At 74.0% G+C, this 57671-nt stretch carries 46 protein-coding genes (1 of these 46 running past the window's edge); 17 read left to right on the forward strand and 29 right to left on the reverse strand.

Features of this window, described 5'->3' with window-relative positions:
• The 4 genes from ACQKM2_RS16830 to ACQKM2_RS16845 form a co-directional block, all read right to left on the reverse strand.
• Positions 1-165, reverse strand: partial view of an AIM24 family protein gene (locus ACQKM2_RS16830; RefSeq protein ID WP_385767797.1) — the beginning only. It extends 591 nt beyond the left edge of the window; 165 of the gene's 756 nt are visible here — the first part of the coding sequence; it begins with the start codon at positions 163-165; its stop codon lies beyond the left edge, outside the window.
• A 17-nt stretch (positions 166-182) separates the two neighbouring features.
• Positions 183-863 (reverse strand): AIM24 family protein, encoded by a 681-nt coding sequence (locus ACQKM2_RS16835; RefSeq protein ID WP_007266415.1) that lies wholly within the window; start codon positions 861-863, stop codon positions 183-185.
• A gap of 29 nt (positions 864-892) precedes the next feature.
• A complete protein-coding gene (locus ACQKM2_RS16840; protein ID WP_427710409.1) occupies positions 893-2608 on the reverse strand; it encodes a TerD family protein in 1716 nt (571 codons plus the stop codon).
• A gap of 192 nt (positions 2609-2800) precedes the next feature.
• On the reverse strand, positions 2801-3343 hold the full coding sequence (locus ACQKM2_RS16845; protein ID WP_427710411.1) for a M48 family metallopeptidase: 543 nt from the start codon (positions 3341-3343) through the stop codon (positions 2801-2803).
• A gap of 223 nt (positions 3344-3566) precedes the next feature.
• Here ACQKM2_RS16845 and ACQKM2_RS16850 point away from each other — a divergent pair, with 223 nt between their 5' ends.
• Together ACQKM2_RS16850 and ACQKM2_RS16855 are read left to right on the forward strand one after the other, a co-directional pair.
• Positions 3567-4751 (forward strand): ThiF family adenylyltransferase, encoded by a 1185-nt coding sequence (locus ACQKM2_RS16850; protein ID WP_427710413.1) that lies wholly within the window; start codon positions 3567-3569, stop codon positions 4749-4751.
• A gap of 136 nt (positions 4752-4887) precedes the next feature.
• Entirely contained in the window at positions 4888-6216 is a 1329-nt protein-coding gene (locus ACQKM2_RS16855; protein ID WP_427710415.1) for an ABC1 kinase family protein, read from the forward strand.
• Positions 6217-6228: 12 nt separating this feature from the next.
• On the opposite strand, the gene ACQKM2_RS16860 is transcribed toward ACQKM2_RS16855, so the two are convergent.
• The 5 genes from ACQKM2_RS16860 to ACQKM2_RS16880 form a co-directional block, all read right to left on the reverse strand.
• Entirely contained in the window at positions 6229-6441 is a 213-nt protein-coding gene (locus tag ACQKM2_RS16860) for a hypothetical protein (RefSeq protein WP_427710417.1), read from the reverse strand.
• A gap of 183 nt (positions 6442-6624) precedes the next feature.
• Positions 6625-6957, reverse strand: a complete 333-nt coding sequence (locus ACQKM2_RS16865; protein WP_427710419.1) for a hypothetical protein — start codon at positions 6955-6957, stop codon at positions 6625-6627.
• Complete coding sequence (locus ACQKM2_RS16870) at positions 6954-7325, reverse strand: WhiB family transcriptional regulator (protein WP_007266407.1); 372 nt, start codon at positions 7323-7325, stop codon at positions 6954-6956. The genes ACQKM2_RS16865 and ACQKM2_RS16870 overlap by 4 nt, the downstream gene beginning before the upstream one ends.
• A 185-nt stretch (positions 7326-7510) precedes the next feature.
• Positions 7511-7825 carry a hypothetical protein gene (locus tag ACQKM2_RS16875; protein WP_427710494.1) on the reverse strand — a complete coding sequence of 105 codons (315 nt, stop codon included), beginning with the start codon at positions 7823-7825 and terminating at the stop codon, positions 7511-7513.
• Positions 7826-8002: 177 nt separating this feature from the next.
• Positions 8003-10240, reverse strand: a complete 2238-nt coding sequence (locus tag ACQKM2_RS16880) for an ATP-dependent DNA helicase UvrD2 (RefSeq protein ID WP_427710496.1) — start codon at positions 10238-10240, stop codon at positions 8003-8005.
• Positions 10241-10465: 225 nt separating this feature from the next.
• Here ACQKM2_RS16880 and ACQKM2_RS16885 point away from each other — a divergent pair, with 225 nt between their 5' ends.
• Positions 10466-10726 (forward strand): mycoredoxin, encoded by a 261-nt coding sequence (locus tag ACQKM2_RS16885; RefSeq protein ID WP_007266404.1) that lies wholly within the window; start codon positions 10466-10468, stop codon positions 10724-10726.
• A gap of 78 nt (positions 10727-10804) precedes the next feature.
• On the opposite strand, the gene nudC is transcribed toward ACQKM2_RS16885, so the two are convergent.
• The 5 genes from nudC to ACQKM2_RS16910 form a co-directional block, all read right to left on the reverse strand.
• Positions 10805-11752, reverse strand: a complete 948-nt coding sequence (gene nudC / locus ACQKM2_RS16890) for an NAD(+) diphosphatase (RefSeq protein WP_007266403.1) — start codon at positions 11750-11752, stop codon at positions 10805-10807.
• A 41-nt stretch (positions 11753-11793) separates the two neighbouring features.
• Entirely contained in the window at positions 11794-13224 is a 1431-nt protein-coding gene (locus tag ACQKM2_RS16895) for a dipeptidase (protein WP_427710422.1), read from the reverse strand.
• A gap of 10 nt (positions 13225-13234) precedes the next feature.
• Positions 13235-16981: a UvrD-helicase domain-containing protein gene (locus ACQKM2_RS16900; protein ID WP_427710424.1), complete on the reverse strand. Its 3747-nt coding sequence runs from the start codon at positions 16979-16981 to the stop codon at positions 13235-13237.
• A gap of 43 nt (positions 16982-17024) precedes the next feature.
• Positions 17025-20717, reverse strand: a complete 3693-nt coding sequence (locus tag ACQKM2_RS16905; protein WP_427710498.1) for an ATP-dependent helicase — start codon at positions 20715-20717, stop codon at positions 17025-17027.
• A 285-nt stretch (positions 20718-21002) separates the two neighbouring features.
• Positions 21003-21350 carry an MGMT family protein gene (locus ACQKM2_RS16910; protein ID WP_427710426.1) on the reverse strand — a complete coding sequence of 116 codons (348 nt, stop codon included), beginning with the start codon at positions 21348-21350 and terminating at the stop codon, positions 21003-21005.
• A gap of 119 nt (positions 21351-21469) precedes the next feature.
• On the opposite strand from ACQKM2_RS16910, the gene ACQKM2_RS16915 reads away from it, so the two are divergent.
• The gene (locus tag ACQKM2_RS16915; protein WP_427710428.1) at positions 21470-24181 is read left to right on the forward strand and encodes a lysylphosphatidylglycerol synthase transmembrane domain-containing protein; all 2712 of its coding nucleotides are present in this window, start codon (positions 21470-21472) and stop codon (positions 24179-24181) included.
• 15 nt (positions 24182-24196) lie between these two features.
• Here the strand turns inward: ACQKM2_RS16915 and ACQKM2_RS16920 are convergent, their stop codons facing one another.
• On the reverse strand, positions 24197-25579 hold the full coding sequence (locus ACQKM2_RS16920; RefSeq protein ID WP_427710430.1) for a zinc ribbon domain-containing protein: 1383 nt from the start codon (positions 25577-25579) through the stop codon (positions 24197-24199).
• 83 nt (positions 25580-25662) lie between these two features.
• Between ACQKM2_RS16920 and ACQKM2_RS16925 the strand changes: the two genes are divergently transcribed.
• Positions 25663-26229, forward strand: coding sequence for a hypothetical protein (locus ACQKM2_RS16925; protein WP_427710432.1), 567 nt, complete (start codon positions 25663-25665; stop codon positions 26227-26229).
• 317 nt (positions 26230-26546) lie between these two features.
• Here the strand turns inward: ACQKM2_RS16925 and ACQKM2_RS16930 are convergent, their stop codons facing one another.
• Entirely contained in the window at positions 26547-27281 is a 735-nt protein-coding gene (locus tag ACQKM2_RS16930; protein WP_427710434.1) for a YwiC-like family protein, read from the reverse strand.
• 217 nt (positions 27282-27498) lie between these two features.
• On the opposite strand from ACQKM2_RS16930, the gene ACQKM2_RS16935 reads away from it, so the two are divergent.
• From ACQKM2_RS16935 to ACQKM2_RS16965, 7 genes are all read left to right on the forward strand, one after another.
• The gene (locus ACQKM2_RS16935; RefSeq protein ID WP_427710436.1) at positions 27499-31176 is read left to right on the forward strand and encodes a nitrate reductase subunit alpha; all 3678 of its coding nucleotides are present in this window, start codon (positions 27499-27501) and stop codon (positions 31174-31176) included.
• Positions 31177-31178: 2 nt separating this feature from the next.
• Positions 31179-32702, forward strand: coding sequence for a nitrate reductase subunit beta (gene narH, locus ACQKM2_RS16940; protein WP_427710438.1), 1524 nt, complete (start codon positions 31179-31181; stop codon positions 32700-32702).
• Positions 32699-33358 carry a nitrate reductase molybdenum cofactor assembly chaperone gene (gene narJ / locus ACQKM2_RS16945; RefSeq protein WP_427710440.1) on the forward strand — a complete coding sequence of 220 codons (660 nt, stop codon included), beginning with the start codon at positions 32699-32701 and terminating at the stop codon, positions 33356-33358. The genes narH and narJ overlap by 4 nt, the downstream gene beginning before the upstream one ends.
• Complete coding sequence (gene narI, locus ACQKM2_RS16950; RefSeq protein WP_427710442.1) at positions 33358-34083, forward strand: respiratory nitrate reductase subunit gamma; 726 nt, start codon at positions 33358-33360, stop codon at positions 34081-34083. Before narJ ends, narI begins: the two co-directional genes overlap by 1 nt.
• On the forward strand, positions 34080-35300 hold the full coding sequence (locus tag ACQKM2_RS16955; RefSeq protein ID WP_427710444.1) for a TIGR04053 family radical SAM/SPASM domain-containing protein: 1221 nt from the start codon (positions 34080-34082) through the stop codon (positions 35298-35300). Before narI ends, ACQKM2_RS16955 begins: the two co-directional genes overlap by 4 nt.
• Positions 35288-36676 carry a protoporphyrinogen oxidase gene (gene hemG, locus ACQKM2_RS16960; protein ID WP_427710446.1) on the forward strand — a complete coding sequence of 463 codons (1389 nt, stop codon included), beginning with the start codon at positions 35288-35290 and terminating at the stop codon, positions 36674-36676. The genes ACQKM2_RS16955 and hemG overlap by 13 nt, the downstream gene beginning before the upstream one ends.
• Positions 36677-36744: 68 nt before the next feature.
• Positions 36745-38298 (forward strand): alpha/beta hydrolase, encoded by a 1554-nt coding sequence (locus ACQKM2_RS16965; RefSeq protein ID WP_427710448.1) that lies wholly within the window; start codon positions 36745-36747, stop codon positions 38296-38298.
• A gap of 57 nt (positions 38299-38355) precedes the next feature.
• On the opposite strand, the gene moeZ is transcribed toward ACQKM2_RS16965, so the two are convergent.
• From moeZ to ACQKM2_RS17025, 12 genes are all read right to left on the reverse strand, one after another.
• Entirely contained in the window at positions 38356-39534 is a 1179-nt protein-coding gene (gene moeZ / locus ACQKM2_RS16970; RefSeq protein ID WP_427710450.1) for an adenylyltransferase/sulfurtransferase MoeZ, read from the reverse strand.
• Between the two features lie 63 nt (positions 39535-39597).
• Positions 39598-40353 (reverse strand): spherulation-specific family 4 protein, encoded by a 756-nt coding sequence (locus ACQKM2_RS16975; RefSeq protein ID WP_427710452.1) that lies wholly within the window; start codon positions 40351-40353, stop codon positions 39598-39600.
• Complete coding sequence (locus tag ACQKM2_RS16980) at positions 40341-41348, reverse strand: NAD-dependent epimerase/dehydratase (protein WP_427710454.1); 1008 nt, start codon at positions 41346-41348, stop codon at positions 40341-40343. Before ACQKM2_RS16980 ends, ACQKM2_RS16975 begins: the two co-directional genes overlap by 13 nt.
• A 31-nt stretch (positions 41349-41379) precedes the next feature.
• Positions 41380-42180: a hypothetical protein gene (locus ACQKM2_RS16985; protein WP_427710456.1), complete on the reverse strand. Its 801-nt coding sequence runs from the start codon at positions 42178-42180 to the stop codon at positions 41380-41382.
• Positions 42181-42410: 230 nt separating this feature from the next.
• On the reverse strand, positions 42411-43988 hold the full coding sequence (locus ACQKM2_RS16990) for a DUF3492 domain-containing protein (protein ID WP_427710458.1): 1578 nt from the start codon (positions 43986-43988) through the stop codon (positions 42411-42413).
• Positions 43989-44165: 177 nt separating this feature from the next.
• Entirely contained in the window at positions 44166-45824 is a 1659-nt protein-coding gene (locus tag ACQKM2_RS16995) for a dipeptide ABC transporter ATP-binding protein (RefSeq protein ID WP_427710460.1), read from the reverse strand.
• Complete coding sequence (locus ACQKM2_RS17000) at positions 45821-46813, reverse strand: ABC transporter permease (protein ID WP_427710462.1); 993 nt, start codon at positions 46811-46813, stop codon at positions 45821-45823. Before ACQKM2_RS17000 ends, ACQKM2_RS16995 begins: the two co-directional genes overlap by 4 nt.
• Complete coding sequence (locus ACQKM2_RS17005; protein ID WP_427710464.1) at positions 46810-47796, reverse strand: ABC transporter permease; 987 nt, start codon at positions 47794-47796, stop codon at positions 46810-46812. Before ACQKM2_RS17005 ends, ACQKM2_RS17000 begins: the two co-directional genes overlap by 4 nt.
• Positions 47793-49550 carry an ABC transporter substrate-binding protein gene (locus ACQKM2_RS17010; protein ID WP_427710466.1) on the reverse strand — a complete coding sequence of 586 codons (1758 nt, stop codon included), beginning with the start codon at positions 49548-49550 and terminating at the stop codon, positions 47793-47795. Before ACQKM2_RS17010 ends, ACQKM2_RS17005 begins: the two co-directional genes overlap by 4 nt.
• Positions 49551-49746: 196 nt before the next feature.
• The gene (locus ACQKM2_RS17015; protein ID WP_312847459.1) at positions 49747-49842 is read right to left on the reverse strand and encodes an Ms4533A family Cys-rich leader peptide; all 96 of its coding nucleotides are present in this window, start codon (positions 49840-49842) and stop codon (positions 49747-49749) included.
• Positions 49843-49912: 70 nt separating this feature from the next.
• Positions 49913-51241: a DUF3152 domain-containing protein gene (locus tag ACQKM2_RS17020; protein ID WP_427710468.1), complete on the reverse strand. Its 1329-nt coding sequence runs from the start codon at positions 51239-51241 to the stop codon at positions 49913-49915.
• 4 nt (positions 51242-51245) lie between these two features.
• The gene (locus ACQKM2_RS17025; protein ID WP_427710470.1) at positions 51246-52241 is read right to left on the reverse strand and encodes an alpha/beta fold hydrolase; all 996 of its coding nucleotides are present in this window, start codon (positions 52239-52241) and stop codon (positions 51246-51248) included.
• Positions 52242-52373: 132 nt separating this feature from the next.
• Here ACQKM2_RS17025 and ACQKM2_RS17030 point away from each other — a divergent pair, with 132 nt between their 5' ends.
• From ACQKM2_RS17030 to ACQKM2_RS17045, 4 genes are all read left to right on the forward strand, one after another.
• The gene (locus ACQKM2_RS17030) at positions 52374-52589 is read left to right on the forward strand and encodes a hypothetical protein (RefSeq protein WP_427710472.1); all 216 of its coding nucleotides are present in this window, start codon (positions 52374-52376) and stop codon (positions 52587-52589) included.
• Between the two features lie 168 nt (positions 52590-52757).
• Complete coding sequence (locus ACQKM2_RS17035) at positions 52758-53396, forward strand: TetR/AcrR family transcriptional regulator (RefSeq protein ID WP_007266374.1); 639 nt, start codon at positions 52758-52760, stop codon at positions 53394-53396.
• Between the two features lie 119 nt (positions 53397-53515).
• Complete coding sequence (locus ACQKM2_RS17040) at positions 53516-53743, forward strand: DUF3107 domain-containing protein (RefSeq protein ID WP_362467386.1); 228 nt, start codon at positions 53516-53518, stop codon at positions 53741-53743.
• A 127-nt stretch (positions 53744-53870) separates the two neighbouring features.
• Positions 53871-54173, forward strand: a complete 303-nt coding sequence (locus ACQKM2_RS17045; protein ID WP_427710500.1) for a hypothetical protein — start codon at positions 53871-53873, stop codon at positions 54171-54173.
• 291 nt (positions 54174-54464) lie between these two features.
• On the opposite strand, the gene ACQKM2_RS17050 is transcribed toward ACQKM2_RS17045, so the two are convergent.
• A complete protein-coding gene (locus tag ACQKM2_RS17050; protein ID WP_427710474.1) occupies positions 54465-55223 on the reverse strand; it encodes a ferritin-like fold-containing protein in 759 nt (252 codons plus the stop codon).
• 450 nt (positions 55224-55673) lie between these two features.
• Here ACQKM2_RS17050 and ACQKM2_RS17055 point away from each other — a divergent pair, with 450 nt between their 5' ends.
• A complete protein-coding gene (locus ACQKM2_RS17055) occupies positions 55674-57650 on the forward strand; it encodes a DEAD/DEAH box helicase (protein WP_427710476.1) in 1977 nt (658 codons plus the stop codon).
• Positions 57651-57671 lie beyond the last annotated feature (21 nt).

The following is a 57671-nucleotide window of genomic DNA, read 5'->3' on the forward strand; positions in this document are numbered from 1 at the left end:
GTACTCGCCGTCGAAGTCGACGATGCCCTGGTAGGCGACCATCGAGCCCTTGCGGGCGAGGATGTCGTCGGAGCCGTTCAGGGTGACCCTCAGGAGCTGGGGGTTCTGGACGGTGTAGCGGTCCTGGGACTGCTGCTCGGCGTGGCCGAAAAGTGAGCTCTGCATGGTGTGTCCGCTCCCCCTCAGCCCCGGGTCCGGAGCCGGTCGGTGCTGTCCTCGCTGGGCTGTACGACGACGATGCCCTGGCCGGAGAAGGCCATCTGGTAGGCCTCCCCGCTGCCCCGGCCGATCATCGACGAGGCCTTGAAGCTGCGCTTCCCCTTGACCTTGAGGTTGGGGGACCAGGCGACGAGCGCGTCCGGGTCGACGTACGTCTCGTCGTCGCCGCGGCCGCAGTCGACCACGATCGGGGTGCCGCGGGAGGTGATGGCGACCCAGCCGGTGCCGGCGACCTGGACGTTGAACAGGCCCTGGCCGGCGAACTTCGCCATGCCCTTGACCCGCTCGACGCCCCACTGGAGGTGGGCGTCGAAGGCGAGGAGGTTGGTGCCGTTGACGGAGAGGGCGTCGTTGTCGAGGTTGATGCAGACGACGTCCGCGCCGTAGTCGGCGAGGTAGAGCAGGCCGTCGCCGGTGCACTTCATCAGGGGCGCGCCCTCGCCGGTCAGCCACTGGGAGGCCATCTGGCGGACGGCGGGCGGGTTGGGCTCGTACTGGACGAAGCCCTCGTAGGCGACCATCGAGCCGGTGCGGGCGAAGAGGTCCTGGCCGCTCTGCATGGCGACCTTGAGCATGGCGCGGCCGTGGTTCTCCATGCGGGCCGTGACGGGGGTCGGGGCGTAGCCCGCGAGCTGCTGGTTCATGGCGTTCATGGCGTTCATGTGGGGCTCCCTCAGACCTCGTACGGCTGGACGACGATGAAGTTGCCGGGGGCGCCGCGGAACTGGAGGTTCACGGTCTCCCCGCTGTGGCCCGGGTAGGCGTTGCGGCGCAGCCGGACCTGGCTGGAAATGATCACCTGTGAGGCGGCCGACCAGGCGACGATGGCGTTGCTGTCGGCGAAGGTGGTGGGGGTGACCGGCAGGACGACGGGCACGCCGTGCGTCTTGACGATGACCGTGCCGGAGCCCTGGAACAGCATCGTGAACAGGGCGCCGCCGGGGATGCCGTGGCCTTCGATGCGGCGGACCTCGTGCTGGAGGGACTCGTCGAAGGCGAGGACGCTCTCGGCGGAGACGCAGATGCCGTCGCCCTGGAGCTCGATGGCGTGCAGGTGGGCGCCGTTCTCGGCGAGGAAGACCTGGCCGCGGCCGGTGCAGCGCATCAGCTGCATCTCCTGGCCGGTGGCGTTGCCGACGATGCGGCCGGCGAAGCCTGCGCCCTTGTAGCTGAAGTCGACCTTGCCCTGGTAGAGGACCATGCTGCCCTGGCGGGCGAGGACGGCCTGACCGCCCATCGACAGGTCGACCCGCATGAGCTGCTGGTTCTGCGGGGTCCAGCGGGCGCCGGTGGGGGCCTCCTTGTACGGCTGGAGTGCCAGGGCGAGGCCGGCGCCGGGCGCGGCGGCCTGCGGGGCCTGGCCGTAGGGGGCCTGGGGCTGCTGGCCGTACGGGGGCTGCTGGCCGTAGGGGGCCTGCGGGGCGGGCGCCTGGCCGGGGACCTGGCCGTACGAGGGCCCCGGCTGCTGGCCGTAGGGCGCGGGGGCCGGGCCCGGCGGCGGCACCTGGGCGCCGTAGGACTGCTGGGGCTGCTGCGGCTGCTGGCCGTACGAGGGCGGGCCGGGCTGCTGCGGCGGGTGGGGCGGCTGGCCGTACGGGGCCGGGGGCGTGCCGATCGGGCCGACCATGGTCGGGGCCGAGTGCACGGGCGCGGGCGCCGGGGGCTGCGGGGCCGGGGGCTGCTGCTGAGGCTGCTGCGGCGGCGGGGCGTACGGCGCCGGGGCGGGCGTGGGAGCGGGCGACTGCTGCTGGACCGGGGCGCCGAAGGACGGGGCCGGGGCGGCGGCCTGCGGGGGCGGCGCGAACGAGGGGGCGGCGGCCTGCGGCTGGGCCGGGGCCTGCGGCTCGGGCTGCGGCTCGTCCTCGGCCACCTCGCCGCCGAAGTGCTCCAGCAGCGCGGCGAGGCCGCCGTCGAAGCCCTGGCCGACGGCGGCGAAGCGCCACACGTCCTTGCGGTAGAAGTCGCCGATCATCAGGGCGCGTTCGGTGCTGAACTCGGATCCGGTGAAGGAGTACCGGACGACTTCCTCGCCGCCGGCCACGATCCGGATGTAGCCCGGGCCGATCTGCGACATCTGGCCGGCGCCGTCGAGGGTGGCGCTGAAGGACAGCTTGTGGATGGAGGCGGGAACCTGGTCGAGGGTCACCCGGAAGGACTCGGTGTCCCCGGCCTGCGGGCCGAGCTGCTGGATGGACTCCTCGGGCGACTTCGGCTGGTTGTAGAAGACGAAGTAGCGGTCGTCCGACAGGCGCTCGTCGGCGTCGAGGCCGAAGCAGCTGATGTCGAAGGCGAGCCCGGGCCCGGCGATCTGGACGCCCACGTACAGATCGGTGCCCGCCGTCAGATCACTGATCCTGGCCTTGTGGCCGCGTTGGAATTCCCTGGCCATGTGTCCGACCGTCCCCCATCCCGACTTCGTCTGCTCGATATGTGCCGCTCAGGCTAACGGCTCCGGCCGACATCCGGCCAAGCCGGTACCGACCCGTTTCCGGCTCGGCCGCGGCCCGGCTCCGAACCCGGCTCCGAACCCGGCTCCGAACCGGGTCCGGCCCGGTGCGCGTCCGCCGTCCGTGACGGAGGGTCACTCCTCGCGGGCGGCCGGGACCCGGGGCATGCGCTCCGCCGCGGCCACTCCCTCGAGGAACCCGCGGGCGCGCTCGGTCTTCGGGTAGGCCTCCAGCAGCTCCCAGAAGCGGGGGCCGTGGCCGGGCACCAGGAGGTGCGCCAGCTCGTGGAGCAGCACGTAGTCGACGACGTACTCCGGCATCCCCTGGATGCGGTGGGACAGCCGGATGCTGCCCTCCGCGGGGGTGCAGGAGCCCCACCGGGTGTTCTGGTTGGTGACCCAGCGGACCGAGAGCGGACGCGCGCGGCCGCCGAGGTACTGCTCGGACAGACGCTCGGCGCGCGCGATCAGTTCCGCGTCGCCGAGGGTGCGCTTGCTCTCCTGGGCGGCGAGCTTGTCGAGCATGACGCCCACCCAGCGGCGCTCCTCGGCCTCGGACATCCGGGCGGGGATCAGGACGACGGTCCGCTCGCCCTCGCGGTAGGCGGACACGGTCCTGCGGCGGCGCGCGCTCCGGCGTACTTCGACGGCGCGCTGTGGCGGGTCGGCGGCTGGCACGCATCGACGGTACCCGGTAGCCGTGGCGGAAATCCCGCGCGTCCGGGGTTCGGAACGTGATCGGTTCACGGGGAAGCCTCAAACACGCCCATTCCTCATCCGATATGACCAATACCCCTTGCCTGTGGACGAATCTCCGCGCCCGGTCCGGCGGCCGGGCATGGTGGCACAGACGCGGAGATCCGCGGGGACGGCCCGGACGGGCCGGGACGGGGAGGCAGTGGTGTATCCGAAGGTGAAGCCCGCGCTGGCGCGGGCGTGGCGGGACCTGCAGACGGTCCAGTTCGGCGTGACGCCCGCCCACGCGGTGGTGCTCGGACCGCTGGACACGGCGACGGGGTCGCTGATCGACCGGATCGACGGGACGCGGGGCATGGAGCTGCTGCGGGCCGAGGGCGCCGGGATGGGACTGCCGGAGGGGCAGGTGGACGGGCTGGTCCGGCACCTCGCCGGGGCCGGGCTGCTCGACGACCTCACCGCCGGGGGGCCGCGGGCGCAGGCCGTGCGGCGGAGGCCGGAGGTGCTGGAGCGGCTGGGGCCCGACCTGGGCTCGCTCTCGCTGGTGCACCGGGAGCCGGGCGGTGACCTGCGGGGGGTCGCGGCGCGCAGGGCGTTACGGGTCCAGGTGCGCGGGAGCGGCCGGGTGGGGGCGGTGATCGCCGCCGTGCTGGCGGGGGCCGGGGTCGGCCGGGTCGATGTGCTCGACGGGGGCCGGGTGGAGGCCGCCGACGTGGCTCCGGGCGGGCTGGATCCGGGGAGCGTGGGCCGGCCGCGGGCCGAGGCGGCGGGGGCGCTGGTGCGGGCGGCGGCGCCGGGGCGGGCTCCGGGTGCGGGCGATCCCGGGGGGCCGGGGCCGGAGCCGGCGCTGGTGGTGCTCGCGCCCCGGGACGGCCTCCAGGCATGGGCCCCCGATCCGGCGACGGCCGCCGACTGGGTGGCGGCGGGCACCCCGCACCTGTACGCGGGGGTGCTGGAGGGGACGGGGCTGGTCGGGCCCCTGGTGCTGCCCGGGTCCACGGCCTGCGCGGGGTGCATGGAGCGCGACCGCGTCGACCGGGACCCGGCCTGGCCCCGGATGCTGGTCCAGTGGCGCTCGGCGCACCGCCGGCGCGGGGCGGGGGCCTGCGACCTGGGGCTGTCCACGGCGGTGGCCGGCCTGGCCGCGGCGCACGCCCTGGCCTTCCTCGACGGGCAGCTGCCCGCTTCGACGGCCGCCCGGTGGGAGGCCGCGCTGCCCGGCCTGCACTGGCAGCGCACCGCGCTGCGCCCGCATCCGGACTGCCCCTGTGCGGCCGCGGACCCGGGGGCGGTGGGCGGATCCGGGGCTGTGGCCGCCCCGGGAACGGCGGACGATCCCGCGGCGGATCCGGCGGCGGATCCGGCGGCGGATCCGGCGGTGCGGTCGTGAGCCGCCGGACTCCCGCCGGAGCGGGGGCGGGTGCCCCGGTCCGGCGGGTCGGGGGGCCATGGCAGGATGCGACGGGGGCCGAGCCGCGCCCCGAACCGCCGCTCGCGGCGCAGCAGTCCGGAAACTGGAGGGGCTCATGTCCGATCTTCCCCGGAAGGCGGTCACGCGCACCGTCAAGCTGGCCGCGCTCCCGCTCGGCATCGCGGGCCGGGCCACCTGGGGGCTGGGCAAGCGGATCGGCGGGAAGTCGGCCGAGATCGTGGCCCGCGAGCTCCAGCAGCGCACCGCCGAGCAGTTGTTCCGCACGCTCGGGGAGCTGAAGGGCGGCGCGATGAAGTTCGGGCAGGCCCTCTCGGTGTTCGAGTCGGCGCTTCCCGAGGAGGTCGCCGGCCCCTACCGGGCGGCATTGACGAAGCTTCAGGAGGCGGCCCCGCCGCTGCCGGCGGCGCGGGTGCACGAGGTGCTGGCGGAGCGGCTGGGCGAGGACTGGCGGGAACTGTTCGAGGAGTTCGAGGACAAGCCGGCCGCGGCCGCCTCGATCGGGCAGGTGCACCGGGCGGTGTGGCACGACGGGCGGCAGGTGGCGGTCAAGGTCCAGTACCCGGGGGCCGGGGAGGCGCTGCTGTCGGACCTCAAGCAGCTGGGCCGGTTCGCGGGCCTGCTGGGGCCGCTGGTCCCGGGCATGGACCTCAAGCCGCTGATCACCGAACTGCGCGACCGGGTCGCGGAGGAGCTGGACTACGAGCTGGAGGCCGAGGCGCAGCGCACCCACGCCGACGCCTTCGACGCCGACGAGGACGTGGTCGTCCCGGACGTCGTGCACCAGTGTGACCAGGTGCTGGTGACCGAGTGGCTGGAGGGCACCCCGCTCTCCGAGGTGATCGCCGACGGGACGCGGGAGGAGCGCGACCGTGCCGGACAGCTGCTGGCCCGGTTCCTCTTCTCCGGGCCCGCGCGGACGGGGCTGCTGCACGCCGATCCGCACCCGGGCAACTTCCGGCTGGTGTCGGGGGCGGACGGCCGGATGCGGCTGGGCGTCCTGGACTTCGGCACGGTGGACCGGCTGCCGGGCGGCTGGCCCAAGCCCATCGGCCGGTCGCTGCGGATGACCCTGGAGGGGGACGCCGAGGGGGTCTACGGGCACCTGTGCGCCGAGGGGTTCGTCAGGCAGAGCATCGAACTCGACCCGGACGCGGTGCTGGACTACCTCAAGCCCATCATCGAGCCCGCAGAGGCCGACGAGTTCACCTTCACCCGGCCGTGGCTGCGCGGGCAGGCGGCGCGGATCGCCGATCCCCGCTCCCCCGCGCACCAGTTGGGGCGGCAGATCAACCTGCCGCCGTCCTACCTGCTGATCCACCGGGTGACGCTGAGCACCATCGGCGTGCTGTGCCAGCTGGGCGCGACGGTGCGACTGCGGGACGAACTGGAGTCCTGGCTGCCGGGGTTCCTGCCCGAGGACTGAGCCGGGCGGGCGTCACCACCAGGAGGAGTCGAGCCGGCCCTCGATCGCCCGGAGGTTGGCGCGCGCGCAGTCGACGCAGAAGTACTCTCTGGTCCCGTTCTCCACCGAACACGTCCAGGTGGGCGGCGGCGGGCCGCCTTCCGGGGGGCGGGCTCCGCAGCGCGCGCAGACGACGGGCTGGGCCTCGGGCCCCGGCGGGGTGGGGTGGGGGGTCGGCTGGTCCACCACCAGACGATATCCCCGCCGGCCCGTGCGGGGCCCCGCAACGCACCGGGGGGACCGGTCCGTTCGGACCGGTCCCCCCGGGTGCTGCCGTCGCCCGCTGTGTTCAGCCGGCTCCGGCGGTGTTCAAGTGGCTTTCAAGTCGCTTCCGAGCGGCTTCCGTGCCCTGTCGGGCCGGTCGCGTGCTCAGTTCATGACGGCCATGGCCAGCGCGCGCCGGGCGCGCATGGAGACGCGCTCGGCCTTTCGCTGCATGCGCCGCGCGGCGACCAGGCGCAGGGCGTGACGCTCGGCGTCCACCTCGCGCATGCGGTCGTCCATATGGGCACGGGCCAGGGCTTCTGGGATGAGTTGCATTTCGCGGGTCCTGTTCTGACGCGAGGTGATCGCGCCTGCGGTGATGAAGTCTGCGGTGGCGGAGCCGTGCGGCTGCTCGCTCGTGGTGGCGTGGGGGGACATGGGGGCCTGCTTCAAGGGGTCGTGCGTGAGGGGGCGGTCGATGGTTCCGATGGCGGTCATGCCGCTGCAACCGGGTTCTTGCGCGGACGGCCGCGGGGCCGCTTGCGGGCCACGACCACGCCCTGGACGAAGAGCTCTCCGCCCCAGACGCCCCAGGGCTCGCGGCGCTCCTTGGCGCCGGCGAGGCAGGCCTCGACCAGCGGGCAGGTGCCGCAGAGGGACTTGGCGTACTCGACGTCCGCCGGGGACTCGGCGAAGAAGACCTCGGGGTCGAAGGTCCGGCACGGTACGGGGACGCCGAGGTTCTCGATGGCGTCGTCGAGCGCGGTGAGCGCGGTGAGGGGGGTCAAGGCGTGGTCCTCCGGGACTGCGGGCGGGGAGATCGTTTGGGTCTGCGGTACGGACGGGGCGTGCGCTTCGAGTTGCACGGTGTTTTCTTCCTCGTCTTGTTCGGCTAGTCGTTCCGGCCGGTCGGCCGGGTGGCGGCTGTGGTACCTGGTCTTGCCAGTCCCGAGGCCCCTTCGCTCCGCCGTCCCCGGTCGGGGACAAACAGAAGGGCCGCGGATCCCGGGTGGGGTTCCGCGGCCCTGAAGGCGCCGGCCTGATCATGCGATCAGGCTGGATCACTCCAGGGTTCGAGCCCGCGGAAGGCCCACATCAGGTGGTGCTGCTTGGTCTGCGTCTGCTGCGTCTTGGATCCGGCACCGGCTGCGGCCGCGAAGCCATAGGCGCCATGCGCCTGCTGGGCTCCCGCTACTGCCACCAGTGCCTTGGTCGGTCGCTCATTGCGCTCGCTGACCGGGAGGGTCGCCAGCAGGGCGGCGGGGCCGTCAGCGGAAATCGCGGACAGACCGGTGCCCCGGAGGGAGACGGAACCGAGCAGGCAGGAAGCGGCGACCGAGCGATCGGTCATTTTGGTGAAGGTCATGAAGCTGGTCACTGGTCTCGCCTCCTCTCGGCGTCTCGGGGACTCGGCCCGGGGGCCTGTCCCATGTATTCGGATAAGTACAGCACGGATCCGGAGCTTCGGAGAAGCCACCGTTTCCGTTGCTAAGAACCTATGGGGCTTCGCCGGGCATGTGCAAACTATTTTTCCGACGAGTTTCTACGCGTCGTCAGGATCCTCACCGTCAGTCTCCTGACCAGTACAGATGGCCAGGACTTCGGCCCCGTACCGGTCGAGCTTGCGGCCCCCCACCCCGGAGATCATCGCGAGCTCTCCCGGCTCGGAGGGCGCGGCCTCGGCGATCGCCATGAGGGTTTTGTCGGTGAACACGCAGTATGCGGGCATTCCCTGGAGCTTCGACTGTGTTGCGCGCCACTCGCGCAGCCGCTCGTAGAGTCCCTCGTCCATGTCGGAGGGGCAGTCCCCGCAGCGCATCAGCTTGATGTCCCCGGCCTCGGTCAGGGTGCGGCCGCAGACCCGGCACAGCACCGGCCCCCGGCGGCCCCGCTTGCGCGGCGCTCCCTCGGCGGGGAGTCCCGACCGGGCGGCGGGGGCCGCGGAGCCCGGCCGCAGCCCGTTCAGGAAGCGGCTGGGGCGACGGGAGGCCCGGCCGCCCGGAGCCCGGGAGAGCGCCCAGGAGAGGGTCAGGTGCAGCCGCGCCCGGGTGACGCCGACGTAGAGCAGCCGGCGTTCCTCCTCGACCTGGTCATCGGTCTTGGCGTACGTGATCGGCAGCATGCCGTCGGTGAGGCCGACCAGGAACACGGCGTCCCACTCCAGGCCCTTCGCGGCGTGCAGGGAGGCGAGGGTGACGCCCTGGACGGTCGGCGCGTGCTGCGCGGCCCTGCGCTCGTCCAGTTCGACGGTGAGCTCGGCCAGCCCGGCACCGGGGCGGGAGCGGGCGAAGTCCTCGGCGAGGCGGACCAGCGCGGCCAGCGACTCCCACTGGTCGCGCACGGCGCCGGAGCCGGCCGGCGGCTCGGCGGTCCAGCCGGTGGAGCTGAGCACGGCCCGGACCTGGGCGCCGAGCTCGACGACGTCGTCGAGCAGCGGGTCGTTGCCTGCGGAGCGGGCGGCTCCGCGCAGCGCGAGGACCGCCTTCTGCACCTCGGCGCGCTCGAAGAAGCGCTCCGCGCCGCGCAGCTGGTACGGGACGCCGGCGTCGGCGAGGGCCTGCTCGTAGACCTCGGACTGGGCGTTGATGCGGTAGAGCACGGCGATCTCGCCGGCCGGGACCCCGGCCGCGATCAGGTCGCGGACCCGGCGGGCCACGCCCTCGGCCTCGGCGGGCTCGTCGGGGTACTCGGCGTACACCGGGTCGGGGCCGGGCTCGCGCTGGGAGACCAGCTCCAGGCGGTGTTCGGCGGCCCGGCCGCGGGCCTGGTTCAGGAGGCCGTTGGCGAGGTGGACCACCTGGGGGGTGGAGCGGTAGTCGCGGACCAGCTTGACCACGGTGGCCTGCGGGTAGCGGGTGCGGAAGTTCAGCAGGTGGTCGGGGGTGGCGCCGGTGAAGGAGTAGATCGTCTGGCTGGCGTCGCCGACGACGCAGAGGCTGTCGCGGTCGCCGAGCCACAGCTCCAGCAGGCGCTGCTGGAGCGGGCTGACGTCCTGGTACTCGTCCACCACGAAGTGCTGGTACTGGGTGCGGATCTGCTCGGCGATGTCGTGGCGGTCCTGGAGGATGCCGACGGTGAGGAGCAGCACGTCCTCGAAGTCGATCATGCCGCGGTCGCGCTTGAGCTGCTCGTACGTGCCGTAGATCTGGGCGATCTCGGCCATGTCGCGAGGGGCCTCGCGGCCCGCCTTGAGGGCTGCCGCCGGGTAGTCGGCGGGCACCGTCTGGGTGACCTTGGCCCACTCGATCTCGCCGGTGACGTCGCGCAGCTCGCCCCGGTCGAGGCGGACGCGGCAGCGCGCGCCGGCCTCGGCCACGAACTGGATCTTGCGCTCCAGGAGCCGGGGCACCTCCCCGCCGATCGCCCGGGGCCAGAAGTACTGGAGCTGGCGCAGGGCGGCGGAGTGGAAGGTGCGGGCCTGGACCCCGCCCGCGCCGAGGGTGCGGAGCCGGCCGCGCATCTCGCCGGCGGCCCGGTTGGTGAAGGTGACGGCGAGCACGCTGGCCGGCATCAGCTGGCCGGAGCGGACGCCGTAGGCGATGCGGTGGGTGATCGCGCGGGTCTTGCCGGTACCGGCACCCGCCAGCACGCACACCGGGCCGCGCAGGGTCGTGGCGACCTCGCGCTGCTCAGGGTCCAGGCCCTGGAGCACGGCATCGGCGTCGACGTCGGGCGCGCCGCCGCCGGCCGGTACGGATGAGGAGTGCGTTGCTGCTGTCACCCCGCCATGCTGCCAGGTCCGGTGGGCCTGACGGGAAAACCGTCCACAGGCCCGCGGGATCCGTCATACCGGCGGAAGCCGTGGATCAGCAGGTGGCGCAAGGGCGGGCGGGGGTGTGCCGGGGATGCCCCGGGAGCGGGCCGCCCGGCAGTCGGATCGGTCACACCGGGAGGCCCGGCGGGAATGGCGCGGCGGGGCCGGACGTTCGACTCCTCGGATCTTCGAGCGGCACCTCGGACCATCGACCGGCACCGCGATCCACCGAGACCTCACAGAGGAGCGAGCATGCAGGACACCGGCACCGTCACGATGTACAGCACCACCTGGTGCGGCTACTGCCGTCGGCTGAAGACCCAGCTGGACCGCGAAGGCATCGCGTACAACGAGATCAACATCGAGCTCGACCCGGAGTCCGCGGCGTTCGTGGAGAAGGCCAACAACGGCAACCAGACGGTCCCGACCGTGCTCGTGAAGTCCGCCGCCGGCAGCGAGTCCGTCATGACGAACCCGAGCCTGGCCCAGGTCAAGCAGGCCCTCGCCGTCTGACCGTCCGCGACGCGCGCTTCCGGAACGGCCCCCGCCGCGGCGGGGGCCGTTCCGCGTCCGCGGCGGGACGCCGCCGGCTCAGACCGCCGACGGCCCCTTGGGCAGCGGCTGCCCGTACCAGAGCTCGACCAGGCGGGCCGCGATGGAGATGCCCGACGGGGGCAGGACCTCGCCGGCCTCGATCGCGGCGCGGTAGTCCTCGCGGGAGAACCAGCGGGCCTCCTGGATCTCCTCGCCGTCGACCGTGATCTCCGAGCTGACCGCGCGGGCGTTGAAGCCCAGCATCAGGCTGTACGGGAAGGGCCAGGGCTGGCTGGCGACGTACTCGACCTCGCCGATCCGCACGCCCGCCTCCTCCCACACCTCGCGGACCACGGACTGCTCTATCGACTCGCCGGGCTCCACGAAGCCCGCCAGCGTCGAGAAGCGGCCCTCCGGCCAGTGCACCTGGCGGCCCAGCAGCGCCCGGTCCTGCTCGTCGGTGACCAGCATGATCACCGCCGGGTCGGTGCGCGGGTAGTGCTCGGCGCCGCAGCCCGGGCAGCGGCGGATGTGCCCGGCCGCGGCGACGACGGTGCGCTCGCCGCAGCGGGAGCAGAAGCGGTGCATGCGCTGCCAGTTCTCCAGCGCCACCGCGTGCACCATCAGCCCGGCGTCGCGCGGGTTCAGCAGCAGCCCGGCCTCGCGCAGCCCGGCCGGGCGGGCCGACTGGTCCATGCGGCCCGGCAGGGAGTCCTTCTGCAGCGCGAAGTACCGTACGCCGTCCTCGTCCGTACCCAGGAAGTACCGGTGCGTCTCGGTGACCGGGGCCTCGAAGGCGGGGGTCATCACGATGCCCGTGCCGCCGTCGGGGGTGTCGTCGATCAGCACCTGGCCGCCGGAGACGACGAAGACGCGGGTCGTCGGGTGGCTCCAGGCGGCGGCGAGCCACGCCTCGTCGAGGCGGTGGTGCGCGGCGCGGTCGATGCCGCTGGGCGCGGTGAGCGACAGAGGACGCTCGGTGTGGGTGCTCACTGGTACTTCCAACTCCCCCGGTGGTGGGACAAGGCAGGCGTACGGGACGTGCTTCAGTCGGTGGTGGCGGCGGCCGCGGCGGGCTGCGGCGGCGACCAGTTCGCGGCGAGGTCGCCCCACAGGTAGGCGGTGGTCTCCACGCCCTTGAGGAGCAGGTCGAGCTCGACCTTCTCGTTCGGCGAGTGCCAGCCGTCGGACGGGACGGAGATCCCGAGGAACAGGACGGGCGCGTCCAGCACGTCCTGGAGGTCGGCCGCCGGGCCCGAGCCGCCCTCGCGGGTGAAGCGGACCTGCTGCCCGAAGGCGCGGCCCATGGCGCGGACCACGGACTGCAGCGCCGGGTGGTCCAGCGGGGTCAGGCAGGGGCGGGTGGGCGCGCCGAAGGTGGCGGAGTACCGGATCCCGGCGGGGACGCGGGCCGCGAGCCAGTCCAGGAAGGCCGCCTCGACCTCGTACGGGTCCTGCCCGGAGACCAGGCGGAAGGAAAGCTTCAGGTGGGCGGAGGCGGGCACGATGGTCTTGCCGCCGGGGCCCTGGTAGCCGCCGCCGATGCCGTTGACCTCGGCGGTCGGGCGGGCCCAGACGCGCTCCAGGGTGGAGTAGCCGGCCTCGCCGGCGGCCGCGTACGACTTGGCCGTGCGCAGCCACTCGGCCTCGTCGAAGGGCAGCTCGGAGATCAGCCGGCGCTCGGCGTCGGTGAGCTCGGCGATGTTGTCGTAGAAGCCGGGGAGCGTGACCCGGCCGTCCTCGTCGTGCAGGGCCGCGACGACGCGGGCGGCGACGGTGGCCGGGTTGGGCACGGCACCGCCGAAGGCGCCCGAGTGGATGTCCTGGTCGGGGCCGTGGAAGTCGATCTCGCAGTCGGCGACGCCGCGCATGCCGGTGCAGACGGTGGGGGTGGTCTCGGACCACATGCCGGTGTCGGAGACGATCACGACGTCGGCGGCGAGCTCGGCGGCGCGGGCCTCGACGAGGTCGCGGAAGTTCGGGGAGCCGGACTCCTCCTCGCCCTCGATGAGGAGCTTGAGGTGCACGGCGGGGGCCTCGGCGCCGGTCGCGGCGAGGTGGGCGCGCAGGCCGAGGGTGTGGAAGAAGACCTGGCCCTTGTCGTCGGCGGCGCCTCGCCCGTACATCCGGCCGTCCTTGACGACCGGCTCGAACGGCTCGGTGTGCCAGCCGTCGGCGAGGGCGGCGGGCTGGACGTCGTGGTGCCCGTAGACGAGGACGGTGGGGGCGGCCGGGTCGGCGGCCGGCCAGTGCGCGAACACGGCGGGGGCGCCCGCGGTCTCCCACACCTCGGCGACCGGGAAGCCGGTCTCCTTGAGCTTCGCGGCGAGCCAGTCGGCGCTGCGGCGTACGTCGTCCGCGTGCTCGGGCTGCGCCGAGACGGAGGGGATGCGCAGCCACTCGGCGAGGTCGTCGAGGAAGGCGGCGCGGTGGGTGCCGATGTACGTGCGGACGACGCTGTCCGGGGTTTCGCTCATGGCCACGAGCCTAGCCGTCCGCCCGGGAGGCGCCGTCCGTGCCCGGTTCGCCTTGGAGGATCCACTCAAGGCGCTCGCGTCCGGGCAGGTCGCGGGGGCGGATCACGCGGCCGCTGCGGACGTGCAGGAAGGCGGCGGAGACCCGTTCGAGGGGGGTGCCGGTGGCTTCCGCCCAGGCGAGGCGGTACACGGCGAGCTGGAGGGGGTCGGCCTGGGTGGTGCGGCCGGTCTTCCAGTCGACGACCTCGTACGAGCCGTCGGGGTTGCGGTACACGGCGTCGATCCGGCCGCGGATCACCCGGCCGGCGAGGGTCAGCTGGACCGGGGCCTCCATCCGGTACGGGGTGCGCTCGGCGTACTCGCTGCGCTCGAAGGCGGCCTTGAGGGCGGCGAGGTCGGCCTCGTCGGCCACCTCCTGGTCGGAGCCGGGGAGGTCGGCGGCGGGGTCGAGGAGGTCGTCGAGGAGCGGCAGGGGCAGCTCGTCGAAGCGGGACTCCACCCAGGCGTGGAAGCGGGTGCCCTGGCGTGCCGCGGGCTGCGGGGGCTTGGGCATGGGGCGGGCGAGGTCGCGTACGAAGGCCTGCTCGTCGGCGGCGAGGCGCAGCAGCTGGCTCGCGGACAGGGCGGAGGGCAGCTCGACGTCGCGCACGGCTGCGCGGGCACGGCGGAGCTCGCCCTCCAGGGCGTCGAGGTCCCGGTCCCAGGAGGCCACCGCGCGGGCCTCTTCGGGGGTCAGGTCCCCCGTACCGCTCCGCGGCGGGGCCTCCGGGCGGGGGCCGGGGTACGACCGCGCCGCGCGGTCCGGCCCGGCGACCTGCGCGGCCCCGGCCCCGGCCCCGGCTCCGGCTCCGGCTCCGGGCAGCACGGTTTCGCCGGCCCAGAGGTCGTCGTCCCGACCGCCGGCGCCGGGCGCGCCCCCGGCCGGCCCGGGCCCTGCGGCCACGGCCTCACCGGCCCAGAGGTCGTCCTCGGGGGACACGGGGTGCGCGGGACCTCGGTCCCGCGCCCGGGGCGCCGCCGACGGGGCTTCGCCCCACGGGTCCGCGGGCACGGCTTCGCCGGCCCACAGGTCGTCACCCTCGGGGAACGCGTCGGGCACGGGATCGCCCGCCCAGGGGGACGGGCCCGGCGCGCCGGGGCGCGCGGGGGCGTCCGGCGCAGGTGCCGGTTCGTCGTCGTAGGACGGGTCCTCGCAGTCGGGGGGCCAGAGGTAGGGGTCCTCGGGCGGGGTCGGCGTCCCGGGGGCGGACAGGTGGGCTTCGACCAGGGCGGCCGCCCGGCGGCGGAGGGTCAGGGAGGCCGGGTCCAGGGGCAGGGGCCAGGAGTGGTCCGGGGCGGCGTCGGCGGCCAGGGCCGGGTTCTCGGCGTCCGGGGCCGGCTCCTCCGCCCAGGCCTCGATCTCGCCGAAGCCGGCCTCGCAGTGGGCGTACAGGGCCTGCAGGAACGCCGAGGGGCCCCGGCGGCGCTTCTGGGTCGGGCCCCACCAGTGGCCCGAGGCGAGGAGGAGGGAGCGGGGGCGGGTGAAGGTGACGTAGCCGAGGCGGAGTTCCTCGGTCTCCTTGTGGGTCTTCAGGGCCGTCTTGAAGGACTTCAGGCCCGCCGAGGTCCACGCCGGGGCGGCCGGGAGGGTGTCGGTGTCGCCGCGCAGGGCGTACGGGAGGACCTTCGGGTGCGCGGTCCAGGCCTCGGGGGCCTTCTCCTTCGGGAAGGAGCCCGCGCACAGGTCGGGGACGACCACCACGTCCCACTCCAGGCCCTTGGACTTGTGGGCCGTGAGGACCTTCACCGTGTTCTCCCCGCCCGGCAGGGCGTGGTCGAGGCCCTTCTCGTACTGGGCGGCCGTGCGCAGGAAGCCGAGGAAGGCCAGCAGGGTGGCCTCGCCGTCCAGGGCGGCGAAGCCGGCCGCGACGTCCAGGAAGCCGGACAGGGTCTCGCGGCGGCGGGCCGCGAGGGCGTGGGGGGAGGCGGAGAGCTCCACGTCCAGGCCCGTCGTGGCCAGGACGCGGTGCAGGACGTCCATCAGCGGGTCGGAGAGCGAGCGGCGCAGGTCGCGGAGCTCCTGGGCGAGGTGCGCGAAGCGGACCCGGGCGGCCGCCGAGAACGGCAGGTCCCCGGGGGCCGAGCCGTCCAGGAAGGTTTCCAGCGCGTCGGCCAGGGAGACGACCTCGGCCGGGTCGACGCCCTCGACCGCGGCCGCGAGCCGGCCGTCGGGGCCGTCGGCGGCGTCGGGGCGGGCGACCAGCTGCCGGGCCAGGCGCCCGAGGAGGGCCAGGTCGCGGGCACCGATCCGCCAGCGGGGGCCGATGAGGAGGCGGACCAGGGCGGCGTTGGCCCCCGGGTCCTGGAGCACCTCGCAGACGGAGACCAGGTCTGCCACCTCCGGGAGGTGGAGCAGGCCGGACAGGCCGACGACCTCGACCGGGACGTCCCGGGCGACCAGGACCGCCTGGATCAGCGCGAAGTCGGCGGCCGAGCGGCACAGGACCGCGATGTCGCCGGGCTCCCGACCCGTGCGGACCAGGTGCGCGACGGAGTCGCCGAGCCACTCCAGCTCCTCGGCGTGGGTGTTCAGCAGGGCGCAGCGGACCGTGCCGTCGCGCTCGGCGCCCGGGGCGGGCCGCAGCGCCTCGACGCCCTCGTGCATGGCGCGCAGCGGGGCGGCGAGGCCGTTGGCCAGGTCGAGGAGGCGGCCGCCGCTGCGCCGGTTCTCGCTGAGGGAGAGGCGGGTCGCGGGGCTGCCGTCGGCGTGCGGGAAGTGCTCGGGGAAGTCGTCGAGGTTGGCCACGGACGCGCCGCGCCAGCCGTAGATGGCCTGGCAGGGGTCGCCCACGGCGGTCACGGCGTGCCCGGTGCCTCCGCCGAAGAGGCCGGACAGCAGCAGCCGCTGGGCGACGGAGGTGTCCTGGTACTCGTCGAGGAGGACCACCCGGAACTCGTCGCGGAGCAGCGCGCCGACCTCGGGGCGGGTGGTGGCGAGCCGCGCGGAGAGGGCGATCTGGTCGCCGAAGTCGAAGAGGTCGCGGGAGCGCTTGGCGGCGCGGTAGCGGGAGACCAGCTCCAGCAGCTCCAGGCGGCCGCGCACCGCCTCGGGGACCTTGCGCAGGTCCTCGTTGGTGAGCTTGGTGTCCGCGAGGACGCCGAGGAGCTCCGTGTCGTACGCGCGCAGCGCGTCGGGTTCGACGAGGTGCTCGGAGAGTTCCCCGTCGAGCGCGAGGAGGTCGCTGACCAGGTCGGGGACGGACTTGGTGAGGGAGGGGTAGGGGCCGGGGGCCTCGCGGAGGACCTTCGCGGCGAGCTGGAAGCGGGTGGCGTCGGCGAGGAGGCGGGCGCTGGGCTCCAGGCCGATGCGCAGGCCGTGGTCCTTGAGGAGCTGTCCGGCGAAGGCGTGGTAGGTGGAGATGCGGGGCTCGCCGCCGGCCGTCCCGGCCTCGACGTCGGCCGGGGAAGGGTCGGGATCGGTCACTCCCGCCTGGGCGAGGGCCTTGCGCACGCGCTCGGCCAGCTCGCCGGCGGCCTTGTTGGTGAAGGTCAGGCCGAGGACCTGTTCGGGGGCGACCGTGCCGGTGCCGACGAGCCAGACGACGCGGGCGGCCATCACGGTGGTCTTGCCGGATCCGGCGCCCGCGACGATCACCTGGGGGGCGGCGGGGGCGGTGACGCAGGCCAGCTGTTCGGGCGTGAACGGGATCCCGAGGAGCTCCTTGAGCTGCTCGGGATCGTCGAGGGCGGGGGTCCGCCCGGACACGTACGCGGTCACCTCAAAAGGCTAGCCGGAGCCGCCGACACTCCCGGCCGGCGTCTCATTCCACGGTCTGGCGGCCCTCGGGGCGGGCGCTGCACGCGCTGCGGAAGCTGCAGCGGGCGCAGTGTTCGCCGGTGGCGGGGGCGAAGCGTTCGTCGAGGACCCGGCCGGCGGCGGTGGCCAGCAGGTCGCCGACCCATTCGCCCTCGCCGGAGCCGTGGCCGGAGCCGCCGCCGGAGCCTTCGCCGGAGCCGCCGCCGGACGCGGCCAGCGCTTCCTGCGCCTGGACCTTCGGGACCTCGTCGCCGCCGTCGCGTTTGGCGGCGCCCTGGCGCAGCTGGACGAGTTCGGCGCCGCCGGGTTCGGGGCGGCGGCCGTCGAAGACCTCGTCGACGGCGCCCTCGCGGACGGCGAGCTGGTAGACGGCGAGCTGCGGGTGGCGGGCGACCTGGTCGCGGGTGGGGGCGTTCTTGCCGGTCTTGAAGTCGACGACGTACGCGCGGCCCTGCGGATCGGCCTCGACGCGGTCCATGGAGCCGCGGATCCGTACGGCGTACTCGCCGGCGTCGAGGGTGACGTCGAAGTCGTGCTCGGTGGCGACGGCGGAGCGGCCGCCGCGGTCGGTGGTGTGCCAGCGCAGGAAGCGCTCCAGGGCGGCGCGGGCGTTGTCCTTCTCCTGGCGGGACTTCCAGGGGGCGTCGAAGGCGAGGGCGTCCCAGACGGAGTCGAGGCGCTCCATGAGCACGGCCAGGTCGGCGGGGGTGCGGCCGGAGGCGACCTCGTCGGCGAGGACGTGGACGACGTTGCCGAAGCCCTGGGCGGCGGTGGAGGGGGCGTCGGCCTTGACCTCGCGGCCGAGGAACCACTGGAGGGAGCAGGTGTTGGCGAGCTGGTCCAGGGCGCTGCCTGAGAGGGCGACGGGCCGGTCGCGGTCGCGCAGGGGGACGGTGGAGGCGGTGGGCTCGTACAGGCCCCACCAGCGCTGCGGGTGCGCGGCGGGGACGAGCGGGCGGTCCTCGTCGTCGGTGAGCGCGGCGAGGCGGGCCAGGCGCCGGGCGGCGGCGTCGCGCAGGGCGGGCGAGGCGTCGGGGTCGACGGTGGTGGCGCGCAGCTCGGCGACGAGCGCGGGGACGGCGAGGGGGCGGCGGGGGCGGCCGGTGACGTCCTTGGGGGTGACGCCGAGTTCGGTGAGGAAGCGGGAGGGCTGGTCGCCGTCCTCGGCGGGGGCCTTGACGGCGGTGACGACGAGGCGGTGGCGGGCGCGGGTGGCGGCGACGTAGAACAGCCGGCGCTCCTCGGCGAGGAGGGCGCCGGGGGTGAGTGGCTCGGCGAGGCCGTCGCGGCCGATGCGGTCGGCTTCGAGGAGGGAGCCGCGGCGGCGCAGGTCGGGCCAGAGCCCTTCCTGGACCCCGGCGACGACGACGAGGCCCCACTCCAGGCCCTTGGAGCGGTGGGCGGTCATCAGGCGTACGGCGTCGGTGCGGACCGCCTTGCCGGTGAGGGTGTCGGCGGCGATGTCCTCGGCCTCCAGCTGTTCGAGGAAGTTGAGCGCGCCGCGGCCGCCGGTACGTTCCTCCGCGCGGGCGGCGTTGTCGAAGAGGGCGCAGACGGCGTCGAGGTCCCGGTCGGCGTTGCGGCCGCCGGTGCCGCCGCGGCGGGCCCGGCGTTCGAGGCGCTGCGGCCAGGGGGTGCCGTCCCAGAGGGTCCAGAGGGCCTCCTCGGCGGTGCCGCCGCCCTGGAGCAGCTCGCGGGTCTTGCGCAGGAGCAGGCCGAGGCGTTGCGCTCCGCGGGCGTAGGCGGGGTCGTGGGCGGTGAGCCGCTCGGGCTCGGCGAGGGCGCGGGCCAGCAGCACGTCGGAGGGCGCGGGCACGGCGACCCCGGCGGCCCGCTCCTCGTCCCGCAGCGCCCGCCCGAGCCGGCGCAGATCGGCGGCGTCCATCCCGCCGAGCGGCGAGGCCAGCAGCGTCAGCGCCCCTTCGACCCCGACCCACCCTTGGCCTCCGGCGGTCACGGGGTACCCGGGGTCGCCCCCGGCGGCGTCAGGGTCCTCGTGGGCGCCCCCGGAGCCGACGGCGCCCAGGCCGGGTACGACGACACCGTCAGCCTCGCCGAACAGCGTCTCCGCGCCCGCACCGACGGCGTCGGCCCCGTCCGGCTCCCCGGCCTCCGCCAGAACGGCCGACACCGCCGGGGCACCCGGCAGCGCAGCGGCGGCCGACGGGTCGGCCGCGTCCGGCAGGGCGGCACCCGCCGCCGACGGCAGGGCGGCGTCCGGCTCCGCCCCCAGCCCGGCAACGCCGGCCCCGGTACCGCCCGGCAGGGCGGCGGCCACCGCGCCCACGCCCGGCAGGGCAGCGCCGGCCGACGGGTCGGCCGCGTCCGGCAGGGCTGCGTCCGGCTGCGCGGAGTCGTCCCCCGTGCCGCCCGGCAGGGCGAGGGCGGAGTCCTCCCCGTCAGCGCCCGGCAGGGCGAGGGCGGCCGTGGCCGTGAGGCGGAGGGCGGTCAGGAGGGGGGAGACGGCGGGTTCGTGGCGGAGGGGGGTGGAGGCGGCGTCCGTTTCCGCCGGGACTCCCGCCGCGATCAGGGCGCGGCGCATCGCCGGGAGGGTGCGGCCGCCCGCGCGGACCAGGACGGCCATGTCCCGCCAGGGGACGCCGTCCTCCAGGTGGGCGCGGCGCAGCACGTCGGCGATGTTGTCCAGCTCGGCGCCGGCCGTCGGGTACGTGTACACCTCCACGCTGCCGCCCGCCCGGGCCGGGGCGAGGTCCCGGTGGGCGCGGACGGCGGCCGCGGGCAGCCGCGGCAGGGGCATGCGGGCGGTGAGGAGGCGGGTGGCGGCCAGCAGGTTCGCGCCCGAGCGGCGGCCCGTCGTCAGGGCGCGGACGGACGCGCCGGGGAAGGCCGACTCGAAGTCGAGGACGTTGTTGATGTCGGCGCCGCGGAAGGCGTAGATCGACTGGTCGGGGTCGCCGAAGGCCACCAGCGTCCCGGCCGGCCCGTTCAGCGCGCGCAGCAGCCGCAGCTGGGAGGCGTCCGTGTCCTGGTACTCGTCCACCAGGATCACGTCGTACGCGGCGGACACGGCCGGGGTGGTCTCCGCCAGGAGGACGGCGCGGTGGAGGAGTTCGGCGTAGTCCAGGGAGCCCTGGAGGTCGAGGACGTCGAGGTACTCGGAGAGGAAGGCCGCGGCCGCCTTCCAGTCGGGGCGGCCGATGCGGTCGGCGAAGCCGGCGAGGGCTTGGGGGCCCAGGCCCAGTTCGCGGGCGCGGGCCAGGACGGCGCGGACCTCGTCGGCGAACCCGCGCGTGGTCAGCGCGGCCCGCAGGTCGTCCGGCCAGCGGATGGACCGCAGCCGGCGCTGGCCCTCCAGCAGGGTGCGGACCATCACGTCCTGCTCCGGGCCGGACAGCAGCCGCAGCGGGTCCGCGAACAGCTCGTGGTCCTGGTGGGCGCGGACCAGGCCGTAGCAGAAGGAGTGGAAGGTGGTGGCCTGCGGGGCGCGGGCGCCGCCGAGCCGCAGGGCGGCGCGGTCGCGCAGTTCCACGGCCGCCTTCCGGCCGAAGGTGAGGATCAGGATCCGGGCGGGGTCGGTGCCGGCCTCGACGCGGGCGGCGGCGGCCTCCACGAGGGTGGTGGTCTTGCCGGTGCCGGGGCCGGCCAGGACCAGCAGGGGTCCGCGGGTGTGATCAACCACCGCCCGCTGGGCTGCGTCCAGAACAGGGGGAGCCACCTGGACCGGCCCGGTGCGCACCAGGCGGTACGCGTCGGACGTGCGCGTACGCCGCTCCGAGCGGCCGGGGGGAGAGGTGATCACGTGGGGTGCCGGTCCTGGTGGGTCTGCGGTTGCTGCGGTCTGCCCGGCGGCCGCGGCGGTCGGGGGGACCTCGGCCGCGTACGCCGAAGAGGCAACGCTACGCCAACCGCGCCGGCTGCCGCAGTCCGTCCCGCGGGGTGCGGACGTCGCCCGGGAGGGCTCCGGTGCCGTCCTCCGTACGGGCCTTCGACCCTCCGTCCGCGTCTCGTATGCCGGAAGCTGTCAGGTGTGAGCCTCGTCGCCCCCGGCCCCCTCGTCGTGCCCGTCCCAGCGCGCCCGGCGCATGGCCAGCCGGGGTTCGCCGGAGGGGGTCTCGCGCAGCGGGGTGCCCTCGGTCCGGTAGTGCTCCAGGGCGCGCCGCTCGCTGCCGGGCAGGGGTACGCCGTCCGCCCGCACCACGCGCCACCAGGGCACGGCTCCTCCGTACAGGGCCATGACACGCCCGACTTGGCGCGGCCCGCCCTCGCCGAGCCACTCGGCGACGTCCCCGTACGTCATCACCCGGCCGGGCGGAATCCGCTCGGCCGCCTCCAGTACCCGCTCCGCGTAGGCGGGCAGCTCATCGCTCATTCGGCACATGGTGCCGGATGCTCCGGCCGGTCCGGTGGAAGCTTTCCTTCCGTACCGGCGCGCACCCTGCTGCCCCGCGCGGCCGCCCGTCCGTGCCACCATCTTCCGGGCGGTGACTGGTGATACGTGATCAAGAAGAGACGGATGTGACGGCGAAGGAGCGGGTTGTGAGCCCTCCGGACGGCGCGGCGAGGGGCGATGACGCGCGCCCGGACGAGGCGCACCCCGACGACCCGCCCGGCCACACGCCGACGGAGGCCGACCGCGTCGAGGTGGACGAGCCGCTGCTCGCCGCCCGCGTGCACCGGCCCTCCGACCTGGTACGACTCCTCGCCGGGATCCTCGGCATCGCCGTCGTGCTCGGCATCGCCGCGTTCGCCCACGGCACCACCGCGGGCCTGGAGCAGGACATCACGCAGGGCACCGGCCAGGCGCCCGCCCTGCTGATCAAGGTCGCGGGGCTGGTGTCCAGCATCGCGGTGCTCCTCGTGCCGGTGGCCTTCGCCATCGAGCGGCTGATCAAGCGCGACGGGCTGCGGATCGCCGACGGCGTCCTCGCGGCCGTCCTCGCGCACGGGGTGACCCTGGCCACCGACCTGTGGGTGTCCCAGGGCGCCCCCGAGACCATCCAGGACGCCCTGACGCGGGCCACGGCCACGTCGGGCTCCACCGACCCGGTGCACGGGTACCTCGCACCGGTGATCGCGTACATGACGGCCGTCGGGATGACCCGGCGGCCCCGCTGGCGGGTCGCGCTGTGGGTGGTGCTGCTGTTGGACGCCTTCGCCATGCTGGTCAGCGGCTACACCACGCCGTTCTCGATCATCCTGACGGTGCTGATCGGCTGGACCGTTGCGTACGGGACCCTGTACGCCGTCGGCTCGCCGAACGTCCGGCCCACCGGGCAGAACCTCCTCGCCGGCCTGCGCCGGGTCGGCTTCCAGCCGGTCAGCGCGATGCGCGCGGAGGCCGCCGACGGGGACAGCACGGAGACCGGCGACCGCGGCCGGCGGTACCACGTCACGCTGGAGGACGGGCCGCCGCTGGACGTCACCGTCGTGGACCGCGAACAGCAGGCGCAGGGCTTCTTCTACCGGGTCTGGCGGCGGATGACCCTGCGCGGGATCACCACCCGGCGCAGCATCCAGTCGCTGCGCCAGGCCCTCGAACAGGAGGCCCTGCTCGCGTACGCGGCCATCGCGGCCGGGGCGAACGCGCCGAAGCTGATCGCCACCTCCGAGCTGGGCCCGGACGCCGTGATGCTCGTCTACGAGCACCTGGGCGGCCGGAACCTGGACGCCCTCGCCGACGAGGAGATCACCGACGAGCTGGCCCACAACGCGTGGGAACAGGTACGGGCCCTGCAGTCGCGCCGGATCGCGCACCGCAGGCTCACGGGCGACGCGTTGGTGGTGGATCGTTCCGGCAAGGTGATCCTCACGGACCTGCGGGGCGGTGAGATCGCGGCCGGCGACCTGGTGCTGCGGATGGACGTCGCGCAGCTGCTGACCACGCTCGGCCTGCGGGTCGGCGCGGAGCGGTCGGTGGCCTCGGCGGTGTCGGTGCTCGGCCCGGACACGGTGGCGGACTGCCTGCCGCTGCTCCAGCCGATCGCGCTGAGCCGCTCCACCCGGGCGACCCTGCGCCGGCTGGCCCGGGAGCGGGCCGACCGGCAGCGGGAGGCCGTGCTGGAGTCCTCGCGGGCGGCGAAGGCGGCGCGCGAGGCGGGCTCCGAAGCCGGGGCGGCCGCGGCGGCCACCTCCGCCGCGGCCGACCGCAAGGCCGAGAAGCGGGCGCTGGACGACGCCCTGGAAGGGGCGCGGGAGGAAGACCTGCTGAGCCAGATCCGCCAGCAGGTGCTGCTGATCCGCCCGCAGGCGCCGGTGGAGCCGGCCCGGCTGGAACGGATCCGGCCGCGCACGCTGGTGTCCTTCATCGCGGGTGCCTTCGGTGCGTACTTCCTGCTCACGCAGCTGGCCCACGTGGACTTCGCGACGATCATCGGCGAGGCGCAGTGGGGCTGGGTCGGGGCGGCGCTGGCCTTCTCGGTGCTGACGTACTTCGCGGCGGCGATGAGCCTGCTGGGCTTCGTCCCGGAACGGGTCCCCTTCCTGCGGACGGTGGTCGCGCAGGTCGCGGGGTCCTTCGTGAAGCTGGTCGCCCCGGCGGCGGTCGGCGGTGTCGCGCTGAACACCCGGTTCCTCCAGCGGGCGGGGGTCCGGCCGGGGCTGGCCGTGGCGAGCGTCGGCGCGTCGCAGCTGTTCGGGCTGGCGAGCCACATCCTGCTGCTGCTGGCCTTCGGCTACCTGACGGGTACCGAGAAGACCCCGGAGATGGCCCCGTCGAGGACGGTGATCGCGGGTCTGCTGACGGTGGCGGTGCTGGTGCTGGTCGTCACGGCGGTGCCGTTCCTGCGGAAGTTCGTGGTGACGCGGGTGCGGGCGCTGTTCGCGGGCGTGGTGCCGCGCATGCTGGACGTGCTCCAGCGGCCGCAGAAGCTGGTGACGGGCATCGGCGGGATGCTGCTGCTGACCGGCTGCTTCGTGATGTGCCTGGACGCCTCGATCCGCGCGTTCGGGGGCGGCGAGGCCATCAGCTACGCGAGCATCGCGGTGGTGTTCCTGGCGGGCAACGCGCTGGGCTCGGCGGCGCCGACGCCGGGCGGCATGGGCGCGGTGGAGACCACCCTGACGCTGGGTCTGATCGCGGCGGGGCTGGAGAAGGAGGTCGCGATCTCGGCGGTGCTGCTGTTCCGGCTGATGACCTTCTGGCTGCCGGTGCTGCCGGGGTGGGTGTCGTTCAACTTCTTGACGCGCAAGGAAGCCATCTAAAACTTGTTCCGCAGTTCACTGGAGGGTGAGCTGTGGGTCGCAGCCGGGGCGGTGTCCGGGCTTTCCGGTGTGGTCTCGCATGGTGCGTGGCTCGTCCGGGGTTGCCCGGGGCCGCTTTGCGGCGGTTCGGTGAGCAGAGGTCTCCCGTTGGCGGGGGACTGCCACGCAGCCAGCACCCCGGGGGGTGTTCTGGCGCGGTGTGGTTGACTCACGCAGGGCTTCTTCCAACCCTTGTCCGTACATGATCTGTGCGTGCCGGGACATGGCGGTGTCCCGGTATGCGGTCTTGGGGTCGTCCGCGTCGGTGAGGCGGACGAAGGCGGCGAGGGCGGCGGACACGAGGTCGCGCTTCCCGGTCAGGCCGCAGGCGGTGCACTTGTGTTCCCGGTCCCGCAGTGTCTTGGAGACGCGTTCACCGCACAGGCAGTGCTGCGACAGCGCGGTGGACCAGGTGGACGCCCGGACCAGCCGTCCGCCTGCTGCCCGGCATTCGGCATCGAGGGCGGCGATGAGCATGCCGGGTGTGGTCTGGGAGAGGCGTTTGCCCCACAGCCGGTACCAGGTGCGGATGTCGCAGTCCTCCACGACCAGGAGGGGGCCGTGGGCGGCGATGATCTGCCGGGCGATCTGCCGGGCGCGGAATCTGCGGTGTTCGGCTGCTGAGGCGGCGTGCTCGGCCTGGCGGGCGCGGTGCTGGCGGTAGCCCTCGGATAACCGGTCACGCCGGTACGCCTGCTTCGGGACGCCGTCCGTACGGGCGGCACGGGCACCACCGGGAACCGTGACCGTCTTCTCCAGCAGGCCTTTGGAGGCGCGGCGGTCGGCGCGGCGCATCTGCTTCTTCGACAGCCCGTACTGGCCGGTGTTCGTGGAGCGGCGGGAGCGTTCCAGTGCCCGCGCCCGTCCGCGCCGCTTCTTCGCCTGCTTCTCCAGCAGGGTGCGCTCGGCGTCCGTGAGCGTAATCTCCGTGGAGGCCGCGGCGCTGTCGGCCGGGTCCAGGCTGGCGGGAAATGAGACGACGGAGAGGTTGGAGACGTTGCCGTCCACTCCGCCGATCCGGTCCAGGGCGGCGGCCTGCCGGCGCATCTGCTGTACGGCCGGGGCGGTGTAGCCGGGGCCGAGAATCATCAGGTGCGCCTCGTATACCCAGCCGCCTGGAGCGGACGCCTTGCGGCGGCGGACCAGGTCCACCTTGTGCCAGCGGCCCGGGTTGGCGAGGAAGTGTTCCACCCGCGCCCACTGCCCCGGCCCCTGCGGGATACGCACGGGGAGCACGAGGTCACCCACGTGGGAGTCGGGGCCGCCCGCGAAGACGACGGCGAGGGGGCCGGTGTGGTCCCACCACAGGGCCTTCCGCATCCCCGGCTTGCCCGAGGCGGTCGTCTTCCCCGTGGGCACAGTGCCAGCCGGGGGGGGTGAGGCTTCGGCATCCGGCGCGGCTGCTGTACCCCGCGCCGGCCGCCGCCGGTATAGGCCACGGCATGGCCATGGAGGGAGCCGACCAGGCGAAAGGTCTCCCACTTGTTGGCGGTGGTGTGGGAGCGGGCGCGGCCGGGGATGCGGGTGAAGTCGTGCCAGCGGCCGGTCTTGGGGCGTCCGAAGCGTTGGCCTGTGGCGTCGGGGAACAGGTGCCGCTGTACTGGGTTCCACACCTCGTCGGCCATGTGCATAGCCAGGGCCTTCGAAGCGTGGTGCTTGAGGTGCCCGGAGGCCTCCAGATGCTGGTAGGCGCAGCGTTCCAGCGCTTCACGGGAGAGGCCGAGGCGCTGCCGTACGGCCTTCGCTCCGTCGCGGTCGCGTTCGTGTTTAGCCGCCCAGTAGGCATCGGCCTTGGCGCGGGCGTCGCGCTGTACGGCCCGCTTGATGCTCCACATCGCCCCGAACAGCTTGTCCAGCCGGGCCAGGTCGCCGGGTTCGGTGACGGCCAGAGGCAGCACCATCACCGACACCACCCCGTCGTCGGGCTTCTTCCACTTCGGAGCCTTGTTCTTCCCCCGGAACTTCCCTGCCGTCCGGGCAGCCTGCATGACCGTCACCTCCCTTCATGAATGACCGATCCACGACACGCTGTGTGACCAGTTCAGCACGACAGTCGGTCCGGAATAGGGCCTTTGGTCAAAATTCCTGGGTACGAAGACGCGGAGCAGGCAGCGGCGCTGCGGAACATCTCTTAGCTCCGCAGGTTGAGCCGGTTCCGCCGTGGCCGCCGTGGCCGGGCCGCTGCGCGGGGCCGGCCCCCTACCCGCAGAGGACCCACCCGCCCCAGCCCGGATCCGTGGCCCCGCCCCACGCTCGCCGCACGCAGTCCGGCGCAGCGGCGCGAAGCCGGGGAGGCGCCCCGGCGCCGAGCCGCGCGAGCGGCGCGTCAAAGAAGGGCCGCCAGGGCCGCCAGCAGGGCTCCCGCGCAGGCGAGTTCCCCGGCGCCCACGGCCGCCGGGCGCAGGCCGCGGCCAGGGAGGGCGGCCGCGCGGGCGAGGTAGGCGGCGAAGGGGAGGGCCAGCCACGGGGAGAGCAGCGCGGCCAGCGCGAGGGCGACGGCGTGGTACGCCACCGAGCCCCGCCGGTACGCCCGCGAACCCCGCTCGCGGATCATCGTCTTCACGTACGGCACCGTCCCCGCGAAGTACAGCAGGCAGGCCGCGGCCGCCGGCCACGAGCCGCCCGGGCCCAGCCCGCCCAGCCGCGCCGCGACCAGGGCCATGCCGCACGCCGGGACCACCGCCGCGAGGCCGTTGGCCAGGGCCCGTTCGCGGCCCCGCCACGCGTACCGGGTGTTGACCGCCAGGAAGGGCACCGCCGCCGCGGCCGCGAGCAGCAGCCAGGGGTGGAGCACCGCCAGCGGTACGGCGGCGGCCGCGCAGGCCCCGCCGAGGACCAGCGCCGGCAGGGTGTGCCGCCGCGCGGAGCGCAGCCCGCGCGCGTGCAGCCGCAGCCACTGCTGGCCGTGGAAGACCGCCGCGTACCCGAGCAGCCAGGCGGCCAGCAGCAGCACGTGCTGCGGGCCGGGGTGCGGGGCCAGGACGGTGCCCGCGAGGAAGGGGACGACGAGCATCGCCCACGCCCCGTGCTGGTCGGGGACCCAATTCCGTTTCCGAGCCATGGAATCCATCCTTCCATGAATTCAAAGTGGAGTTTTTCCGCGTGATTTGATGCCGCCGGCGCCCGGACGACAGGCCTGCGGAAAAGCGGAAATTGGTCACCCGTCCCCGGGACCTTTGCCGCCCGCCGGGCCCGCCCGACCGGCGTAGCGTCGACGAGTGGTCCGCTTTCCAGTGGCCGCCTCACCCACTCCGTTTCCGGTCGCCTGGAGGGTCACCTTGAACGCGCGTGATTCCGTCGATTCAGCCCTCGATTCAGCCGTCGGCTCGGCCGTCGATTCGCTCGTCCGCGCGGGCGGCTTCTTCACCCGCGCCGAGGTCTCCGACGACCTGCGCACGGTGCACCGGACCGGCGGCCGGGCCGCCGAGGCCTTCTACCGGGACCGGTGGAGCCACGACAAGGTGGTCCACTCCACCCACGGCGTGAACTGCACCGGTTCCTGCCGGTGGAAGGTGTTCGTCAAGGACGGGATCATCACCTGGGAGACGCAGGCCACCGACTACCCCTCCGTCGGCCCCGACCGCCCCGAGTACGAGCCCCGCGGCTGCCCGCGCGGCGCCTCGTTCTCCTGGTACTCCTACTCCCCCACCCGGGTGCGCTACCCGTACGTGCGCGGGGTGCTGCTGGAGATGTACCGCGAGGCCAAGGCGCGCCTGGGCGATCCGGTGCTGGCCTGGGCCGACGTCCAGGGCGACCCGGAGCGCCGCCGCCGCTACCAGCGGGCGCGCGGCAAGGGCGGGCTGGTGCGGGCCACCTGGGAGGAGGCGCTGGAGATCACCGCGGCCGCGCACGTGCACACCATCAAGGAGCACGGCCCGGACCGGGTGGCCGGCTTCTCGCCGATCCCGGCGATGTCGATGGCCTCGCACGCCGCCGGCGCCCGCTTCCACTCCCTGATCGGCGCGCCGATGCTGAGCTTCTACGACTGGTACGCCGACCTGCCGGTGGCCTCGCCGCAGGTGTTCGGCGACCAGACCGACGTGCCCGAGTCCGGGGACTGGTGGGACGCCGCCTACCTGATGATGTGGGGTTCGAACGTCCCCGTCACCCGTACCCCCGACGCGCACTGGATGGCCGAGGCCCGCTACCGCGGGCAGAAGGTCGTGACGGTTTCCCCGGATTTCGCGGACAACACGAAATTCGCCGACGAGTGGATGCATCCGCATCCGGGTACGGACGGTGCGCTGGCCCTCGCGATGGGGCACGTCATCCTGAAGGAATTCTTCGTGGAGAAGGAGACCCCTTTCTTCACGGATTACGTCCGCCGGTACACGGACCTGCCTTTCCTGGTGTCGCTGCGGGAAACGGAGCACGGGCTGGTCCCGGGCAAGTTCGTCACCGCCGCCGATCTCGGCCGGGACACCGAGAACGCCGAGTGGAAGACCGTCCTGGTCGACGACGTCACCGGCGAGCCCGTCGTCCCGAACGGCACCCTGGGACACCGCTGGGGCAAGAACGAGACCCCGGAGTGGAATCTGGAGCTCGGCGCGACCGTCCCCCGGCTGACCCTGCTGGCGGAGGGGGAGAGCGCCGAGATCGTGCTCCCCCGCTTCGAGGACGACCAGCGGGGCGGGACCGTCCGGCGCGGGGTGCCCGTGCGCCGTATCGGCGGGAAGCTCGTGACCACCGTCTTCGACCTGATGCTCGCCCAGTACGGGGTGGCCCGCGCGGGTCTGCCCGGCGAGTGGCCCGCCGGCTACGACGACGCCTCCCAGCCCGGCACCCCCGCCTGGCAGGAGTCGCTGACCTCGGTGCCCGCCGCGCAGGCGGCCCGGGTGGCCCGGGAGTTCGCCGGGACGGCCGAGGCCTCGCAGGGCCGCTGCATGATCCTGATGGGGGCCGGCACCAACCACTGGTTCCACTCGGAGACCATCTACCGCTCCTTCCTCGCCCTGCTCACCCTCACCGGCTGCCAGGGCCGCAACGGCGGCGGCTGGGGCCACTACGTCGGCCAGGAGAAGTGCCGCCCGGTCACCGGCTGGGCCACCCTCGCCGCGGCCTCCGACTGGTCGCGCCCGCCGCGCCAGATGATCGGCGCGGCCTGGTTCTACCTGCACACCGGCCAGTGGCGCTACGACACCCTCCCGGCGGAGGCCCTGGCCTCCCCGCTCGCCGAGGGCGCCTTCGACGGCATGAGCGGCGCGGACTGCCTGGCCGCCAGCGCCCGAATGGGCTGGATGCCCTCCTACCCGACCTTCGACCGCAACCCCCTGGAGCTCGGCGAGGGCCCCGACCCGGTGGCGGACGCGGTGCGCGCGCTGGAGGAGGGCACGCTCGGCTTCGCCGGCGAGGACCCCGACGACCCGCGCAACTGGCCGCGCGTGCTGAACGTGTGGCGGGCCAACCTCCTCGGCTCCAGCTCCAAGGGCAACGAGTACTTCCTCAAGCACCTGCTCGGCACGCACTCCAACCTCCCCGACGACGGCCCGCGCTGCACGCCCAGGGACGTCGCGTACCGGGAGGAGGACGTGGAGGGGAAGCTCGACCTGCTGATGTCGATGGACTTCCGGATGACGTCCACGACGCTGCTGTCGGACGTGGTCCTGCCGGCCGCCACCTGGTACGAGAAGCACGACCTGTCCTCCACGGACATGCACCCCTTCCTGCACGCCTTCACCCCGGCCGTGGACCCGCCCTGGCAGGCCCGCTCCGACTACGACGCCTTCCGCGGCCTCGCCGAGCGCTTCGGCGAGCTCGCCGCCGTCCACCTCGGCGTCCGCCGGGACCTGGTGGCGACCGCGCTCCAGCACGACACGCCGGGCGGCGAGATGGCCCAGCCGGGCGGGGTCGCGCTGGACTGGTCGAAGGGCGAGTGCGACCCCGTACCGGGCCGGACCATGTACGACCTGAAGGTGGTGGAGCGGGACTACGGGGCGGTGGGCGAGAAGTTCTCCGCGCTCGGCCCGCTGGTCGACCGGCTCGGCGTGACCACGAAGGCGATCACCTTCGACGTGGCCGAGGAGGTCGCGTACCTCGGCGAGAAGAACGGACTGGTCCGCGGCGGCACCGGCGACGGCCGCCCCCGCCTGGACACCGCGCAGCGGGCCTGCGAGGCGATCCTCGCGCTCTCCGGGACGAGCAACGGCCGGCTCGCCACCCAGGGCTTCGAGACCCTGGAGAAGAAGGTCGGCACGCACATGGCCCACCTGGCCGCCGAGGCGGAGGGCAAGCGGATCGGCTTCGCCGACACCCAGGCCCGCCCGGTCCCGGTGATCACCTCGCCGGAGTGGTCGGGTTCGGAGTCCGGCGGGCGCCGCTACACGGCCTTCACCGTCAACACCGAGCACCTCAAGCCCTGGCACACCCTCACCGGCCGCCAGCACTTCTTCATCGACCACGACTGGCTGCACGAGGTCGGGGAGTCGCTGCCCGTCTACAAGCCGCCGCTGAACATGCACACCCTGTACGGGGAGCCCGAACTGGGCACCGTCGACCAGAAGTCGGTGGCCGTCCGCTACCTCACCCCGCACAACAAGTGGGCCATCCACAGCCAGTACCAGGACAACCTGTACATGATGACGCTGGGCCGGGGCGGGCAGACGGTGTGGATGTCCCCGCAGGACGCCGAGGCGATCGGGGTCGCCGACAACGACTGGATCGAGGCCGTCAACCGCAACGGCGTGGTCACCGCCCGCGCGATCGTCTCCCACAAGATGCCGCCCGGCACGGTCTACATGAACCACGCGCAGGAGCGCACGGTCGGCGTGCCGAAGACCGAGAAGACGGGCCGCCGCGGCGGCATCCACAACTCGCTGACCCGGGTGATGCTCAAGCCCACCCACCTCATCGGCGGCTACGCCCAGCTGACCTGGGCCTTCAACTACCTGGGCCCGACCGGCAACCAGCGCGACGAGGTGACGGTCATCCGCCGCCGCGACCAGAAGGTGGAGTTCTAGGAATGAAGGTCATGGCACAGGTCGCGATGGTCATGAACCTCGACAAGTGCATCGGCTGCCACACCTGTTCGGTCACCTGCAAGCAGGCGTGGACCAACCGGCAGGGCACCGAGTACGTCTGGTTCAACAACGTCGAGACCCTCCCCGGCCAGGGCTACCCGCGCCGCTGGGAGGACCAGGAGAAGTGGAAGGGCGGCTGGGAGCGCACCCGCTCCGGCCGGCTGCGGCTGCGGGCCGGCGGGCGCCTCGCGAAGCTCGGCAAGATCTTCGCGAACCCGGAGATGCCGGAGATCGACGACTACTACCAGCCCTGGAGCTACGAGTACAAGAACCTCACCGACGCCCCGGCGGGCGACGACCTCCCCACCGCCCGGCCCGTCTCCCAGCTCACCGGCGAACCCCTGGACACCATCGCCTGGGGCCCCAACTGGGACGACAACCTCGGCGGCGCCCCCGCCCACGCGCCGAAGGACCCGGTCGTGGAGAAGATCCGCGAGGAGGTCGGGGAGCGGATCCGCTTCGAGTTCGAGCAGAGCTTCATGTTCTACCTCCCCCGGATCTGCGAGCACTGCCTCAACCCGGCGTGCGTCTCCTCCTGCCCCTCGGGCGCGATGTACAAGCGCGAGGAGGACGGCATCGTCCTCGTCGACCAGGACCGCTGCCGCGGCTGGCGCATGTGCGTGACCGGATGCCCGTACAAGAAGGTGTACTTCAACCACCGCACCGGCAAGGCCGAGAAGTGCACGTTCTGCTTCCCCCGCGTCGAGGTCGGCATGCCCACCGTCTGCTCGGAGACCTGCGTGGGCCGGATGCGCTACCTCGGCGTCATGCTCTACGACGCCGACCGGGTCGCCGAGGCCGCCGCCGTCGAGGACGAGCACGACCTCTACCCGGCCCAGCTGGAGTGCTTCCTCGACCCTCACGACCCGGCCGTGGTCGCCGCCGCCCGCGCGGCCGGCCTGACCCGGGAGTGGATCGAGGCCGCGCAGCGCTCCCCCGTCTACGACCTGATCGCCACGTACCAGGTCGCCCTGCCCCTCCACCCGGAGTACCGGACCATGCCGATGGTCTGGTACGTGCCCCCGCTCTCGCCCGTCGTCGAGGCGGTCGCCGCCACCGGCAGCGACGGCGAGGACGCCGGGAACCTCTTCGGCGCCATCGACGCCCTGCGCATCCCCGTCGAGTACCTCGCGGAGGTCCTCACGGCCGGCGACACCCACGTCGTGGAGGCCGTGCTGCACCGGATGGCCGCGATGCGCGCCTACATGCGGAAGATCAACCTGGGTGAGGAGCGGGACGAGTCGGTCGCCGCCGCCGTCGGCCTGACCGGCGCCGAGATGGAGGACATGTTCCGCCTCCTGGCCGTCGCCAAGCTGGAGGACCGCTTCGTCATCCCGACCGCGGCCCGCGCCGACGCCGACGCCCTCGCCGCCTCGCACCCGCTCGACGCGCAGTGCCCCGTCGGCGAACGGCCCGGGAAGCCCCGCGTGATGCTCAACCTCAGCCCCACCAGGAGGAGCTCGTGACCCCCGACGCCCTGGTACGCCTCGTCGCGGGCTGCGTCCTGCAGTACCCCGGCGACCGCTTCCACGACGAACTCCCGCGGCTGCGCGCCGCCCTCGCCGCGGCACCCGCCGGACCGGCCGCGCTGCTCGGCTCGTTCCTCGACGAGGCCGAGGGGATGACCCCGATCGGCCTGTGCGAGCGGTACACCTCCACCTTCGACACCCGCAACCGGCGCTGCCTCTACCTGACCTGGTGGACGGACGGCGACACGCGCCGGCGCGGGCTGTCCCTCGTACGGCTGAAGCGGATCTACCGGGACTTCGGGCTGGAGTACGCGGGCGAGGAACTGCCCGACTTCCTGCCCGCCGCCCTGGAGTTCGCCGCCCTGCGCGAGGAGGCCGGCACCGAGCTGCTCCAGGAGCACCGGGCCGGGCTGGAGCTGCTGCGGCTCGCGCTCGCCGAGTCCGCCAGCCCGTACGCCCGGGTGCTGGAGGCGGTCTGCACCACGCTGCCCGGGCCCTCCCCCGCGACGAAGGCCGAGGCGAAGGCCCTGGCCCGGAGCGGGCCGCCGCAGGAGCTGGTGGGCGCGGGCTCCCCGCTCGAACCCTTCGGGCCCGGAATCGACCGGCCCGTGGACCTCCCGTGGCCCACCTCCCCGGAAAGGAAGACGGCCTGATGGACCTCATCCTGTGGGGCGTGCTGCCGTACGTCTCGATCGCCCTGCTCGTGGCCGGCACGGTCTGGCGGGCCCGCTACGACGCCTTCGGCTGGACCACCCGCTCCTCCCAGCTGTACGAGTCGCGGCTGCTGCGGATCGGCTCCCCGCTCTTCCACTTCGGCATGCTCTTCGTGGTCCTCGGCCACGTGGTGGGCCTGCTGGTGCCGATGGAGTGGACCGACGCCGTCGGGCTGAGCGACCACGCCTACCACCTGCTGGCCGTCTCCACCGGCGCGGTCGCGGGCATCGCGGCCGCCGCCGGCATCGGCATCCTCGTCCACCGGCGGCTCAAGGTGCCCGCCGTACGCCGGGCCACGCTGCGCAGCGACCACCTGATGTACACGGTCCTGCTGGGCGCGATGCTGCTGGGCCTGACGGCCACCGTCCTGAACTCCACCGGGCAGACCGGGGACTACAACTACCGCGAGGGCATCTCGGTCTGGTTCCGCAGCCTGTTCACCCTCTCCCCCGACTACCACCTGATGGCGGGCGCCCCCCTCGCCTTCAAGCTGCACATCCTGTTCGGCTTCACCCTCTTCGCGCTGATCCCCTACTCGCGACTGGTGCACATGTTCTCCGCACCGCTGAAGTACCTGTTCCGGCCGTTCGTGGTCTACCGCAAGCGGGACCCTGAGCTGACCTCCAACCGTCCGGACCGGCGCGGCTGGGAGCGGGTCTCATGACGGCCCGCGGCCCGCGCGGAGTCGTCCGCACCCCCCGCCACGACGTCGCCGAGCGCCCCTTCCTCGTCATCTGGGAGGCCACCCGGGCCTGCGCACTGGCCTGCCTGCACTGCCGGGCCGAGGCGCAGACCGCCCGCGACCCCCGCGAGCTGGACGGGGACGGCGCCCGCCGGGTGATGGACCAGACGGCCGCCTTCGGCAGGCCCGCCCCCCTCTTCGTGATCACCGGCGGCGATCCCTTCCAGCGCCCCGACCTCACGGACCTCATCGCGTACGGCACCTCGCTGGGCCTGCGCGTCGCCGTCTCCCCCTCCGGCACGCCCACCCTCACCCGGGAGAACCTGCTGGCCGTGCGCGACGCCGGCGCGGTGGCGCTCTCGCTCTCCCTGGACGGCTCCACCCCCGAGCTGCACGACTCCTTCCGGGGCGTCCCCGGGGTCTGGGAGCGGACCCTGGAGGGCTGGCGGGCCGCCCGCGACATCGGCCTCAGGGTGCAGGTCAACACCACCGTCAGCCGCCGCAGCCTGGAGGACCTCGCCGACATCGCGGCGCTGGTCCGGCGCGAGGGCGCGATGCTCTGGTCCGGCTTCCTCCTCGTCCCGGCCGGGCGCGCGCAGCAGCTGGAGTCGCTGACCGCCGAGGAGACCGAGGACGTCCTGCACTTCCTCTACGACTGCGGGGCGGTCCTCGCCGCCAAGACCACCGAGGGCCACCACTTCCGCCGGGTCGTACTCCAGCGGACGATCCTCGAAGCACGCGGCGAACGGCCCGTACTGGGCCCCCTGTACGAGCGGCTGCACGCCCGCGCCGGCCGGCTCGGGCTCTTCGACGGGGATCGGCGGACGGTGCGCCGGCCCCCGCTGGACGTCTCGTCCGGGCGCGGCTTCGTCTTCGTCTCGCACACCGGCGAGGTGCACCCCAGCGGCTTCCTGCCGCTGTCGGCGGGCAGCGTCAAGGACCGCCCGCTCCCGGAGATCTACCGCCGGGCGCCGCTGTTCGCCTCGCTGCGCGACCCGGCACTGCTCCGCGGCCGGTGCGGGGCCTGCGAGTTCAAACCGGTGTGCGGGGGCTCGCGCTCGCGGGCCTACGGCACCACCCGGGACGTGCTCGCCGAGGACCCGTACTGCGCGTACGAGCCCGGCAGCTTCCCGTACCAGGAGGAACTGCGGCACCTGACCCGGGGTGCCGCCGGAAGGAGCACCCCGTGCGTTCGGTGATCATCGTGGGCGGCGGCATCAGCGGTCTGGCCGCCGCCTGGGAACTGCGGGGCGCGGCCGACGTCACCGTCCTGGAGGCCGGCCCCCGGGTCGGCGGGAAGCTGCGCACGGGCACCGTCGCCGGCATCCGCGTCGACGAGGGCGCGGAGTCCTTGATGGCTCTGCGGCCCGAGGCCGTGGAGCTGGCCTCGGCCGTCGGGCTCGGCGACGCGCTGTGCGACCCGGCCCGCGCGGCCACCAGCGTCTGGACGGGCGGCGCGCTGCGCCCGCTGCCGCCGGGCCACGTGATGGGCATCCCCGCCGATCCGACGGCGCTGGCCGGCACGGGGCTGCTCTCGGCGGCGGGCCTGGACCGGGTCGAGCGGGAGGAGACCGTGCCCGCCGAGCCCGTCACCGGGGACTGCTCGGTGGCGGAGTACCTGGCCGCCCGACTCGGCCCGGAGGCGGTGGACCGGCTCGTCGAACCACTGCTCGGCGGGGTGTACGCGGGCCGGGCCGACCGGCTCTCGCTGCGCGCGGCGATGCCCCGGATCGCGGCCGTGGCGGAACGGGGCGAGCCGCTGCTGCCGGCGCTGCGCCGGATGCGGGCGGCCGCGGCGGCCCGGGCGGCGGGCCCGGCGCCCGCGGCCGTCCGGGGCGTGAACGGCGGCACCGGCCTGTTCCCGCAGGCGGTGGCCCGGGCCTCCGGGGCGCGGATCCTGACCGGGACGGCGGCCCGCTCGCTGGAGCGGCTGCCGGGCGACCGGTGGCGGGTGGCGGCGGTGACCGCCGACGGGCCGCTGACCCTGCAGGCGGACGCCGTGGTCCTGGCGGTGCCGGCCTTCGCCGCGGCGGAGCTGCTGCGGCCGCACTCGCCGCTCGCGCGGGAGGAACTCGCGGCGGTCCCGTACGCCTCGACGGCGGTCGTCACCCTCGTGTACGCCCGCGGCCGGGCCCGGGCCCTCCCGGAGGGCAACGGCTTCCTGGTCCCGCCCGGGGACGGGCACACCCTGAAGGCGGCCTCGTTCCTGTCGAACAAGTGGGCCTGGCTGCGGGACGCGGCACCGGAGGAGTTCGTGGTGCGCGCCTCCGTCGGCCGGTACGGCGAGGAGGGCCTGTCGGACCGCCCCGACCGGCACCTGATCCGCACGGTCACCGCCGAACTCCGCCGGGCGGCCGGCCCGATGGGCGACCCGCACGCCGCCCGGGTGACCCGCTGGGACCGGGGCCTGCCCCAGTACGGCGTCGGCCACCTCGACCGGGTGGCCCGGATCCGCGAGGCCGCCGGGAAGCTCCCGGGCCTGGCCCTGTGCGGGGCGGCGTACGAGGGCGTGGGCGTGGCCGCCTGCGTCGCCACCGGCCGCGCCGCCGCCCGGCGGGCCGCCGCCGAGGCCTGAGCCGGCGGCGCCCCCCCGAACGGGTCAGCGCGCGGGCGGGGCCGGGGGCGGGCCCACAGGATGGGGGCATGCCGAGAAACGTCCTGCGGGCCACCACCGCCGCCGCCCTCGCCGCCACGCTGCTCACCACCGGCGCCTGTTCCGACGGCGAAGGCAGCAGCCGGCAGAGAACCGGTACCGGAGCCGCCGAACCGGCCAAACCCCTGTCCTGGGGCGACTGCGACGCCCCCACGGCCGCCGAGGGCGGCGGTCAGGCACCCAGCCCGGACTGGCAGTGCGCCACCCTCGACGTACCGCTCGACTACGCCGAACCCGGGGGCGAGACCATCCCCATCGCCCTGATCCGCGCGAAGGCGCGCGACAAGTCCAAGCGGCTCGGCTCGCTGGTGTTCAACTTCGGCGGGCCCGGCGGTTCCGGGATCTCCACCCTGCCCGGCGCCGCCAAGCAGTACGAGGCCCTGCGCAGCCGGTACGACCTGGTCAGCTTCGACCCGCGCGGCGTCGGCCGCAGCGCCCCCGTCCGCTGCGAGGACGACAAGCAGCTCGACGCGTACTACGCGCAGGACTCCTCCCCCGCCACCCCGGAGCAGGAGAAGGCCTTCGTCGACGGCATCCGCACGTACCAGCAGGCCTGCAAGGCCAACTCCGGCAAGGTGCTGCCATACGTGGGCACCGAGAACGCCGCCCGCGACCTGGACCGGATCCGCCAGGCCCTCGGCGACGAGAAGCTGAACTACTTCGGGATCTCCTACGGCACCGAACTCGGCGGGGTCTACGCCCACCTGTTCCCGAAGAACGTGGGCCGGGCGGTCTTCGACGCCGTGGTGGACCCCACCAAGGACTCCGAGCAGGGCGCGCTGGGCCAGGCGAAGGGCTTCCAGCTGGCCCTCGGCAACTTCGCCCAGGACTGCGTGGACCGCGGCGACAAGTGCCGGCTCCAGGGCAGTACCGCCAAGGAGATCGAGGCCAACATCATCAAGCTGCAGAAGGAGCTGGCGGCCAGGCCCATCCCCGGCATCGGCAACCGGAAGCTCACCGAGTCGCAGGCGACGAACGGCATCGCCCAGGCCCTCTACTCCAAGGAGCTGTGGCCGCTGCTGGAACAGGGCCTGGACGAGGCCGAGGGCGGTCAGGGGCAGCTGCTGATGACCCTGTCCGACCTCCTCAACGGCCGCGACCAGAACGGCCGCTACAGCAACATCGGCGCGGCCAACACCGCCATCAACTGCGCCGACTCCAAGGAGCGCTACACCCTGGAGGAGACCAAGGCCCGGCTGCCGGAGTTCCGCAAGGCCTCGCCCGTCTTCGGGGACTTCCTCGGCTGGGCGATGCTGAGCTGCACCGACTGGCCGGTGGCCGGCGCCTGGCAGACCCCGGACGTGTCCGCGCCCGGCGCCGCCCCGATCCTGGTGATCGGCAACACCGGCGACCCGGCGACCCCGTACGAGGGCGCGCGCGCGATGGCCGAGCGGCTCGGCAAGGGCGTGGGCGTGGAGCTGACGTACAAGGGCGAGGGGCACGGCGCGTACAACAGCGGCGACAAGTGCGTACAGGGCGCGGTGAACGCGTACCTGCTGGACGGGAAGGTGCCGGGCGCGGGCACCGTCTGCACGGCGGCGTAGGGCGGGCATGCGGAAGGGGCCGTACCCGCCGGGCGGGTACGGCCCCTTCCGTGACTGCTAGTAGACCGGCTTGTCGGGCTCGATCTGGTGGACCCAGCCGATGACGCCGCCGCCGACGTGCACCGCGTCGGCGAAGCCCGCGGACTTCAGGACCGCGAGGACTTCCGCACTGCGGACACCCGTCTTGCAGTGCAGGACGATCTTCTTGTCCTGCGGCAGGTCCTGGAGGGCGGTGCCCATCAGGAACTCGCCCTTGGGGATCAGCTTCGCGCCGGGGATCGAGACGATCTCGTACTCGTTCTTCTCGCGGACGTCGATGATCTCGATGTTCTCGCCGTCGTCGATCCACTCCTTGAGCTGCTTGGGAGTGATCGTGGAGCCGGCGGCGGCCTCCTGGGCCTCCTCCGACACGACGCCGCAGAAGGCCTCGTAGTCGATGAGCTCGGTGACGGTCGCGTTCGGACCGCAGACCGCGCAGTCGGGGTCCTTGCGGACCTTGACCTGGCGGTACTGCATCTCCAGGGCGTCGTAGATCATCAGGCGGCCGACGAGCGGCTCGCCGACGCCGGTGAGGACCTTGATGGCCTCGGTGACCTGGATGGAACCGATGGACGCGCAGAGCACGCCGAGGACGCCGCCCTCGGCGCAGCTCGGGACCATGCCCGGCGGCGGGGGCTCCGGGTAGAGGCAGCGGTAGCAGGGACCGTGCTCGGACCAGAAGACGGAGGCCTGGCCGTCGAAGCGGTAGATCGAACCCCACACGTACGGCTTGTTCAGCAGCACGCAGGCGTCGTTGACCAGGTAGCGGGTGGCGAAGTTGTCCGTGCCGTCGACGATGAGGTCGTACTGGCTGAAGATCTCCATCACGTTCTCGGCTTCGAGCCGCTCTTCGTGAAGGACCACGTTGACGTACGGGTTGATGCCCAGCACGCTGTCACGGGCGGACTCGGCCTTGGAGCGGCCGATGTCCGACTGGCTGTGGATGATCTGGCGCTGCAGGTTCGACTCGTCGACCTCGTCGAACTCCACGATGCCCAGGGTGCCGACGCCGGCCGCGGCCAGGTACATGAGGGCGGGCGAGCCGAGGCCGCCCGCGCCCACGGCCAGCACCTTGGCGTTCTTCAGGCGCTTCTGGCCGTCCATCCCGACATCCGGGATGATCAGGTGGCGGGAGTACCGACGGACCTCGTCAACGGTGAGCTCAGCAGCTGGCTCTACCAGGGGTGGCAGCGACACGGGGACTCCGTAGATGGGTAAGTCTGAACGTTGGTTCTTCCCGTAACACTGCCACGCCCTTCTTCATTCCGAGACACCCGGTCCGATACGTGAGACGATTTCGTCCCAGTACGCGGGCATCGACGCCCAGGGGTCCCGGTCCGGGGCGCCCCGGCGGTCCGTGAACCAGATGGTTCCCGCGCCCTGCCAGCGGGCGATGCGGACCGCCTCCTCCAGATGGGTGCGGGGCACCCCGTGGACCAGGTGGCAGAACCGCTCCGGCGGATGGTCCGCCGTCCACTCCGCCACCTGCGACCAGCGGTAGTCCGCCCAGGCCCCGGAGAAGGTGACCAGCTGGTCGGCGGCCTCCACGTAGCCCTCGTAGGGGTGCGTGCCGTGTCCCAGCACGATCCGCAGCCCCTCGCCGAGCCCGCGCAGGGCGTCGGTCACCCGGCGCACGGCGGGCAGGTCCGCCCGGCCGGCGGGGGCGCCGGCCAGGTAGAAGCCGCCGATCCCGTACCAGTCGCGGAAGCGGTGCGCGTCGGAGACCAGCTCCCCGAAGGACCGGGAGCCGTCCCGCATGGCGAGATGCCCGAGGACCGTCCCGCCCGCGTCCCGCAGCTTCGCGGCCGCCTCGGTGCAGTGCGGGTCGGGACGGCCGCCGGGCCCGTCGGCGACGTTGAGCACCGCCCAGTGCAGCGGGGTCCCGGGGCGGGTCAGCTCGGCCCACTCCACCGGGGCGACCAGCGGGTGCGCGTAGCCGGGGATGCCCAGGCCGAGCCGGCCGGCCTCGGTCGCGGCCGCCGCCGTGGCCCCCGGCGGGGTGGTCAGATACGGCACGCCGCCTCCATCCAGATGTCCGCGAGGGACTCCTCCAGGTTGATCCGGGGCCGCCAGCCGAGCCGGTCCCGGGCGGTGCGCACGTCGGCCTGCTGCCAGGCGCCGCAGCCGTCGGGGTAGGGGTACGGCTGGGGGGCCGCGGCGAGCTGCTCCGGGGTGGCCTCGGAGCGGGGGGAGCCGATGGCGGAGAGGCCCTGCGGCCGGCCGCCGAGCCCGTGGCCGAGCCGGTCGCCGCCGTGCGGTACGTCCAGCTCGTTGAGGGCGCCGCCGTAGCCGGCGACCCTGGCGAGGACGGCGGCCGCGTCGCGCAGCCGGACGGCGCGGCCGGTGCCGATGTTCACGACCCCCTGGGCTGCGGACAGGGAGGCGGCGTGCACGGCCCGCGCGACGTCCCGTACGTCGACGAAGTCGCGCTGCACCCCGAGGCCGCTGAGCTTGAGCTCGCCGTCCCCGGACTGCATGGCGCGCCGCATGGCCTCGGCGAGCCGGCCCAGCGGGGAGCCGGCCGGGGTGCCGGGCCCGACGGGCGAGAACACGCGGAGCACGACGGCGTCCAGCCCGGAGCCGAGGACCAGCTCGGTGGCGGCGAGTTTGCTGACGCCGTACGGTCCGCCGGGTCTCGGGACGGCGTCCTCGGCCGTGGAGGAGCCGGGCTGGCTGGGTCCGTACTCGGCGGCGCAGCCGAGCTGGACGAGCCGGGCCCCGCAGCCGCTGCGGCGCAGGGACTCGCAGATGGTGGCGACGGCGACGGTGTTGTGCCGGGTCAGCTCGCGGGCACCGCCGCGGGTGGCGCCCGCGCAGTTGATGACGACGCCCGGGTGGACGGCGTCCAGGAAGCGGGTGAGCGCGCCGGGGCTCCCGGTGGCGAGGTCGAAGCGGACGTCGGCGTCGTCTCCGCGGCCGAGCGCGGTGAGCTGCACGGCCGGGTCGGCGAGCAGCCGGTCGGCGACGTAGCGGCCGAGGTATCCGTTGGCTCCGATCAGCAGCACCCTCATCGCGCAACCCCTTGGTCGATTGGCTGGCCGGTCATGCTGTTTCTCCTTGGTGTCGGTGGGGCCGGTGACGCGCGTGTGCGGAGGCACGGGACAGCGCGAGGAAGGCGTGTACGAGGAGTCCCGCCGCGGCGGCGAGGACCGCCGCCGGGTCGGGGACCAGGGCGAGCGCGAGGGCCGCGGCGACGGGCGTGCGGTGCGCGCCGTGCCGCAGCAGCAGCCGGGTCAGGAACAGCAGCACCGCGAGCGGCACCGCCGTGCCGGGGGCGGCTGCGGTGACCGCGGCCGCCCCCGTGGCGGCCGCGGTGAACAGCAGGAGGATCCCGGCGAGCAGCGGCCGCGCCCCGGCGGCGAAGTCCTCCAGGGCCCGGCTGCCGGCGAGCCGGCGGCGTGCCCGGGCGGCGTAGAGGGCCGCGGCCAGGTGTCCGGGGGCGACGGCCAGGGCGAGGGCGGCGCCGAGGGCGGGGCCGTGCCGGTGGACGGCCCAGCCGACGGCGGCCGCCGCGAGCAGGTGGGCGGCGTAGGGGAGGCGCCCCCCGGCGTTCCGCCCGGGCCAGACCAGCGCGGCGGCGGTGAGGAGCGCCGCGAGGGGGCCCGCCCCCGGCATTCCGGCGGCGGCCGCCCCGAGGGCGAGCGCACCGGGCAGCAGCGCGTACCCGAACCCCCGCACCGCCCGGGTCCCGGCCGGGGGCCGCACGGGCACGTCGTCGGGGGCGTCGCCGCGCGGGGTCCGCGCGTACAGCTCCTCGGCGAGGCCGAACACGTCCCGGTGCCGGAAGCGCGCGGCGGTCCGGTCGGTGATCCCGTGAGCCTCCAGCCCGGCGGCGATCTCCAACGGATCGACGGCCCGCTCGCAGAGCTCCCGGTGCCGGTGCAGCAGCGCCTTGACGGGATCCCCCGCCGCCTTCTTCCGAGGACCTGCGCTCCTGGCCCCGCCAACTCCAGCGCCGCCAATTCCAGCCCCGCCGGCGTTTGAGGCGCTGGGGGCACCCCCAGCGGTAGCTGGGGGAGGGTCCGGGGGCAGAGCCCCCGGCAACGGCGCCGCACCCGCGATGTCCGAGGTGGTCATGCCCTCACCTCCGGAGCCGAGGCCGCCGCGACCCACGGTCCGGGAACCCTGGCCTCCGCCGGCAAGGCGAACGGCACCTCCCCCACCGGCCCCCGTGAGGAACCGACGGCCAGCAGCCGCAGGTAGCTCTCCCCGAAGGCCTCCACGTTCTGCTCGACGGTGAACAGTTCGAGCGCCCTGGCGCGGGCGGCGGCGCCCAGCCGCTGAGCCCGCTCGGGGTCCTCCAGCAGCGCGAGGCAGGCCTCGGCCAGCGCCCGCGGGTTGCGCGGCGGGACGACGAGCCCGGTGCCGCCGATGACCTCGCGGACGGCCCCGACGTCGGTGGAGACGGTGGCCCGGCCGCAGAACATGGCCTCGGCCAGGGTGATGGGGAAGCCCTCGATCACCGAGGACAGCAGTACGATCCGGCCGGCCCCGTACGCCTCGGCCGGCGAGGCCGCCTCCGGTCCGCCGATCTCCTCGAAGGTGACGGGGCTCTCCCCCACGGTCCGCGCGTCGGCGGCCTCGTCGGGGAAAAGCTGCGCGGCCAGCGACCGGCAGTCGGACAGGTAGCCGGGGGCGGCGGCCGAGGCGAAGATCCGCAGCCGGGTGTGCGGTGCGGCCCGGCGGACCTCCGCGAAGGCGTGCAGGAGGGCGACCAGGTCCTTGGCCGGCTCGATCCGTCCGACCCACACCAGGGTGTCGGGGTCACCCCGGTCGGGGTCCTCGCCCACGGCGGCGAATCGGTCCGCCTCCATGCCGGGGTAGACCGTCCGCAGCCGTTCCCGCGGCGCCCCGCAGCGCTCCTGCCAGCGGCGGGCGTGCGCGTTGCCGGGGGTGAGGAGGTCGGCGCGGGCGTAGATCTCCCCGGCGAGCCGGATGTGGAAGGCGGCCAGCAGGGCGCGTACGGCGGGCCGGGTGTCCTCGCGCCGTTCCAGGTAGTGGGCGCGGAGCTGGACACCGTACTCGGTGACCAGCAGCGGGACCCCGAAGAAGCGTTTGGCCAGCAGTCCGGGGACGGCCGCGACCCCGCCGGCGGCGGCGTGGCAGACGTCGGCCCGGCCGAGGCCCTCGTCCTCGTACCAGTCGAGGGACAGCGGCCGCAGCGCGCGCTCCAGTTCGTCCACGAACTCCAGCAGGTCGGGGACCCGCGCGGCCTGTACGGCGCGGCCCGCGCCCGGGGCGCGGCAGCCGGACTCGACCGCCCGGACGGCCGTCTCGGAGCGCAGGGCCGCGTACATCCCGCCCTGTTCGCGGGCGAGTTCGGCGAGTCCGTACAGTCCGGCGGCGAAGGCGTCGGCGTCCCCGGCGCAGATCCCCCGGACCAGCTCGGCGAAGCAGGCGGCGAAGTGCCGGCGCTCGCGGCGGGAGTACGTGCGCCCGTCGTCCGCGGGGGCCCACAGCGGGGCGGTGCGGACGCGGGTGACGTGCGGCGGGAGGGTGACCCGGCCGCTCTCCTCCTGCCCGGCGGTGCGGCTCAGCGCGTAGAGCTCGAACTCGTGGTGGGGCAGCCCGCGCACGAGCCGGTCGCACCAGAGCCTCGCCTCGCCCGCCGCATACGGATAACCACCTTCCGTGACCAGTCCGATCCGCACGAGTGGCACCCCCGATCTCCCGTTCCAGGCGGTCGCCGTCGGTCCGGCGACCCGCCGCGGGAGAACTCAAGCGGATGCGCCGGTGGCGCGACGGACGGTTGTCCGTCGCGCCACCGGAAGGGGTGAAGAGTCGTAACTTTCCCGTACGGTTCGCGTTCGAGCACGCTAAGAAGGGCTTTACGCGAAGGCCTCCTGACGTTCGGTCCGGCGTGCGGAGCGGCGTTCCGCGGCGAGCGCGGGATCGAGCGCCGGGACGGCGTCGAGGAGCTGTCGCGTGTACGCGTGGGCCGGCCGGCCGTACACCTCCTCCACCGGGCCCTCCTCGACGACCACGCCGCCGCGCATGACGGCGACCCGGTCGCTGACCTGGCGGACCACCGCGAGGTCGTGCGCGATGAAGACGAGTGCGATGCCCAGCTCCCGCTGGAGTTCGGCGAGCAGTTCGGTGACCTGCGCCTGGGTGGTGACGTCGAGGGCGGAGACCGGTTCGTCGCAGACGATGAGCCGGGGGCGCGGGGCCAGGGCGCGGGCGATGCCGACGCGCTGGCGCTGGCCGCCGCTGAACTCGTGCGGGTAGCGGTCGTAGTGGGCGGGCTCCAGGCCGACGCGGGTCAGGAGGGCGTCGACGCGGGCGCGGATGACGGTCTCGTCGCGTTCTCCGGCGGCGCGCAGCGGGTCGGCGATGGATTCTCCGACGGAGCGGCGGGGGTTGAGGGAGGCGACGGGGTCCTGGAAGACCATCTGGGCGCCGCCGGCGGTGCCGGAGACCTCGGTCCCGGCGTGCCGGACCTGCCCGGAGCCGGGTTCCAGCAGTCCGACGAGCATCCGTCCGAGGGTGCTCTTGCCGCTGCCGGACTCGCCGACGATGCCGAGGGTCTCGCCGGCGCGTACGGCGAGGGAGACCCCGGCGACCGCGCTGACCCTGCTCCGGCCGCGGCCGAAGTCCCTGCGCACGCAGACGGCTTCGACGACGGGTGCCTCCGGCTCCGCCTCGGGCGTGCCGTGGCCCGCGACCACCCGCAGGCGGGGGGTGCGGGGGGCGTCCAGGCGCGGTACGGCGGCCAGCAGGTCCCGGGTGTAGGGGGCCTGCGGGTCGGTGAGGACCCGGTGGACCGGGCCCCGTTCGACGGCGGCGCCGTCCCGCATGACCAGCAGTTCGTCCACGCTCTCCGCCGCGACGCCGACGTCGTGGGTGACCAGCAGCAGCCCGAGGCCGTGCTCCTGGCGCAGTCCGTGCAGCAGGTCCAGGATCTGGGCCTGGACGGTGACGTCGAGGGCGGTGGTGGGCTCGTCGGCGATCAGCAGCCGGGGTTCGCAGGCCAGGGCCATCGCGATGAGGGCGCGCTGGCGCATGCCGCCGCTGAACTCGTGGGGCCGGGCGCGGGAGCGGCGTGCCGCGTCGGGGATGCCGACGCGGTCCAGGACCTCGGCCGCGCGGGCCCGGGCGGCTCTGCGGGAGGCGCCGGTGTGGACGCGGTACACCTCGGCGATCTGGTCGCCGACGGCGAGGTAGGGGTCGAGGGAGCTGAGGGGGTCCTGGAAGACCATGGCGGCGGTCCCGCCGCGCAGGGCGCGCAGCCGTGCCGGGCCGGCGTCGGCCAGGTCGGTGCCGTCGACCCGGACGGTGCCGGTCAGGCGGGCTCCGGTGCCGTGGTGCAGGCCGAGCAGGGCGGCGGCGACGGTGGACTTGCCGCTGCCGGATTCGCCGACGATGCCCAGGGCGCGGCCCGCTTCCAGGGTGAAGGAGATCCCGTCGACGGCGCGTACGTAGTGGCCGGGGCCGCCGACCGGGAAGTCGACGACGAGTCCGGTGACGTCCACGAGCGGGCCGGTCATACGAGGGCCACCCTTCGGTCGGCGAGGGCGTGGAGCAGGTCGGCGACGGCGCCGGCGATGACGACGGCGGCCCCGATGGCGAGGACGACGCCGACGACGACGGGCAGGTCCACGACCCGGACGGCGTCGATGAGGGTCTTGCCGAGGCCGGGGATCCCGAAGAGGGACTCGGTGAGCACGGCGCCTCCGATCAGGGTGCCGAAGTCCACGGCGCTGAGGGCGATCACGGGTCCGAGGGCGCCGCGCACGGCGTGCCGGGTGACGATGGCCCGTTCCCCGACGCCGTAGGCGCGGAAGGTGCGGATGTGGTCCTCGGCGAGGGTCTCCAGGGTGGAGCTGCGGGTGAGGCGCGCGTACTTGGCGCTTTCGAACAGGCCGAGCGTCACCCAGGGCAGCAGCAGGTTCCAGGCCCACTGTTCGGGGTCCTTGCCGAAGGGCACGTACGTCGGGAAGGGCAGCCAGCGCAGGTAGGCGCAGACGGTCATGAGCAGCAGCAGCCCGAGGATGAAGACGGGGGTGCCGGTGCCGGCGAGGGTGAGCACGGTGAGCGCCCGCTCGGTGGCGCCGCCGCGCCGCAGCGCGGAGAGCAGGCCGGTGCCGACTCCGACGACGAGCCAGATGGCGAGGGCGCCGAGGGCGAGCGAGAAGGTGGCGGGCAGCCGCTCCAGGAGCAGCTGGGTGACCTCCCGGTCGGTCTGGTACGAGAAGCCGAGGCAGGGGGCGTCGCAGTGCAGGGTGATCCCGGCGCCGGCGGAGTAGTCCCGGCCGGTCAGGAGGCCTTCCAGGAAGCGCAGGTACTGGGTGACGGCGGGGTCGTTGAGCCCGAGCTGTTCGCGCACCTGGGCGATCTGCTGCGGGTTGCAGCGTTCTCCGCAGGCGAGGCGGGCGGGGTCGCCGGGGGCGATGTAGAAGAGGGCGTAGACGACGACGGACAGGGCGAGCAGCACGAACAGTGCGCCGCCGGCCCGTTTGAGCACGAACCTGGTCACGGCTTGCGCTCCTTTCCGGTACCGACCCGCAGGCGCGAGGTCTCGCGCGGGTCGAGGGCCGAGCGGACCGCGTCGCCGAGGACGGTGAAGGCGAGCACGGTGGCGAAGAGCAGCCCGGCGGGGAGCAGGACGTAGGCGGGGTCGGCGCGGAACCAGGTCTGGGCGCTGGAGAGCATCTGGCCCCAGGAGGGGGTGGGGGGCTTGACCCCGACGCCGAGGAAGGACAGGGAGGCCTCGGCCACGATGGCGGTGGGGACCTTGATCGCGGCGAGGGTGATGACGGGTGCGGCCAGGGAGGGCAGCAGTTCCCGGCGGGCGACGCGCAGGGGTCCCCAGCCGGAGAGCCGGGCGGCTTCGACGAAGTCGAGGCCGTTCAGGGCGAGGGTCTGGGAGCGGACCATGCGGGCGGTGCCGCCCCAGTCGAAGAGGCCGATGACGAGGACGAGCAGCAGCGGCCGGGGGAAGCCGGGCGGGACGACGGCGGTGAGGGCGATGGCGATCACCAGCATGGGCAGGGCGATCATCACGTCGGTGAGGCGGCCGATGAGCTGTCCGACCCAGCGGTTGCCGAGCGCGGCGGCGATCCCGACGCTGACGCCGACGAACGTCTGTACGGCGACCGCGCCGAGGGCGACGAGCAGGGAGACGCGGGCGCCGTGGAGGAGCCGGGTGAACAGGTCGCGGCCGGTGCCCGGTTCGACGCCGAGCCAGTGGTCGGCGGAGATCCCGCCGAAGGAGCCGAGGGGGACGCCGCCGCGCGCCGAGTCGACGAGGTCGTCGTGGTAGGTGTTCGGGTCCTGTCCGGTGAGCTGGGAGAAGAGGGGCGCGGTGAGGGCGAGGAGGACGAGGAGGGCCAGGAGGGCGGCGGCCGCGAGCGCGGACGGGCGCCGGCGCAGCCGCCGCCAGACCTGGCGGCCGGCGCCGCCGGCCGGGGTGGGGGCCCCGGCCGGCGGCGCCGGCTGGTCGTCGAGGAGCAGGGTCACTTGACCGCGACCTGCGAGATGTCGAGGACGCCGGTCCAGTCGCTGATGACGACGTTCTTGACGTCCTTGCCGACGAGCCGCTTGTAGACCGGGTGGAAGAGGGGGACGGCGAGGGCCTGCTCGCCGATCTTCTTGTCGAGGGCGCCCCAGCGCTTGCCGGCGGCGGCGAGGTCGGTGAGCTTGGCGATCTCGTCGATCTCGGTGTTCACGGCCGGGTCGTTGAGCTGGGCGTGGTTGTAGTTGGAGCCGTTGGTGACGATCTGGCGGCCGTCGTAGATCGGGGCGAGGAAGGGGCCGCCGGAGGGCCAGTCGGCGCCCCAGCGGGAGAGGAAGAAGCCGGGGGTGTTCTTGGCGTCCCAGCGGCGCTCGTTGAAGGCGTTGTTCTCCAGGCCTTCGAGCTTGACGGTGATCCCGGCGGCGGCGAGGCCCTGCTGGACGGCGGTGGCGACCTCGGGGCTGGTCTGGCGGTTCTGGGCGTTGGAGTGGGTGAGGGTGATGGTGAGCCCGTCGGGGTGGCCGGCCTCCTTCAGCAGCTCCTTGGCCTTGGCCGGGTCGCCCGTCTTGCCCGCGGGGAAGTGGTCGTAGGGGGTGAAGCCGAAGGCCTCGCGCTCGGGCAGGAAGGTGGTGGCCGGCTCGGCCAGCGCGGAGCCGCCGGCTGCGTTGATCACGCTGGTGCGGTTGATCGCGTACGCGATGGCCTGGCGGACCTTCGGGTTGTCGAAGGGGGCGACCTTCGGGTTGAAGGCGAGGTAGTTGACGTAGCCGAAGTGGCCGGTGCCGACGCGGCCGGCGAGTTCCTTGTTGTCGCCGATCTGGGCGAGTTCGGCGGGGCCGAGGTTGGTGTCGGTGGTGACGGCGGCGGCGTCGGGGCCGGAGCTGGTGGACAGCCGCTGGTTGACGACGGCGGCGTCGAGGCCGGAGCGGACGTCGATCCTGTCCGGGTAGGCCTTGCGCTCCTCGTCGGTCTTCGGGTCCCAGTTCTCGTTGCGTTCCAGCAGCAGGGTCTCGCCGTCGCCGGTGTTCTTGACGACCTTGTAGGGGCCGGAGGAGACGGGGTGCTCCTCGTACTTGGTGCCGGTGTCCTTGGCCTTGGGGACGGGGGCGAACTGCGTCTGGGTGGCGAGGAAGGGGAACTCGCCCTCGGGCTTGCGGAGTTTGAAGACGATGGTCTTGGCGTCGGGGACCACGATGGAGTCGAGGCCCTTGCCGCCGTCCTTGTAGGGGCCCTCGTAGGTCTCCCCGCCGACCAGCCAGTCGCGCAGGTAGGGGGCTCCGCCGGAGAGTTCGGCGGCGAAGGAGCGCTCGATGCCGTACTTGATGTCGGCGGCGGTGATGGGGGTGCCGTCCTCGTACTTCAGCCCGTCCTTGAGGGTGTAGGTCCACTCGGTGGCGTCGGCATTGGGCCGGCCGGTGTCGGTGGCGAGGTCGGGGACGACCTTGGCGCCGGCCTGGCCCTCCTCGCGGTTGCGGGTGGTCAGCGTGCGGAAGACCAGCGAAGGGACGTTTCCGCCGCCGGAGGTGTAGAGCCGGGCCGGGTCGAAGTCGTTCTGCGGCTCGGTGTTGAGGACGGTGAGGGTGCCGCCCTTCTGCGGGGCCCCGGCGGCGCCGGGCTTGCCGCCGGACTCGCCTCCGGCCTTGCCCGCCGCGTCCTCGGGCCCGCACGCCGCGGCGCCCCCGGCCAGGACGAGGCTGACGGTGACCGCGGCGATGCGGCGCGATATGCGGGACTGGCGGGATGAACCGGCGGAAAGCATGGGGAAACGGGACCTCTCGGCGTGGAAGGAGATACGTCGGCGGCCACGCGGGGACGGCGTCCGGGGACCCCGGCACACGAGGTGCCGGAAGGGCCGGTCAGGGAGGTGCAGGAAGCCGCGCCCGCGGGCAGGGGAAGTGCCCGGGCGCGGCGGAACCACGGAGGAGAAAGGGTGGTCGCGCGCTCAGGACAGGGCGTCAGCGACAGAAGATGTCGGCCACGCTGTGCGCGGCCACACCGAGGAGCGCCAGCTCGATGGCGGCGCTCGCGGCGGAGGTGTGGCGGTGCGACATGCGGAGAACAATTACCGATGATCGGACGGCTTGTCAACGAAGGAACCAGCCGCCCGCCCGCACCCTTCGGTCAACTCCCGGGGTACACCCAGGGGTTGGGCTTGCAGTGGATGTTGTCGATGTCGAGGGACTTCGTCTGCTGCTGCATGATCGGCGCGAGGGCGCCCGGGGTCTGGCAGCTGACGTGCCCGTGTCCGAGCCGGTGTCCGACCTCGTGGTTGATGAGCATCTGCCGGTAGGCGAGCATCTGGTCGGCGCCGTAGGTCTGCGAACCCTGCCCCCACCGGAACGCGTTGATCATCACGCGCTCCGTGGACGCGGAGTCGCAGGAGACGTTGTCGATCGTGGTGTCGAGCCCGGACTTGGCGCACCAGACGCCCGTGGTCCCGGGGCTGGCCAGGGTGATGACGAACTCGGCCTCGCCGCCCGGCACCCGCTCGAAGGTCATCGCGTCGCCGTGGGCCCAGCTGCGCGGGTCGTTGAGGGTGCGCTGCACGGCATCGGCGAACAACTGCCCGTCCATGCCGAGCCCCTGCTCCACGTCGACCCGGTAGCGCACCTTCTTCCCCTTGCCCGGGGCCTTGGCGACGCCGGGCACGGTGTCGAAGGCGCCCCGGCCGGTGAGCTTCGCGTCGATGGGCAGCTGCTGCGCCATCTGCTGCTCGTACGTCGCCGGCTGCGCGGCCGCGGCCGGCGGGACGGCGGGGGTGGCGCGGCCGTCGGAGCGGGAGGCCGGGGAGCTGTCGGTCTGGGTGCGCTTCGGGGCGTCGTCCCCGGCGGCCCGGGCGGCGGTGTCCGGGTCGGAGTCGGCGGCGACCTGTCCGGCGACGACGACCGCGAGCACGGTGGTGACGGCCGCCGCGGCCATCCCGGTGTACGTACGGATCTTCGCGCCGCGGCCGCTCGCGGGCGCGTCGGCGGCCGCCTCGGGTTTGCGGGGGCCGGGCACCCGGCGGTGCGAGCCGGTCGAGGTGAAGGGGTCGCGCGGGGCGGGCTCCTCGGCCGGCGCGGGTGCGGGCGCGGGCGGGGCGGCGGTGGCGGTGGCGGCGCGGGGGGTGCCGCGCCAGTCCCCGTACACGTCGGCGGGGGCGGGGGCCGTGCCCCAGGCGCCGCCGCCCTCCCGGTGCTCGGGGTGGCCGGCGGGGCGGGCGCCGCGCGGGGGCGCGTACCCCTGGTGGACGACGGTCGGCTCGGCGGAGGGGCGCGTACCGCCGGACAGGCGCCCCGCGTACGGCGCGGGCGCCGGCTCGTACGGGTCGGAGACGTACGGGTCGGGGGCGTACAGCCCGTCCCCGTAGGGGTCGGCCGCGTACCCCTGCGGCTCGTACGGCGGCTGCGGCGCCTCGGGCTCCGGCTGCGGACGGACGGGTGCCGGCGCCTTGCGACTATGTCGTCCCACGTCCTCAGCCCTTGCCGTCTTCGGTACTTCGGTCGGTTTCCCGCCCGGCGGTGTCGCGCAGCAGCTCCTGGAAGGCCGCGGCCACCACCTCGGGGTACTCCATCATCGCGACGTGCCCGGCCTCGGGCAGGCTCAGCAGCCGCGAGCCGCGGAAGTGCGCGGCGGCCTTGCGCGCCATACGGTACGAGACCAGTTGGTCGCGCCCACCGTAGACGAGGAGGGTCGGCGCGAGCACGCGCTGCGCCTGGCGCCACAGTCCGTGTTGCCCGCCGAGGGTGTACGCGTCGACGATCCCCCGCGAGGAACGGGTCATCGCGTCCCAGAAGTAGGGCAGCGCCATGCGCCGCTCCATCTCCTCGACGGCGGCGGTGAAGCCCTCCGCGGTCACCCGTGAGGGGTCCCCGTAACAGAGGTCCGTCACTCCCCTGGTGCGTTGTTCGGCCGTCAGCCCGACCGTGAGCCGCCCGAACAGGGCGGCCACGCCCGGCAGTGCCAGCAGCGCGGTGGGCACGGCCGACTTCTGCACGCGGAGCTCGGGCAGCGCGGGCGAGACGAGCGTCAGGGTCCGCACCAGGTCGGGCCGGACGGCGGCGACGCGGGTGGAGACGGCCCCGCCGAGGGAGTTGCCGAAGAGGTGCACCGGGCCGCGCCCGGCGGCGTCGAGGTGGCGGATGACGGCGCGGGCGAGCGCGGTCACCGAGTAGTCCCGGTCGGCGGGCGGCGGGGACCAGCCGAAGCCCGGCAGGTCCAGGGCCTCGCCGTCGACGGTGCCGGCGAGCCGCCGCATGAGCTCCGACCAGTTCTGGGAGGAACCGCCGAGTCCGTGCACGAACAGCGCGGGCGGCAGACCCTCCCGCAGCGGTGGCCGGAAACGTACGTTCATTTCCAGGCCCGGCAGCGCGACGGTGCGCAGCTGCTCCCCCTCGGCCACCCGGACGGCACCCACCTGGGAGGCCGCTTCGGCGGTGGACCGTACGCCCGGCGGCTCGGTCGAAGACATGGGCCAATGTTACGAGACGATCACGCCGGGCCCCTTGCGTTCTCTTGTGTTCGCGGTCACAGGACCATCTGGCGTCGCACTCCCGATCCTCCTAGGCTCGTAGTGAGTACGAGCGAAGGTGAGGGGAGCGGAATGACTGTCGACCCCGCGGAACCGGACACCTTCCGGGAACAGCTCCGGGAGTCCTTCGACGCCGAGGCTCCGGAGGCGGACGCCGCCGAGCAGCACACCGAGATCCAGCCGCAGGACGACGAGCCGCTCTTCGGCATGGACCGGGGCGAGGCCCCGGAGGCGGACGCCGCCGAGCAGGCCCGGGTGGTCCCGCTGGACGAGGAGGACTACCGCTGACCGCCCCGGCCGCCGCTCCGACGGGCGCTGACCAGCGTGTCAGGCATGTGTCCAAGCGGTCCGTACCGCGAGAAAACTCGGCTTGAACCCACCAGATTCGGTTACCGAAAAGTACGATGGCGGCGCGGCGCAGAGCGCACTGTGTTCTTAGAGAAAGTGGGAGGCGGCGTGACAGCCATCGAGCAGACCGAGGCAGCGCGTCCGCGGGGTACGCGGCTGCCGCGCCGTGCCCGGCGCAACCAGCTGCTGGGCGCGGCCCAGGAGGTTTTCGTCGCGCAGGGCTACCACGCGGCGGCGATGGACGACATCGCCGAGCGGGCCGGCGTCAGCAAGCCGGTGCTTTACCAGCACTTCCCCGGCAAGCTCGACCTGTACCTCGCCCTGCTGGACCAGCACTGCGAGAACCTGCTGCAGGCGGTGCGCGGGGCGCTGGAGTCCACGAGCGACAACAAGCTGCGCGTGGCGGCGACGATGGACGCCTACTTCGCGTACGTGGAGGACGAGGGCGGCGCCTTCCGGCTGGTCTTCGAGTCGGACCTGACGAACGAGCCGGCGGTGCGCGAGCGCGTCGACCGGGTCTCGCTCCAGTGCGCCGAGGCCATCTCGGACGTGATCGCCGAGGACACCGGCCTGTCGAAGGACGAGTCGATGCTGCTCGCGGTGGGTCTGGGCGGGGTCTCGCAGGTCGTGGCCCGGTACTGGCTCTCCAGCGAGAGCCCGGTGGCCCGTGACACGGCGGTGGGGCTGCTGACCTCGCTGGCCTGGCGCGGCATCGCCGGTTTCCCGCTGCACGGCACGGAGGCCTGACCGGCCCTGTTCGCTGCCAGCGTGTCCGCCGCGAGCCGATCGTGTCCCCTCTCCGGGCTAATGTGGACCGGGTACGGCGCGGCTGATCGCGCGAAACGGACCGTCGGAGGGACAAAGCCGTGGAGGTCAAGATCGGCGTGCAGCACGCACCCCGGGAGATCGTGCTGGAGAGCGACCTGAGCGCCGAGGAGCTGGAGGCCATCGTGGCCGCCGCGCTGTCCGGCACGGCGCCGCTGCTGAGCCTGACCGACGTCAAGGGCCGCAAGGTCCTCGTGCCGTCCGACCGCCTGTCGTACGTCGACCTGGGCGAGCCGAGCGTGCGCAAGGTCGGTTTCGGGGCGCTCTGACGCTCTTCGAGGCACCCAGCAACGAAGGAAACGGCCCGGCGGATGGTTCCGCCGGGCCGTTTCCCTTTCTTCCGCTTCGGGTAGGACCGCAGTGACCCGGTTCGCCCTGACGCATGGGAGTGACCAGATGCTGCTGATGGAGGCGCTCGGCTCCGGTCTGCTCGGCCTCGCTCTGGCCGGCACCGCCTCGCGGGTCCTCGCGACTCGACTGCCCTCCACCAGAACGGTGCTGGTCAGCGGGGTGGTCGGGGCCCTGTTCGGGGCGTACCTGACGCATATGTCACTGGGCCCGGGGCACAACACCCTGTTCGCGACGCTGCTGGGCGGCGCCGGCGTATCGGCCGTCGTCCTGTCCCTGCTGCTGCGCCCCGCCACCGGCTCCGGGAGGTCCCCCCGGCGCACTCCGTTTTCGCTCTCGTCGGGGGGCTGAGCGGGACTCGCGCCCCGCTGGAGCCGTGGCCGCCGGGGGCGGGACCGGAACGGACGGGGCCGGGGAGCACCCCCCGACCCGCGCGTCTCCGTGAACGCCCGGCACCGGCCGACCGGTACCGAGCCGGAACGGCCCCCGGCCGTCACGAGTCCCCGGCCGGAGCCGGTCCGACCGTCGCCGGTACAGCCCGTCCGGCTGTCGGCCGTCGGCCGCGGGCCGGAGCGGCCGGGCCCGGGCCCGAGGGCCCCGGCGACGCAGCCCGGCCGAACCCGGAAACCGCCCGGCCAGGGCTCAGGCGGCGAGGCCCAGGGCCGCCATGCGCTTGGTGTGCGCCTTGGTGATCCGGGTGAACATCTCGCCGACGGCCGCCAGGTCGAAGCCGGCCGCCATCCCGTCGACGCCGCCGACCAGCATGGTCGACAGCGCGTCGCGCTCGGCGACCACGCGCTGCGCCTGTGAGAGGGCCTCACCCATCAGCCGGCGGGCCCACAGCGCGAGCCGGCCGCCGCAGCGCGGGTCGGCCTCGATCGCGGCGCGGACCTTCTCCACGGCGAAGCCGCCGTGGCCGGTGTCGTCGAGGACGCCGACGACCAGGGCGCGGGTGTCGGTGTCGAGGTGGGTGGCGACCTCGCGGTAGAAGTCGCTGGCGATCGAGTCGCCGACGTAGGCCTTGACCAGGCCCTCCAGCCAGTCGGAGGGGGCGGTCTGGCGGTGGAAGTCGTCCACGCCCTTCGCGAAGGGCTCCATCGCGGCGGTCGGCTCTACGTCGATGGCCGCGAGGCGGTCCCGGAGCCGCTCGAAGTGGTGGAATTCGGCGGAGGCCATCTTCGCCAGCTCGGCCTTGTCACCCAGGCTGGGCGCGAGCTTCGCGTCCTCCGCGAGGCGCTCGAAGGCCGCGAGCTCCCCGTACGCCAGCGCGCCGAGCAGGTCCACGACGGCGGCCCGGTACTGGGGGGAGGCGGAGGCCGTCGCCCAGTCCTGGGCGGCGATGCCCTGCGGCTGCTCCTGGGCGTCGTCGTCGGCGGGAGATGCGTTTTCTACGGTCGACATGCTCCGCACAATAGCCCGCCCAAAGCCCCCACAAGTCACCACACCTGCGCACTGTCGGCCCCGGTAAACACGCCTACCTGGTGAATTCACCCGACACACCTGCGCGATTCCGAGGTACAGTGGTAATGCGCCTGCCGAGTACTCGGCGGGCCATCCGAATGAGGATGCCCGGTCGGTGGCCCGATCGGCTCCACCCGACCGCCCTCTGTGTGGTGGTGCGTCCATGCGCACCGTTCCGCACGAGGGGCCCCCTCAGCGGCAGAAGCGCTTGAGCGAAGGCCAGTGGTCCCGCGCAGCTTTGTATGTACACAGCAGTACTGCAAGCCCGGCACGGTAGGACCCCCCTCGCCGCCTCGCGCCGCGTCTCACAGAAGAGGCAGCACCCTGACTACGTTCCGAGAACTCGGGATCTTTCCCGAGACCGCCGAGGCCCTGGAAGCCGTCGGCATCGTGTCCCCCTTCCCGATCCAGGAGATGACCCTCCCCGTCGCCCTCTCCGGCACGGACGTCATCGGCCAGGCGAAGACCGGAACCGGCAAGACGCTCGGTTTCGGCCTTCCGCTGCTGGAGCGGGTCGTCGTCCCCGCGGACGTCGAGGCCGGCCGGGCCAGGCCCGACCAGCTCACCGACTCCCCGCAGGCCCTCGTGGTGGTTCCGACCCGCGAGCTGTGCACCCAGGTCACCAACGACCTGCTCACCGCGGGCAAGGTCCGCAACGTCCGCGTCCTCGCCATATACGGCGGCCGCGCGTACGAGCCGCAGGTCGAGGCCCTCAAGAAGGGCGTCGACGTGATCGTCGGCACCCCGGGCCGCCTGCTGGACCTGGCCGGGCAGAAGAAGCTCGACCTGTCCCGCGTCAAGGCCCTCGTCCTGGACGAGGCCGACGAGATGCTCGACCTGGGCTTCCTGCCCGACGTCGAGAAGATCATGAACCTGCTGCCCGCGAAGCGCCAGACGATGCTGTTCTCGGCGACCATGCCGGGCGCGGTCATCGGCCTGGCCCGCCGCTACATGTCGCAGCCGACGCACATCCGCGCCGTCTCCGAGGACGGCGAGGGCGCCACCGTCGCCAACATCGCGCAGCACGTCTTCCGCGCGCACAACATGGACAAGCCGGAGCTCGTCTCCCGCATCCTGCAGGCCGAGGGCCGCGGGCTCGCCATGATCTTCTGCCGCACCAAGCGCACGGCCGCCGACATCGCCGAGCAGCTGGAGCGACGCGGCTTCGCCTCCGGCGCCGTCCACGGCGACCTCGGCCAGGGCGCCCGCGAGCAGGCGCTGCGCGCGTTCCGCAACGGCAAGGTCGACGTGCTGGTCTGCACCGACGTCGCCGCGCGCGGCATCGACGTCGAGGGCGTGACCCACGTCATCAACTACCAGACGCCCGAGGACGAGAAGACCTTCCTGCACCGCGTGGGCCGCACCGGCCGCGCGGGCAACAAGGGCACCGCCGTCACCCTGGTCGACTGGGACGACATCCCGCGCTGGCAGCTGATCAACAAGGCGCTGGAGCTCGACTTCCACGAGCCCGAGGAGACGTACTCCACGTCCCCGCACCTGTACGAGCAGCTGAACATCCCGGCCGGCACCAAGGGCATCCTGCCGCGCGCCGAGCGCACGCGGGCCGGCCTGAAGGCCGAGGAGCTGGAGGACCTCGGCGAGACCGGCGGGCGCGGTGGCCGTGGCGGCCGCGGCGGTGCCGTGGTGACCGAGGAGCGCCCCGCGCGCACCCGTACGCCGCGCCAGCGCCGCCGCACCCGCGGCGGTACCGAGCTGGACACCGAGGCGGGCGTGGAGTCCCCGGCCGTGGCCGAGGCCCCGGTCGCCGAGGCTCCCGCCGCCGACGAGCAGCGTCGGCCGCGCCGCCGCCGGACCCGCGTGACCGCTTCGGCCGTCGCCGCGGTGGCCGAGGCCGCCGTGGTCGAGGCGCCGGTGGCGGTCTCCGCCCCGGTCGCGGAGGTCGTGGTCGAGGCCCCGGCCGTGGTCGAGGAGGCCCCGGCCAAGCCCAAGCGCACCCGGACCCGCAAGACCGCCGCCGCGGTGGTCGAGGCGCCGGCCGTGGTCGAGGCCCCTGTGGTCGAGGCCCCCGTCGCCGAGGCCCCGGTGGCCGAGGAGGCCCCGGCCAAGCCGAAGCGGACCCGGACCCGCAAGACCGCCGCGCCCGTGGAGACCGCCGAGGCCGCCCCGGCCGCGGTGGCCCCGGTGGCCGAGGCCCCGGCCGCCGAGGCCGCGCCGAAGAAGCCGCGCCGGGTCCCGACCCGCAAGGCCGTGGCCACCCCGATCCCCGACGTGGTCACCGGTGTGGTCACCGCGGCGCCCGCGCCCCGGCGGACCCGGGGTCGCAAGCCGGCCGCCGCCGCGCCGGAGCCGGACTTCCAGATGGCCCCGCCGACCGAGCCGGTCCGCACCACCCGCCGGTTCCGCTGACCCGGCCGGGCTCACGCCCGC

It is taken from the genome of Streptomyces sp. NPDC004126 (assembly GCF_050275515.1).
In the GTDB taxonomy this organism is placed as follows: Bacteria; Actinomycetota; Actinomycetes; order Streptomycetales; family Streptomycetaceae; genus Streptomyces.

Coding starts and splice junctions, on each gene's coding strand:
- ACQKM2_RS16955 (WP_427710444.1), top strand. CDS start 34,080: ATGACGGCCCGCGGCCCGCGCGGAGTCGTCCGCACCCCCCGCCACGAC.
- ACQKM2_RS16930 (WP_427710434.1), bottom strand. CDS start 27,281: ATGGCTCGGAAACGGAATTGGGTCCCCGACCAGCACGGGGCGTGGGCG.
- ACQKM2_RS16895 (WP_427710422.1), bottom strand. CDS start 13,224: ATGAGCGAAACCCCGGACAGCGTCGTCCGCACGTACATCGGCACCCAC.
- ACQKM2_RS16995 (WP_427710460.1), bottom strand. CDS start 45,824: ATGACCGGCCCGCTCGTGGACGTCACCGGACTCGTCGTCGACTTCCCG.
- ACQKM2_RS17015 (WP_312847459.1), bottom strand. CDS start 49,842: ATGTCGCACCGCCACACCTCCGCCGCGAGCGCCGCCATCGAGCTGGCG.
- narI (WP_427710442.1), top strand. CDS start 33,358: ATGGACCTCATCCTGTGGGGCGTGCTGCCGTACGTCTCGATCGCCCTG.
- ACQKM2_RS16910 (WP_427710426.1), bottom strand. CDS start 21,350: ATGAGCGATGAGCTGCCCGCCTACGCGGAGCGGGTACTGGAGGCGGCC.
- ACQKM2_RS17025 (WP_427710470.1), bottom strand. CDS start 52,241: ATGTCTTCGACCGAGCCGCCGGGCGTACGGTCCACCGCCGAAGCGGCC.
- ACQKM2_RS16980 (WP_427710454.1), bottom strand. CDS start 41,348: ATGAGGGTGCTGCTGATCGGAGCCAACGGATACCTCGGCCGCTACGTC.
- ACQKM2_RS16865 (WP_427710419.1), bottom strand. CDS start 6,957: ATGACCGCCATCGGAACCATCGACCGCCCCCTCACGCACGACCCCTTG.
- ACQKM2_RS16835 (WP_007266415.1), bottom strand. CDS start 863: ATGAACCAGCAGCTCGCGGGCTACGCCCCGACCCCCGTCACGGCCCGC.
- ACQKM2_RS16885 (WP_007266404.1), top strand. CDS start 10,466: ATGCAGGACACCGGCACCGTCACGATGTACAGCACCACCTGGTGCGGC.
- ACQKM2_RS16855 (WP_427710415.1), top strand. CDS start 4,888: ATGTCCGATCTTCCCCGGAAGGCGGTCACGCGCACCGTCAAGCTGGCC.
- ACQKM2_RS16840 (WP_427710409.1), bottom strand. CDS start 2,608: ATGGCCAGGGAATTCCAACGCGGCCACAAGGCCAGGATCAGTGATCTG.
- ACQKM2_RS16875 (WP_427710494.1), bottom strand. CDS start 7,825: ATGACCTTCACCAAAATGACCGATCGCTCGGTCGCCGCTTCCTGCCTG.
- ACQKM2_RS16925 (WP_427710432.1), top strand. CDS start 25,663: ATGGCCATGGAGGGAGCCGACCAGGCGAAAGGTCTCCCACTTGTTGGC.
- ACQKM2_RS17045 (WP_427710500.1), top strand. CDS start 53,871: ATGCTGCTGATGGAGGCGCTCGGCTCCGGTCTGCTCGGCCTCGCTCTG.
- narH (WP_427710438.1), top strand. CDS start 31,179: ATGAAGGTCATGGCACAGGTCGCGATGGTCATGAACCTCGACAAGTGC.
- ACQKM2_RS16965 (WP_427710448.1), top strand. CDS start 36,745: ATGCCGAGAAACGTCCTGCGGGCCACCACCGCCGCCGCCCTCGCCGCC.
- ACQKM2_RS17030 (WP_427710472.1), top strand. CDS start 52,374: ATGACTGTCGACCCCGCGGAACCGGACACCTTCCGGGAACAGCTCCGG.
- ACQKM2_RS17050 (WP_427710474.1), bottom strand. CDS start 55,223: ATGTCGACCGTAGAAAACGCATCTCCCGCCGACGACGACGCCCAGGAG.
- ACQKM2_RS17010 (WP_427710466.1), bottom strand. CDS start 49,550: ATGCTTTCCGCCGGTTCATCCCGCCAGTCCCGCATATCGCGCCGCATC.